This is a genomic window from Sphingobium sp. 3R8, from assembly GCF_020166615.1.
Lineage (GTDB): Bacteria > Pseudomonadota > Alphaproteobacteria > Sphingomonadales > Sphingomonadaceae > Sphingobium > Sphingobium bisphenolicum.
Map to the genome: position 1 here is coordinate 1 of NZ_JAIQXR010000025.1, position 56681 is coordinate 56681.

Here is a 56681-nt window from a genome sequence, read left to right on the forward strand (position 1 = left end):
CGCATCCTCAAGATCATCCTGTTTGGCAGCTATGCGCGCGGCGATTGGGTCGAGGACCCGGTGGGCCGCTATTTCTCCGACTTCGATATCCTCGTCGTGGTGAGCGGCGAGGATTTCACCGACGGCGCGGAGTTCTGGATGAAGACCGAGGCGAAGTTGCTCGACGCGCTTGCCGATGGGTCACGCCTGCGCACTCAGGTCAGCCCGATCTACCACAGCATCGATGACGTGAACGCCCAGCTGAAGCTCGGCCGTTACTTCTTCATGGACATCGTGCGCGATGGCATAATCCTGTTCGAGGAGCCGGATCATCCGCTGGCCGAACCGCAGCCGTTGACGGCAAATCAGGCGCTGCAGGAGACGCAGGATTACTTCGACGAGTGGTTCGAGAGCGCCCGGAGACGATTTGAAATTGCAACGGAAGACCTTGCGAAAGGCTACCTGAAAGAGGCTGCCTTCGACCTTCACCAAGCCACCGAACGCTTCTATCACTGCCTGTTTCTGGTCCGCACTTTATACAGCCCCAAGACCCACAATCTGAACCGTTTGCGCTCCCAGACCGAGCAACTTGAGCCGCGTCTTGCCGCCGTCTGGCCCGCCGAGACCAAGTTCGAGCGGCGCTGTTATGAACTGCTGCGCGCGGCCTATGTGAAGGCGCGATACTCACGCCAATATGTCATCACGCCCGAGCAACTGGCGTGGCTTAGCGAACGGGTCGCGCTGTTGCAGGACCTTATCCGCGAGCTTTGCAGCGCGCGGATCGAGGACCTCGCCAAGGCCGCCTAGCCCTCGATTAGCGCCTTCAATTTCTTCAAATCCCGCATCACCCATTTGACGTCCGCCGAGAAGCGTTCGTCATCCATGTCGGGCTGTCGAAACAGCGTCAGCAGGACCTCGGCCCCGTCGCCATTGGCGATGATCCGCATCGGGATAGCGATGGCGGCACCGCTGCCCGTATCGACCCAATGATCCATGATTCCATGGTCATTATGCGGCGTGAACCGGATGCGGATCGGCCCGTCCGCGCCATCGGCAAGCCACGCATCGCCCTCTTGTCGAAGGTCGGATTCGGCGAGACCCGACGCCCATTTGGTGAAATATTCCGGTCGCCAGATCCATTCATAGAGCGCCTGCCAACTATGGTTGATCGACACGCTCAACGTGCGTGATGGCAGCATTTTACTTTCCCTCTGGCTCTTGCATCCGACGCTTTTTCCAGCGTCCCAAGCTATCCCGTGCGCGCTACGGCCCTTGCGGTGTGACCGCAAGGATCATGCGGACGATCCGCAGGCCCACTGCGCCGGGGCTGGTCGTCGGCGGCTGCGGTGGGGAATGTCCATAGGCGTCCGAAGAGGTGGATTCGGGGGGATAGAAGGGACGGCAAGATTAAAGCGCTGCCTCCATGGGGCAAGCGATCGGGCGTCTGCACAGGCTTTGCAATGGAGGCATGGAAAGCGCCTTGCCTCCTAAGGTAGCGGGTAGCCCGGTATTGCTGGCGTCTGGTTGGAGGCCCTTGAACGGGGCTATGGGGCCTGCCCATCCTCTTGTCCTTTACGGACCAAGAGGAGGACAGGATGCCCGACGACGACTTCGAACTCTGGCTCGGTCGCATTGGCGCGAAGGATCGCAGCGTCGGCCAGACCCTTGCCCGTGCCCGCCGTGCGGGGGGTATGGCGAGCGCCAAGGGCCGCCGCTTCACCGGCGCTGCGATCGGGCGCGGCGCGGGCGTCGGCCGCGTGCTGGGTGCATCGCAGCGCATGTCTGGCCTGCGCGCACGGCGCGTCGTCGTGAAGGCGCGGATCGTGAAGCTCGGGGGCAAGGGCATGGCCGCCGCCGCGCACCTGCGATACCTGCAGCGCGACGGCACCACCCGCGAGGGCGAGCGCGGCGCGCTCTACGGCGCGGATGTCGACAGGGTCGATGAAAAAGCCTTCCTCGCGCGCGGGCAAGGGGATCGCCACCAGTTTCGCTTCATCGTCGCGCCCGAAGATGGGGCGGAGTATGAGGATTTGAAACCCCTGGTCCGTCGCCTGATGAGTCAGGCGAAAAAGATCTGGGCACAAGGCTCGACTGGGTCGCGGTCGATCACTTCAACACCGGCCATCCCCATAGCCATGTCATGCTGCGCGGCGTGGACGAGCGGGGCAAGGATCTGGTCATCGCCCGCGACTATCTGACCCAGGGCCTGCGCAGCCGCGCAGAGGAACTGGTGAGCCTCGACCTTGGGCCGCGTACAACCCATGAGATCATGGCGGCGCAGGACCGCGAGATCGGCCAGGAGCGGTTTACCGGCATCGATCGCCGCCTGCTGCGCGAAGCCAATGGCGATTGCCAGTTGATGGTGACCGCCAGCGAGCCACGCGAACATGCCCTGCGCATCGGCCGCCTGCGCACGCTCGAACGACTTGGCATCGCCAGCGAAGGCAAGGCCGGCCAATGGACGCTCGATCCTGACTTTGAACCAACCCTGCGCCGGATGGGCGAGCGTGGCGACATCATCCGCACCCTGAACCGCGCCCTGCGCGAAGCGGGCATCGCCCGGCCGCCGCAGGACCATGCGGTGTTCGACAGCCGCGACCCGTTAGCCACACCGATCATCGGCCGCCTGGTGGCGACCGGCCTGTCGGACGAACATCGTGACCGCCGCTACATGATTATCGACGGCATCGATGGCCGCAGCCATTATGTCGATATCCGCGAAGACCAGTCCGTTCATGCCAAGGGCGCGATCCTGCGCCTCGCGCCCCGTCCGGCCGAAGTCCGCACCGTGGATCGCACCGTTGCTGCCATCGCCAGTCAGCATGACGGCAAATACAGTGTCGAGATCCACCTGCGTCATGATCCCGCGATGAGCGAGAGCGGCGCCCAGGCCCATGTCCGTCGCCTTGAAGCCATGCGGCGTTCGATCGGCAGGCCCAAGCGCTTGGTTGACGGGACATGGCAGATCGGCCCCGACCATCTCGCCGACGCGCTGGTCCATGAGCAGCGACAGGGGCTTAAAGCACCGGTGATCATCGAGACGCTGTCGCACAGGCCGCTCGAGCAGTTGCCCGCCCATGATGGCGAGACATGGCTCGACCGCCAGCTCACCTCTTCCACGCCCGAGCCCTTGCAGCGCGGCTTTGGGGCAGAGGTGCGCGGGGCGATGCAGCAGCGGCGGCAATGGCTGGTTGAACAACAGCTGGCCGAGGGCGACGAAGGGGCCACGCGCTATCGTCGCAGCATGTTGCAGGTGCTCCAACGTCGCGAAATCTATCGCGTGATCGCGGGCATCGAGCAGGACACCGGCCTTGTCCATCGCCAGCCCCATGCTGACGCGCCGATCGAAGGCATCTATCGCCGCGCCGTGGAGGTCGGCGACAAACGCTATGCGCTGATCGAGCACGCCCAAGAGTTCAGCCTCGTGCCCTGGCGGCCCGTGCTCGAGCGCGCGGTCGGCAAATCTGTCTCGGGCATTATGCGGGGCGAGGGCATCAGCTGGACTATCGGCGCCCGGGCGCGGGGATTGGGCATCAGTTGAACGAGCCGGCCTTGGATGGCCCCGGGCGGCACCAGCGAGCCTCTGTCCATTGGCGACCGCAGGCGCGATCCTGGCAGGCGAAAGGATCGTCCGCCGTGAAGACGTTCAAGACCCGCCATCAATTCTACCTGCCCGACGCTCTGTCGGCAAAGCTCGAGGCGCTGACCGCTGCGCCGGGCGCATCGAAGACGACCATCCTCACCGACGCGCTCACCGCCTGGCTCGAGCGCAAGGCAGGCAACGAACTCGACCAGCGCTTCGGACCCCGGCTCGACCGGCAGAGCCGCGCCGCCGAGCGGCTCGAGCGCAAGGTCGATGCGCTCACCGAAATCCTTGGTCTGTTCGTCCAACATCAGCTGACCCTGGTTGCCCATCAGCCCGCGTTCGATCCCGAGACCGCGCAGCTTGGCCGCGTGCGCTACCAGCGGTTCATGGAACTGGTGGAACGGCGGCTTGGCAAGACCGTCGAACCCGAGCGCCTGCCGCCCGCAAACAGCAAGGGGATCAAGCCATGACTCTCGAACCCACACCTGAGCGGATCACGGTCCGCATCAAGGAAGCCTGCCGCATTACCGGTATCGGTCGCTCCAAGCTCTATGAGCTGATTGCCGAGGGCGAAATCGACATCGTCAAGGTCGGGGCCATGACGTTGATCCCGGTCGATAGTCTCAAGGCCTTGACCCAAGGCCGTCGGCAGCGACGGTGAACAGCCTCGCGTCAGGATCGGGCGCTGCCTTGCATTGAATGTGAGAAGGGACGCCCTATCTATGTCCTGTCACTCTTCCCCCCTTGAGTGACACCTCCCTGAACTTCGGCCCCGTCAGCGCATCGCGCGGCGGGGCCTCTTTTAATGCATCAATAATGGTCCTCAACTAGTCGCTAGGCTACTTTTCATTTTGATTTTGATGGCATTAGCAGTGAGGAGTTTTGATTGAGCCTGAACATGCATTGCGCTACGAACAATAAGAGAACAGTCTGGTTTTTCCGGCGCGGCTGATCAGAACGGGAGCTACCAATGCCGAGATGGTTACGTGCTATTGTTCGCTTTCTTGTTGGGCCGGCGCGGGAAATCAACGCCTCGACGCTTCCTTCGAAACCCGCAACTCCCCCAGCGATAGCGACGCGCCGGGCGCATCAGCCCCGCTACCCGCTTCGATCCCTTGCCCGCCATCGCGGGGATGGAAAGCCTCCCCGCTTGCAGTGGAAGCCAAGCCATCCTAGCACGATTGCGCGCTTCAAGGCCGAGGTAACATGCTCCCAAGGGCACGGCATCACCTTACGTGATCATACGATCGAAGCCGATGGGCGGGTCGTACCAAGTATCGTATGCAAACAACCCAAGTGCAGCTATCATGAGGTGGTCCGCCTTGAAGGGTGGGATGCCGGAAGGATTCCTGCCAAACCAGCGAAATCCAACATACGCACCTAGGCGGCGATGCAGTCTGCTTCGCCTCGGAGGTCGATGGTTTTGATCTCCGTCCCCGCCGCATCGAATGAGTACAGGGTAGCGATTCGGTCTCCATTCCACATAAAGCGAAAGTGGACGGTCTGTATCGCTCGCCCAAGCACCTGAGCGTTCACGATCGAGATGGCCGTGGCAGTCGGGCGTTCGATCGGTCGATAAAGGATGCCGTGCGCACCTTCAGCCAGCTTTGCTCCCAGTTCCCGACCACACAATTCCAATTCTTTGGGTTCGAGCGATCTAAGATCCACGAAGCGACCGTCCACAGGCGTCTTGAGCATTCGCATATCCAGGCCGGTCGCGGGTTCGCGGGTGTAGCCGAGAAAGCGTTCTCGACGCGCCACTGACACCGCGAGTGCCGTCTGACGGTCGGTCGCAACCTCGAGACAGGGCGTCAATTCGTCAAAGAAGATGCTGCCATCAGGATTGCCATAGGCGAATGGGGCATGATTCCAATTTTGAAGCCGTGCCGATGTATGGGGATCCTCACCGGCCAGGTCGGCAATGCGCTCCTGGGCCTTGAGCCTGGGGTTTGTCAGATTTTCGACTTCGACGAGATCAGCTATTTGGTCATTGGCGACCAGGCCCTCGTATACGGCCACCGGAGGGAAGCGAGACGGAATGAGCCGATAGGTCTCGCCGCTCCACGGGACGATGGGTCCAAGATCAACCGCCACGCTGCGCATCCAGAAATCTCCGAACCTTGTAGATGCTCATCATTGTGCCCTCCAAAAGTACGTCGAGCGCACTTGCGTCGTCGAAGTATCGGTTCGGTCGCCTTATCCATTCCTCCGCCTGATCGTCGACCGTGAAAAGTATCCGAAGCGATTTCCAGATGCCCAACAGATGGGAAAGCCGCTCCAGGGTGTCGGCAGGCAGGTTGCCGCCTTCCTTCTTCCATTTGAAGAACGTCGAGCGGCCGGGTGATCCTAGAAGCAGGATTTGCTCATCGGTCGAGAGATTCCACCGTTCGGCCATGCCGAAAAAGGCCTCTAATTCGACCGGAATCCTTGATCGCCCGGCGCCCATCTGGGCGTCGGGGGCGTGCGTGACCATGACAAAACACTCCTTGTCTATAAATGGACTTGACGCGCAATATAGTCCCGATGCATACTTAGTCCAGATCGAGACTCATGAGGCATTTTAGTCTGAATGATGCGATCGTCAAGAGTCGCGGCGCTTTTGTCGTGACAACGGAGTAATGCAGAATGGATACCCTCGATTCCGGGCGGGTTCGCCCCGACAATCACCTCGAAGTCAACGGCACCATGGTGCGCTTCGATGACGATCTGATCGAAACGCGTGAGGCATTGAATGCCGCTGGCTTCACGCCCGCCAGCGAACATGTCGCGATCCTCGTCGAGAAGGGGCGCACGCATCTCTTCCTCGGCGAAGACAAGATCAGGCTTTCTGACCATCCGCACGCTGCGCTGCGGGTTTTCCCCTCCGGTGAGTCCTTCTCCTTCACGGTGAATGAGATCGGACAGATCTGGGGCACCGACATCATGGAGACTGACGAGTTCCACTCGATCTGGTCGCCGCCCAGCGGCCATGAGTGGGTTCTGGAGCGCGAGGACGAGCCTGATGTTGTCCTGACGGCAAGCGGCACACTGTCGCTGTGTCCTAAAGGCGTCGAACATATCGTCTCCCGCCCGAAGCATGGGGTCGGCAAGCTGCTGGTCACGGTTCTGACGACGAGCGGCATCTTCCCCGCTGAGGGGGCGCTGAAGGTCAAGGACAGTGAGCTGATTTCCTCGGTGCTAGAAAAGGCGGCGCGAAAGCTGGGACTGACCGAAACCACCGATTGGGTTGCCAGTGTAGCCGGCACCGATGTGGCCATCTCGCAGACCTTTGCCCAGGCGGGGCTCAGCGGGACGATCGAGTTGGACTGGATGCCTCTGGAAGGCGGCGGCGGCGATGCTTGAGGCACTATCGAGGTCGGCATTCGAGGCGGACATGGTCCGCCTCGATCTGGCAGCCGTCAAACGCTGGGGCTGGACAGTGGTCAGCAGCGAATACCCCGTTTTCGATGTGATCTTCGATCATCCGATTGCCGCGCCGCTTCGGCTCCGCCTCGATTGCAGCCGGTGGGATGAATTTCCGCCCAGCATCGAATTGCTGAAGGCTGACGGCACCCCCGTAGTGGCCGCACCGCCTAATGTCGGGGGCGTCTTTCACCCCGGACACCACCCAATAACCAACCGCTTCTTCGTCTGCATGCGGGGAGCGCAGGAATACCACACGCACCCGAGCCACGTGAATGAACTGTGGTCCAGCCATCGGGGAAAGTCGGGAAACGACCTCATCGGCATCGTCTCCCAGTTGTATCGCGCATGGAAGAAGGCAGTAGGATGACGACGATCAATTGCTCCCTTCAGACGCTCGATCAGACGATCGACGTCCTTCGCGCGGGTGGCGCCGTTGGCGAAGAGCAGGTGGTGCTATGGCTTGCGCCGCTTTCGGCGGTCCGGCCGCCCTACCCGATCGTGGAGGTCTACAGGCCGAACCAGATCACTGATGTCGACTACTTCAAGCTGCCGAGGGAAAGCCTGCGGGCGTTGATGACCCACCTGCGCGCGAAGCGTCTCAAGATTGTGGCGCAGGTCCACAGTCATCCGGGGCAGGCATTCCATTCCAAGGCGGATGATGAATGGGCGATAGTACGTCACGAGGGCGCGCTCTCTCTGGTTATTCCCAGATTCGCCGTCAGCACGACCCCTGCCAACTTTTTCGAGCAGGCTGCGACATACGAACTTTCCGCTCAGAACGAATGGGTGCGCGCGCCCAGTGGTGGTCCTTCCGGCCGGATCGGAGTGACGATGTGATCAACCCTCAGCAGGAAAACGCGAGGATGCTCGCATCGCTCATCGGTGTTAACGAGGATGAAGCCGCCGAACGTCTCGACCGCACGGTCCTCATCACATCTGCATCGGATGAAAAGAGCCAGAGCTGGGCTTCTGAGATCTGCGCATTGCTCGAGCGCACGATCAACGTCACGTTCGTCCCCTCCAACGACGCTGTGGTCGAACTTGTCGTCGGTGATGTCGAGGCACGAGCAACTGTCCTCCACCTTTACGGGTCGATCGACAGGCAAAAGGCGGTGATCGATGCAGAGCCGGTCAGCGTTTCCAACTCATCGCCTCATGGTTTGTTCGCCGCCATTGCAGCCTGCCAAGTCGCTGCGGCGACGCTCAGCAAAGCGATCGATTCGCAAGGTATCCCAGCAACAGCGCTTCCGCTGACTATCAGACTCACCGATCTTGGGATCACTGAATCCGCTCTGGAAACTTCGCTGAATTTGGAAGACGCGGTCCTAATTGGTGCGGGTGCTGTCGGTCACGGCTTCGTCCGCGCGCTACGCCACGTCCATGCAAAGGGCCTTATGCCGATCGTGGACCCAAAGAAGGTTGGCGGCGGCAACTTGAACCGATGCCTGTACCTTCAGGAGGCCGATGTTGGCGTCGATAAGGCAGTCGCTTTGACACGCAACGCGCAGGCCGATCTGCAATCCGTTACACTGCAACCCTTCGTCGGCGACTTTCACGAATATGTAGCATTGAATGGGATGCAGCACACCGTGATGGTGACAGTCGACAGTCGACGCGTTCGGCGGAGCATTCAGGCGGAAGTGCCGGGCAGGGTGTTCGATGCATCGACAACAGACATCCGTTCGGTGGTGGTCCATTCCCATGAACTTCCCACCGATAGAGCCTGCCTATCCTGTATCTATAAGCATGTGGATCTCGAGAATGTCCGTGAGCGCGCTATTGCAGACGGCCTTGGCATCGATATCGCCATGGTGAAAGAAAACCTGATAACGCCTGCGGCGGCTACTCTGATCGCATTGCGGTATCCGGAGCATCCTACCTCCGCATTCGTGGGTATGGCTTACGACAGTCTCTTTAAGCAACTCTGCGCTGAACAGGCGCTCAGTACCCCGGAAGGGCGCCAGGTTCTCGCCCCCTTTGCCTTCGTCAGTAACTTGGCCGGAGCGTTGATCGTATTAGAGATGCTGCGGTCCAAGGCTGGTCTTGCCGCCACCAACTACTGGCAGGTTGATCCTTGGGGTCGGCCCATCGATCGACTTCGTACATTGCGCTATCGCATTGCAGATTGCGAATTCTGCAGTAGGCCGCATGTGCGAGACTTCGTGGATCAAATTTGGGGGGCAAGTCCGCCAAAACCAATCTGATCAAGTGCGTTATGCACTTGCCATCTCGATCAGTGCACCAGAACGAGATGTCGACTCTATGTCAAGTTAACGGCAGAGGTCGAAGCACGTATAACCGCCGCCGCCCTAATGCAGCGTGCGCCACGCGCTTGGTGGCGTATGCGAGCCCGACCGCACGCTTTGCAAGATCAAGTCGATGCGTCCCCCTTGGCGGTTGCGATATGCTCAATTTATACGATTTACTTAGGCGGATGATTGATAAAGATATCTTAAATATAAGGCAAGTGCGGGAGGTTGGGCCAGAAACCAAGTAGAGTCGCCTAACTAAATCGTGGCCGTGCAAATCTTTCGATGCTGGCGTGCGGCGTGAGGCGAAGGTCGGCTACGGTGTTTGATCACTGGCCTGGTGGTGCTTGCAGGCAAACCCGCTATAACGCGTCACGCACAACCAATTGGCCCGCTCCAGCTTTGCAGGCTATCGAGGGAAAATGACGCTGTACGGCCCGATGGAAACGACGATTGTTTACGACAGCTATTGGCGCTTCGCGGCCGAACGGCTTGCGATATACCGGCGCCGGCTGGTCGATCCCGATGGGCCATGGACGGACGATGCGGTCTTGCGCGGATTTCGGTTCACCAACACCTATCGAGCGGCGGACAAGGTCAGCCAATATTTGATCCGGGAGGTTCAGTACAGGTCCGATCGCTCACAGGCACCGGCTGAACTCTTCTTCCGCACAATGTTATTCAAGCTGTTCAATCGCATTGAAACCTGGGAGCTCCTTGAACGTGAGTTCGGCACCCTGTCGTGGCAATCAGCCGATCTCGACGCGATCGCCCGGGTACTCGACACTGCTATGCAGCAGGGCAATCGGATTTATTCAGCGGCCTATATCATGCCCGCCCCGCGGCTCGGACAAGTACGCAAGCACGCTAATCATCTCGTCCTTTTGCGTCAGATGATGGAAGAGGGGATGCCGGGACGCATAGAACGCGCAACCAGCCTCGCTGCAGTCTATGATTCGTTGAAGCCATGGCCGGGGCTCGGTGGTTTCCTAGCTTTTCAGTATACAATCGATCTCAACTATTCATCGCTGCTCCCGTTTGACGAAGGCTCGTTCGTGGTGGCAGGCCCTGGCGCGCTTGATGGCATCGCCAAATGCTTTGTCTCGACGGGCGGCCGTAACGCAGAAGCTGTAATCCACGAGATGGTAGATATTCAAGAACGCGAGTTTGCGAGGCTTGCCATTGACTTCCACGGACTATTTGGCCGGCGCCTGCAGCCGATCGATTGTCAAAACCTATTCTGCGAGATCAGCAAATATTCGCGGGTCGCACATCCCGAGGTGCCGGGCCTGAGTGGAAGGACTCGGATCAAGCAGGGCTATGCCGGTCAAGGTGTCTTGCCGCGTCCGACCTTCCCGCCGCGCTGGAACCTGAGCGTACCCGAGATTATCCCGCGCGCAAGCGCCCCGCGCCAAGGAATGTTGCTGTGAGCGAACGAGACACGTTGGACACCAAAGTTGGCGTTTCTTCACTAGCAACTCAGCCGACGGCCGATGGGCTACCCGGGAGGCCGGGGGGCGAGGCGTCTGGAGCAGCCAGACGATAGCAGTACGCGCCGAGGCCGAACTGCTCATATGTGACGCGAAGGGCAAATCGGTGTTTGCCGCCGAGAAGCTTGATCCGGCAGGCTATCTTTTGACGATGGGCGGCGAAGTCTATGTGTCTCCTGCCAAGGCCGACAAAAAGGACAGTGTCCGATTGCTCAAGGATGACGAAGCCTTTTTCATCCCGCCCGGTCAGTTCGCGTTTCTGTTGACTGAGGAAGTCGTGAAAGTGCCGGATGACGCCTTCGCATTTATTGCGCTTCGATCAAAGTCCAAGTTCAAGGGATTAGTTAACGTATCTGGATTTCACGCCGATCCGGGCTTTTACGGACGTCTCATTTTCGCAGTATTCAATGCGGGTCCAGGTGATGTCCATCTGCGGCGTGGGGATGCGCTATTCATGGTCACGTTCGCCGATCTCGACGAAAAGACGGCAAAGCCACGCCGAGATTTGAAGCCACAGCTTAACATTCCCACAGACATCATTCTGCCGATCGCAGGTGAAATTCAGTCGCTGGCCGGGCTTAAGGCAAACATCGACGATGTCGAACGAGAGTTTGATGAACGCTTGCACGCGATCGAGCGCGATGTTGCTATTTTGCGATGGGCACTAGCTCTGATGCTCGGCGCGGTAGTCACGCTGGTGGTACGCATGCTGATCAGGCCGTAGCGCGCCTCGGACAAGGAACGTTGATGATCGATGAGAAGGAACTGAAGCGATTGCGCAGCGCCGAGCGGTTGCGGCGCGGTGTGGCGACCGGCGTGGCCGCTGTGGCCGCGGTTATCTCTGTTATAATGGTCCTTTGCCCAGGCAACTCACAGGAGCCAAGTGCGATCAGATTGCCCATTCTGGCAATGATGATGTCGATCGGGATTGTCGTAGGTGCCCGTGCGTTGGAAGGTGCGCCGGAGAGCCAGGGCGGGGGTCGGCGCGATGCGACCGCGGTCTCAGCGGCCAGCCTAGTGAAACTTTGGCTCACGAGCTTTATCGCGCTGGAGGCGGCATTCATCATCGCAGATTTGTCGAGCAGAATGGAAGATCTGGGGAAAAAGCCGCTGGCTGAGGCTGGCACGGTCAAGGTCTCTGGAGAGCCTGTTGTGACCGAGATTGCAAGACGCCGTGAGGTCCAAGTGAGTAACACCGAGGAGGCGGGGCACGTGGCCGATGCTTCGGCGGACAACGCGAAAGCCGACGGCAGGGCGAATGAGGGGGAACAATGACACTGACCAGATTCGGGCCGGCGGAAATCGTCGCGCGGCTGGCGCAGTTGCGCTTCCGCGACGTGTTTAACCCCTATACTGATCGATGCGCTACCTATGACCTGCCCAATGCAGCGGAAATCCGTCGCGCAAACCTACTGTGTACTTTTGAGGCTGCATTGCGCGGCGTTGACGATCTCTGGATTGCCCTTGAACCCGGTCATCGGGGCGCGCGCCGCACCGGGCTCGCTATGACCGACGACCGGCATCTCAGCGATCATGCAGAGCTCTGGGGCCTTTCGGAAATCAAACGCGCCACCGCCGGGGGACCTGATACCGAGCAAACTGCCAGCATTGTGTGGGATGCGGTGTTGCGGACAAAACGCCGCGTGCTTTTATGGAATGTATTTCCCCTTCATACCCATCAGCCCGGCGTGCCTCTTAGCAACCGGCGGCACACGGCAGCCGAGCTGACGGCTTGCCGCACTCTCACCCGTGATGTGATAGATATGGTGGTGCCGCATCGCATTGTCGCGATCGGCACAGAGGCTCATGGAGCTATGGCCGAAATGGGAGTCAATTGCGTGAAGGTGCGCCATCCAGCGCGTGGCGGCAAAGCCGCATTCCTTGACGGGATCGTATCTTGACGCACTCGCCAGTAGGCTCAGGCGTGCAGATGCGCCAGGCGGTCAACGATAGCATATTGACGATAGCCGACTATGCCTGGTTCGTTAGCGAAACTGACCAAGCCAAGGATAAGCCTGATGAACGGTTCGATATCGCTCTGTTCGGCTTGGTTGGCGAGATTGGTTCTCTAGTTACTGCAATCAAGAAGCGGTTGCTCTCGGCTGGGCGCAGAACCTGGGGCGTTCCCAACGACGAGATCGTCGAAGAACTGGGTGACTCGCTCTGGTATTGCTTCGCGATTGGTGCCGCATCAGGGATCGGCAGCGACTTTGTCGTCGCCGATGTGCGTTTGCTCCATACAGAAATTGCCGGGACTGACCGGCGCTCGGAGAAGATTCGAGAGGTGCTTGGGACAAATGGTGAACGATTCCTGCAAGATGCGCCGGGTTTCCTCACCGCAGCGGCGGAAGGATCTGCGACACTGGAGGAATTTCGCGAACTTGCCTTCCTCACCTCAAGGACGCGCGACGACCAGTTGGTCGAAGTTTGCTTAGCAGTGCTGCAGCAGCTGACGGCGGAACTCCTACGGGCAAAACTCCCCCCGATCGAAAAGGAACTTAACCTTAGCCTCCCGGATCGTCCGGTAGAGTTGGTACTGGCTGAAATCTTCTGGCATCTGTCGGCGATCGCCAGTCTCTATGGGCTCAATCTGAACGACGTCGCCTCGACCAATATCCTCAAATTGAACCGGCGTTTTAGGCGAGGGGAGCCGACGCCACTGTATGATAATGCCCGGCCGGACCACGAGCAGATTCCTAGGACGTTTGAGGTAACGTTCGTGACCGTCGCCCGCGGTCGCTCGCGTATGTATCTCAACGGGAAGCGGCTTGGTGATGATCTGACTGACAACGCCTATCACGACGATGGCTATCGCTTCCACGACGTGATGCACCTAGCATTCGCTGCCAAACTCGGATGGTCGCCAGTTCTGCGTAAGCTAATGGAGCGGAAACGCAGGAGCGATCCGAAGATAGATGAGGTCGAGGACGGTGCGCGTGCCAACATCGTCGAAGAAGCCGTCATCAACGCCATATATATCGAGGGAATGCGGGTCGCGGGCCTAACAGCGTCACGCTCCACCGCGCAGCCGCAGCGCTTGTTTGCTGACGCCAACGATATGTCGTTCGCATTTCTGAAGCGGCTCGAAGCACTTGTTACCGGTCTCGAAGTGGCGCCAGTGCATTATTGGGAATGGGAGGACGCGATTCTTAGCGGATTCGCAATTTTTAACGAACTGCGTACCGAGGGACGTGGAACGGTCTCCATTGATCTCAAGCAACGCAGCGTTAATTTCTCACCCTCGGTTTATCTGGATTTTGGAGGTCGTCTGGCTGGGATTGGCGTAGCCGATGCTGACGGTTCAAATATTTTAGGTGTGGAGCTCGACGACCGCGAGCTTCAATTGGTAGCAGACGCTGGCCTCGCGGAAGTAATGGCGCGACGCGAGGCAGCCCGGATCGCACTTGGTCTCGATCCTGCTGCGCGTAATGAGCTGAGCTTGGGCGGCTGGCGCGGGGACATTCTCGACGTGCGGACGCGCGGCGCTGCACGCGACGCTATGTGGCGAAAAGGAATCGTCACCTTCCGCGCAACCGCGACCTCAAGGGGAACGGTGTGTTCGGCGAGCGTAGTGGCGTTATCAGACGATTAATCTACAGCTTCTTACGGCAAATCTTGCGGTCTGCGTATCAAACCCTCTTACCACACAGCATCCCGTGTTCGGAAGAATAAGGAAGAGTAATAACTTCTGGAACCAGCGGTATCGAAGCGGACGGGAGAAAATGGTGGCGCAAGAATTTGAAATCGTGAAGCGCTTCGACGGTCGCATCTTTGTCGTCCTCCATACCGCATGCACCATCGATCAAAGCAAAATCCTCGAACTATTGCGCGATGCGGGTGCGGATCTGTCCGTAGTGGTGTTTATCAAACCCGAAGATGTGCAGGATACATCTTATCTAGATGGCTCCTCGGTCATTATCCCATTAGATGAGGCAACCTGCGCTTTGCCTGAGCTGGAAGTGGCTGCGCGTCAATGCAACCAATCGGGCGGTGACATCGTGGTGGTGTTTGGCGAAGGTTTTCCCTATTCCGACCTGCATCCTATAGCCGAGAAATATGGCACCCAGTGCGGCTGGTCGGCAGACCTGCTCAGGATACGGATCGCCGGTGGCGGGGGTGATGATCCACGTGACGCATCCGGTGTTCCCGTCGACCGGCCCGAAGCAGGGCAGGTGAAGTGTTAGGAGCACGGCTTGGGCACTCGGACATATCGCCTTGATCATGATCTTGGCTTTGCACCCAACCCGTTCTTCGGCTGGTGTACATTGGCGTGCTGCATGCCTCAGATCCGCCAACATGCGCATGAAGGCGACATCATCATTGGCATGGCCGGTTCTGCCAAGAACGGCCTAGGGCGCATCCATCCACGGGTAATCTATTGGATGCGCGTCGATGAAGCGTTGTCGTTCGATCAATATTGGCATGATCCGCGCTTCGCCCGAAAAAAGCCTCAAATCCCTGGACCAAAGAGTTATATGGTTGGTGATCGCACCTATCGCCATGAAGGAAGCGATCCAGCGTGGCAATTCGAGCACTCGATGCATTATCTACCGCATGCGAAGCAGGCCGATGGCGGCCACGCCGCGCGAGATACCAAGGTCGATCGCATCCTGGTCGGCGAGGATTACACCTATTGGGGTGGCTTAGGACCGATCGTTCCCCAGCATATCATGAGCCTGTTTCCAAACCCACGTGGACAAAAATGCCCGGCAGATGGCGCTTTGCTCCAAGAGCTTCACCAGCTGATTGATATCACCAACCCCAAGGGACTGGTCGGCGACCCGGCGGACTGGGATAATCCCCGCTACTTCAAGTCGTAATTATACGGGCGTCGATTACGGCCCCTTTGGCGCACCGGCGATCACAGAGAAGCCGTGCGCAATGGTCACGCGGCCCGTTAGTGTGGCGTTTGGAAAGCGGACTGTAAGCACCTAGAATGAAAAATTTGGCGGCTGAACGACCTACAAGGGATTTAATACTGCCCAAAAGTGACGCTAAAGCTGTTCAAATGGGAACCGAACCGGTGTTCAAAACGTGAAGATTTCTCAGTCTTTGGAAGCAAGCGGCCGGAGATGGACACCCCATGTAAAATTATTGTATGATATCATGAGCTTAGTTAAGGCTTGGGGTTACTATTTATGCTGCGTGGTATAATTTGCGGTATCTCATTGCGGCTGCTGAGCAACCAAGAATTGAAATCAAATATTTATTTGATCTCTTGGGTTCCGTCCCCGGCACCATTTTTCAAAGTCTTACAGATATTTTGACGTCGAGCCCTCTTTTTGGGGCATCTATAGGGCAGCAGATCCTCGTAATCAGCGAATCCTAGATTCGAGCCCTAGTGCGTCCACCACCTTTCAATGACTTAGATATGAGGCCGGGCCAGCGCCTATGCGCGGGGTCCCATTGGGGTATCAGGCCCTATCGAGCGCATTTTCGTCGCAACCCGGCACGATCGGCTCAAAAACACTCGCCGTTCCGCGAGGTATGTCGGTAATCAGGTGACTCACGGATAGAAGACTTTGACACCCTTGCCGACGATGTGGCTATGGTCTCAGCCACCTACCGGAGGGGGCAGCAGTGAAGAATTACTATCGGATCATGCTTGGAAGAAAGAGCGTTCACGCACAGGCGTGCTTCGAGGGTGGTTTTACCGGAACGCATTTCGATATTCACGAAGACCTGTCCGACAAGCTGCCCGAGACGTGGCGGCCTTTCAACGCGGCCTATGTGCCGATCTATCTCGAAATTCACCCCGATAAGAGCAAGGTCGCTGCAGGTTTGGCGTGCGGAGCGATCTGGACAGTATCGAAGGGGTTGCGGCCGGGCGATGTCATCCTCTCCCCCGATGGGGCCGGCCGTTATCGTGTGGGCGAGATTGAAGGGGAATATTGGTACGCGGAAAGCCAAATCCTGCCTCATCGTCGCAATGTCCGCTGGTATGACATCCACGTCGACCGGTCGGCGATGAGCGATGCGCTGAAGAACTCTACTGGTTCGATCGGGACTGTCTCGAACATCTCCGGACACGCGCAGGAGATTGAGGCTTTGATCGGCGGATTGCCTGCACCCGCCGTAGCGCCGGTCATGACGAGCGAGGGGCTTGTCGAGGACCCTGTGGCTTTCGGCATGGAAAAGCATTTGGAGGATTTCCTCGTCGCCAACTGGGCTCAAACCGAACTGGGCCGCGACTTTGACATTTTCACCGATGAGGGTGAGATTGTCGGTCAGCAATATCCGACAGATACGGGCGCCCTGGACATTCTGGCGATAAGTAAAGATCGCAAGCGCCTGCTCGTCGTGGAACTGAAGAAGGGCCGCGCAAGCGATGCCGTCGTGGGTCAAAAGCCCGCCAATTTTTCCTCGCCGTTATGAAACGGTGCGCGACCTGATCGATCGCCCCAGTCATCACCTTCGAGCGTAAGCGATGCCGCGTTGCGTCCATGGATATGCCGTCCGGAAATAGCGGGCATGAACATGCAGACGGCGGTCTGCGCCGACGCGCCAAAATGCCAAGCAAGCAAAGAGTATAATCGAACGATATCGATCTAATATTGACGAAGCCTAGAGGTAAGGGTATGCAAATCTAGGAGAACGAGCGCCGCAATAACGGCGCCGCCACTGCGAGGGGATAATGGGCGATGATCAAACTGCCAGCCGCACTATGCCCTGCCCGGATAAGCAGCGCGCTGATGTGCGTCGCCACCCAGGCCAAGGTGAGCCGTCCGCCGAGAAGGGCGCAGCAGAGACTCTCGAGAAGATGATCTTCGCGGAGAAAATCGGTCTGCTCCACGCCCCCCACAGCTATTGGTGTTCCAATGGCGGCGCGGCCGAAGCGCGCGGCGAAAGCCCTGACACATAGACGCCGACCGGCAGCCTAGTTGGATAAACTGCTGCCGTGATGGAGACAATGACTCGCCATTGCGAAAACATAGTCAGGTTAGGGCGACTCCGGCAAGCTGACGCCCATGGTTCGGTTTCACAGGCCACGGATGGTGAATGCTGATGCTGGTGTCGACATCATGGCGTCGGCTGAACGCATCACATTTTATCGTAGGGCGGCTGTTCCATGCCTTCCCGCAAGAGCCGAAATGCGGTCGGGCGGCGTATCAGGATCGGCCTGTATTTTCATTTGGAGTTTTGCGATGTGGAACAGGCGCGAAATAATCAAGGCGGGGACAGCTATCTCGACTGCCGCCCTGATCGGCTCGCAAGCAAGGGCCGCAATCGCATCCGTACCGATCACAGTGGATCTTGATCGCGATACGGGTCCGCTGGATCACATCTGGTCCCGTTGTGCGGGATCGGATCGCGCAGCGATGACGCTGCGGGCGGACTGGCGGCGCGATCTCGACCGGTTCCGTAACGAAGCCGGACTGGAGCGGGTGCGCTTCCACGGCATCTTCGCCGATGAACTGGGCGTGTGGACAAGCGGGGCGACGCCCAATTTCCAGAATGTCGATGCCGTTTACGACGGCTTGCTGGCGCGCGGCGTGCAGCCCTTCGTGGAACTGAGCTTCATGCCGCGAAAACTGGCAAGCGGGACGAGGAAGTTCGGCCTGTATGGCGGGAACATCTCGCCCCCTGCATCGACGGATGACTGGTCAGCCTTCGTTCGCCTTTTCGTGCAGCATCTCATGGATCGTTATGGAAGGTCGAAGATACGGCAATGGTATTTCGAGGTTTGGAACGAACCTGACCTCCCCTTCTTCTTCTCGGGTGAGCAGGAAGACTATTTCCAACTCTACAAAGCCACATCGGCTGCAGTCAAGGCGGTTGACCCAGCACTCAAGGTGGGCGGGCCATCGACATCGGCGGTTCAGTGGATCGAGCCTTTCCTCGTTTTCTGCGCCGCCAATGATTGTCCGGTAGATTTCGTCAGTACGCACATCTACGCGGGCGACGATCAGAACCATATATTCGGTAACGCTCCATTGCTGTCCCAAAATGACGTGATCCCGGCCGCGATGGCGATGGCTCGGCGTCAAATCGACGCGACACGTTACAAAGGCGCAGAACTTTGGCTTTCGGAATGGTCGGCAGACAGCCCTGCCATGATAGCGCATATTCTCGCTAACTGCCTGCCATATTGCCATGCCATGTCGCAATGGGCGCTGAGCAGTCATTTCGAGGAGATAGTCGTACCAAATTACGTCCTGAAAGAGGGCGATAATGGCTGGGGAATGTTGGCGCGCGGCAGCATCGCCAAGCCACAATTCAACACTTATAAATTGTTGAATCGCATGGGTAATCATCGTCTGGCTTCGACCGGACCGGCGCTCGCGTCGCGCGAGGGCAAGCGCGCCGCGATCATGGTCTGGAATCTTGCGGAGGTGCAGCAGCCGTCGGGCATACCGGGGCAAAGCAGCGTACGAACTGTTTCGGGTGGTTCGAAAGTAATGAACATCACGCTGAAAGGCGTGCATGCCGGGCGTAAGGTGCAGGTTAGCTATGTGGATATGGAACGCGGCTCGCCTTTCCCGGCTTGGCGAAAATTGGGATCACCGCAATATCCCACGCGAGCACAGATGGATCACATCAGCGCCGCCGCTGAAATCGCTCCTCCCCAAAGCCTTGCTGTCAGCGAAGACGGCAGACTGACACTCAATTTGCCAGCCGAAGGGATAGCTTTAATCGAAATCAGATGAGCCAACAGGCTATATAGCCGTAGGTACGCAACCATATTCTCATCGAGGTTGATGGACCCCGTGATCCTGCGCGGTGGCGCGACGGCCGCCACGCCGATCTGCCAGAAGCTTGCGCATAGCGACCCATACCAGGAGTCCGGCACGGGATGGCCGGCGCGTTGATCTTCAGCGTCTTCGATGGCCATCCGCTGCACTAGAGCATCGCGTCGCAGGCGAATGCAGATAGTGGCATCAGATCGATCATTGTCCATTGCCGATCCCATATGGGATCACGGTATGGACAGCGAAAGAAATCGCTCCACGATTATGTCATTCAGCGTTGCCCGCTCACAACGTAAAGTTCGACACCCCCGCTCGTGTTGGCCAGCGATCTACTCCAACGTTGCCCTGGCTGCAGCTTTTGCCGCCATTGCCGCCCCGGCGCCATCCACACCCAGAGCCCGCAATACACCAGCCATAAGGGGTATCATTTTGGTGATGAGGCGCTTGACGGACTTTTGACGATCAATCGAATCCTGCAACATCACAAGTGAGGCGCCCACCACCAATAAAGTAGCCGAATCGGCAGGGATTCCTTTGAAATGCCCCGATTCCAGACCGGCGATGACAACCTCCCGCGCCTTCATGTTGAGCGGCGCAGCATCATCCAGCAATTCCGGTGACAACTTCAGCAATGCCGCAGCACTTTCCGGGTGATCCAAGGCGAAACGCAAAATTACGAAAGAACCGCGCACCAGCCGTTCAGGTGGCGGCGTTGCCTCGTCGATAGCCGTCTCGAGCAGGTTGGCGACATGGCTTCGCATCAGTCTGAAAAGTTCGTCAGCAAGCGCTTCCTTGCTTTCAAAATGATTGTAGAGGCTTCCCTTTGCGACTTCCGCTTCTTTGGCGATGTCGTCGATGCTAACACCCTCGACAGATCGCATGGCGAACAGACGCTGCGCGGCCTCCAGCAGCGCCAGTCGAGTGCGATTGACGCGACGGTCCGGCTTCTCGTCCGTATTACGCGCTGTGTCGAGCTTGCCCAGCAATGACTGGGACGGCTTCGCGTTTTCCGTTAGTCGGGGTCGAACGGCCATTCCTTATCCAATCTGCATGATCCGCATCGTCTCTGCGTCTTGGACTACCTTCGCCGAAAATGACCGGATCGTTCAACTAAATTCTCAAAAAGACCATGGTTCATCTAAAAATGCACTTTCACGCCGGCGCGCAGGGTGCGTGGCTCCACGACACGGCTGAGACGTCCTTCGACCGGCGCCTGATCGAAGCCGGGAATATAGGATTGATACCAATAGGCGATGTCCTTGTCCTTGCTGCCCAGCAGATTGAGGACTTCGGCATAGATATCAAAGGATCCGAACTTGCGCGCGCCGCGGACGTTGACGACGTTGCTGCCCTTGTCGCGTTGCGAATTATCCTCCAGCAGCGGATAGGGGCCGAGATGGCGCAGCCGAACGCTCGCTTCCCACGGTCCCTTGATGAACGAGATACCTGCCGAGGCCGCGTTTTCAAAGGCGTTGGGAATATAATCGCCCGTGTCGTAGCGCGCGTGGCTGGCGGTATAGTTCGCGTCTATCGCCAGCCAGGGGACGGGACGCCAGAAAGCGACCAGTTCATAGCCGCGACGCTTGCTGGCGGCGGATGGTTCGACCGCGTTGGAATCGCCCACGAACCGGAGTTCGCTGCCCAGATTCAGCCACCAATAGGTCGCCGTAAAGTTGAAGGTGCCGAACTGGAAGCGCGCGCCCAGTTCCTTGCCCGTGCCCGAGACGAGGACCGGCACCGGCGTCGTCGTCACTGCGCCGCGGACGTCGTTGGAATGGAAACCCTTGCCCCAACTGGCGTAGAGTTCGACACGCTGCCCCACCTGATAGGCCGCCTGCGCCTTGGGCGAGAGGATGGCGTCGGAACCCGACCCCTGCCCCAGTGCGACCGCTTCTGCGTCCAGCGCGCGGACGGAATAATGATAATAGTCGCCGCGCAGCCCGCCGATCAGACGAAGCCCGGCAAGGGGCCGCCACGTCGCCGACGCATAGAGCGCGGCCGATGCTTCATCGAGCGCATACAGGCCCAATGAATTGACGAACTGCCGCGCGATCGTGTGCTGCACCCCGACCCGGCTGACATTATCATATCGGTTTTCGGTGCCCAGCGTCAGTTCGAAGCGGTCGGACAATTTCCAATCCTTCTCACCGGTCAAACCATAGACGGATCGGCGGTCGAACTGATGGATTTGGGCGCTGATACCCGCCGCGTCGAAATATTCGGGGTTCGAAAACATGTTCCAGTCATAATATTGGGCATAGGCGTTGACCCGCCACCCTTCGCCGGAAAGTTTCGCATTGGCGATCAGACGCGTCGTTTCGCCGGTCGCGGTCGGACCGGGCGAGCAAAATCGGTCGGCGCAAACCGAGGTTCCAATGATCCGTTCGGGTATCTGCTCGGTCGGCTTCCAGGTGCCGCGATAGCCATGGACGGTCAGTTCCAGTTCGCCCAGGCCGGTTGGCCTGTCATATTTCACAAAGCCCGCATAGTGGCGCAGGCCTTCCGGCTGCTCCCACGGACCGTCATAGACGCGAAACTCGCCCACGACGGTCAGGTCACCACCGGCGACATTTTTGATCGTGCCGCCGGCGGCGATCCGGCGATGGCCATAGGAACCGGCCTCGACGGATGCCCAGGGCCGGTCATAGCGTTCGATCGTGGACATATAGGCGGCGCCGGCCATGGCGAAATCACCGCCGTCCGCGCGGTAGGGGCCCTTGCGGAAATCTTCGCGCGCGACGATCTCGGGGATCAGGCCGTTTAAATCGAGATAACCCTGACCATGGCCGTGGGACCGGAAATTCATCTGGACGCCATCGATATAGGTGCTGAAGTCCGATCCATGGTCCAGGTTGAAGCCGCGCAGGAAATATTGGTTGGCCTTGCCGCTGCCCGAATGTTGGGCGGCGACCATGCCGGGCACGGCTTCGAGCAGTTCGGCCGTCCGGAGCAGCGGCCGCACGAGCAGGTCCGAACCGCTGATGGTCCCCTCGCTCGCGGCCTGCGCGGTGCCGATCTTCAACTCGCCCCGGCCGAACACGATGATGTGGGCGTCATCCTGTCTGTCGGTCGTCGTTTCGGCGGGTTGCCCGGCAGGGGAAGCCGGGGGAGCATCCTGCGCGTGCGCCGGTGCGAGGGCCAAGGGCAGCAGGCAGATCGCAATAGCCGTGGCGCTGCAACGAAGAAACATGTTCAAGGGCCGATCCTCATATATTATCGGTTGGCGATGGCCGGCAGCCCCTGCTCTGGACGCGCCGTCGGACATCATGGGATGAGCGTTCGACTGCCCGAGTTCCGGCGCGAACGCTTGTGCGTTACGGTTCACGCGAACGTTGCGTAACGACGCGCAACGCCAGGGATGCGAGACGGAGCGATACCTCAGAGCGAGCTGCGATCGCCCATTCCCCGCCGGGGAAACGGACGCTTTCCTTCCCGGACGCATTTCGGGCGCCGGCTTTGCAGCCGACGCCCGTGCGGTTTTCAGGATGATATATGGGGAATCAGGCGAGGGGGTAGGAATAGCCGATCCATCGCCCGAGGAAGACGATGAGAATCCACAGGGTGAGCGAAGTGATGCCGGCGACCTTCGCCGCGCGCGGTGTGGGCAGCCGGTCATCCCATTCGCCGATCTTGCGATAGGCGGTCAGATGAAAGACGGCCATGTTGATGCCCGCAATAAAGATGGCGAGCAGCTTGAAGCGGAAAGGCATACTTTCATAATAGCCGGTCGCATTGGACAGGAAGAGCAGGGTGCCGGTGCCGATCGCGAGGACAAAGGCCACCCAGGTGAAAGGCAGCATATCGACGATCAACTGGCGTGCGCCGCGGCGGTGCGAGGAGAAGCCTATCAGCCGCAAATCGACAATCGCGATCGTACCAACGACGATGGCGATCATGAGCACATGAGCGCTCTCGATCCAGGGAAATAACGTCCCGCTTTCGCGTATTGCAGTGGCGATGGCCGAATCATACAGCGTCTGCATCAGGCCGCCTTCGGTCTCAAGGCTGGGTACCATGGGATATTCTCCAGACAGATATGATTATTGGTAGTAGGCGATCCAGCGCCCGCAGAAGACGACCATCACCCAAATCGCCAGCGACGCCCAAGCCATCGGCTTGATCAGCCGCGCCGCGCGGGCGTGCTCGATCCGGTAATCGGGATGCAGGATGGGATAGCGGAACAGCAGCGTGAGAGTGAAGCCGGTCAGGACCAGCGCCATCTTAGTCCAGAATACCGGATTCATCAGCACGCGATAAGGTTCCGCCCAGCCGAGCAGGGTGCCCGAAGTAAGCAAAAGGGCAAGCCCACCCCACATCCAGGGCAGGTGTCGCTTGACCACGCCGCGCGGCGTTTCATCTGTGGCCAGCACGCCGGCCAGGCGCAGGTCCATCACGATGGCCGCGCCCAGGACGGCCGCGATGGCGACGATATGGATACTTTGAACCGCAGGCACGATCCAGGCGATCTCGCGCAGGCTGGTGCTGATCTGGGTGCCGTAGAGATGCTGGGCGAACTGTTCGACTGACATGTCGGTAAATCCTCAAAGGCTTGGCGGCCGGGTCGGCTTGGAAGGTGGAACGAACCGGGGCGCCCTGCCCCTGCCGCTCTCCCTAATGGCCCATCCTTGACGGCAACGCCTGTAGAGAACGGTAAAGTTCGATGTAACAGACAGGTTACCGTGGGCTGACGGGCGGCGGAACGGCATCCGATGGAAGCCCGCCAGAAGGCACAGGCCCAGGGGGTGAGGAGGATGCCGCTCCCAAGCCGGGCGGGGGCGGACTGACGTCCCAATGCTCGACCAGCCGACCGTCCCTTACGCGAAACATGTTGAAGATATAGGCTGGCGCCGTCCCTCCCGCAGGATTGGGCATATCACGGGCCGTCAGCAGCATCACCAGGTCGTTTTCCGCCATGATCGCGACGGTTCTTGCCGGAGGCAGCTTCATCGCTGGCATGGTCTGAAACATGCGAATCAACTTATCGCGTGCGCTGCCAGCCCCAGGCAGACGCGCAAAGGCCTCCGCATGCTGGACATAATCGGCACTAAGATAAGTTTCGGCGATGCTCTGAATGCGCGCGCTTGTGGCGCCAGCCGCGTCAGCATCGTCAAGAGCCTGATAGAAACCCAGCACGACCTTCTTGTTCGCGGTTTCCGTATCATGCGCCAGGCTTGGCGATGAGAAGGCCAGCATAGCAGCGAGTGGCAGGCTGAACTTCAGTATGTGGCGCTGGCGGCTGAACGTCGGCAAATGTCGCATTGGCGTTTCCTATAGGTTGGGCCTTTGTGGCGGGTCGCACGATCAGTCCAGCGGTTCGGGAACGAGGCCGCCGTCCACAGGCACGCTGGGATCGCCAACCTGTTCTTCGCAATTATATTCTGCGAACACGGCCTGATGCGGCACCCAGCCGAAGGTTCGCACGATTGACCATGGACCTGTATAATAGGTCGGGTCGATGATGGTGGTAACGACCTCAAGGAACGGCACCTGGCCGTCCACGCCCACTTTACGGATGCGCTGGATCAATCTGCCCTTCGTCGACAAGGGGGTGCCATCGACGTCGAGCCAGATGGCCTGTTTGAAATCACTCGTTTCGACTATCAACGTGCCTCCGTCCCAATGACCGGTTGAACGACCCATATATTGTTTTTGCGACGGAAGGCTCGTGCCCTGCGGATCGAGGGATATGATCCAGCGACCATGATATTCTTCGAACAGAAACTCGATATGATCCTTGGCTTGCACGATCAGGAACGGGAAATTGAGGTCGCGCTGCCACTGCGGCCCCGGCGGGCGACAGATGGCCGATGCATTGGTGAACGGCTTGCCATCCTTGAGCGATTTGACGCGCCGGGCGATGATCTTCGCCCCCTCCATCGTGTAGGGCGCGGGTGCGCCGTACATGTCGTTCTGGGAACGAAATTGAAGTGGCAGATTGTTGACCCAGGTGCCTTGAAGGTCGCGCGGGTCTGAAGACGGCATGACCGAATCTGCGGGCAATGGAGGCCGCGGGGGCAGCGCGCCCGGCCCAGGTGGAGGCAGGTCGGCCACAAGCTTTTGCGCGGGCGTCAGCACCGGACCCAACGGCACGCCGGGCGGGGGTCCGCCGGTTGCGCCGGGAGGCAAAGGAATGCCGCCGGTGGGGAGCGGCCCAGCCGGTGCGCCAGACGGCGGCGGGCCGGCTTGCGCCTGTGACGACACAGGCTGCACGGCCAGCCCGAGCGCGGTCATGGCGACAAGCGCATCGCGCCTCCGCCCGACGAGAAACGAAAAATGGGTGGTCATGCGGACATGCTCCAGATCAAATGGCGGCCGCTTCACTTGGGGAAGGCAGGCTGCTTTGCGGCAATGCGATCAAGACACACATCTTCGGCGAAGATGGCGTCGGGCTGTCGCTTGTAAGTGACCACCGTTTCCCAGGGCCGAGTAAAATAGGCCGGGTCCGCAATCGTGATGCGGTTTTCCAATGTATTGGCATCGACAAGGCGATAGCGTTCGGTGACTTTGAGATCGTACCCATGGGGGACCAGATCATCGATCAATGTCCGATCCGATACGCCTTCCATGACCGAGACAAGCGTATCCCCCTCCCAATGCCCGGCTGACTTGCCTGTCGTGGTCGGAATGAGTCCCTGCCCCATCAGATCGGGCTGGGGCGGAACGCCAACATTGATCTGCCGGAGCACGCGGTTCCATTCATAGTCGAAGGTTACGACATTTTGCCGGTTCCAGATCTTGAACCGCATCGGCGTAAGCGCCAGACGCGGCACGCCCGGGTTCGAACAGCGGGACAGGGTGATGTCATAGTCATCGATCTTGCCTTGCGCCCGAAGCTTCCTGTTGGCGTCGTAAGCCTTGCGCCCTTCGGCCGTGAACGGCACCGCACCGGCTACCGGCCTGAAGCTGTTCATGGGCGTCGCGATCTTCCAGACACCCTCCAGATCGGGCGGCGGCCCCTGCGCTGGGCCGGCGGCTGCGGCGCAAAGCGCCATGCCAGCCAGCGCAGCGCGCAGGATGATACGGCTTTCCTTTTCATTGCTACCCATGTCGCTTCTTTCAGTTGCCGCCGTTGGCGCGTGCGGCTTCGCTGTCGGCGAAAGTTCGGCCGTTAGAGAGCTTCAAGCTCGCCATCGCTCCGCCCGGCGATCCGCCGGTGTTGGGATGATAGGTCACCTTGACCTTTTCGCCGCGCTTGAAATCACGCGGTGCGAAACCCTGCTTGGAAAACATCAGCGGGCTTCCGCTGACGATCGACATCTCCCTGGGCTTGCCCTTGTCGAGATAGATCAGCACCATCGAGGAATGCGGGGCCCCCCAGCGAAACTCCTTCAATGTCCCGTCGGCCGTGAGCGTCCTGCTCATGTCATATGCCGCAAAGGAATGATGCGCGAGCGCGAAGCCGGGGATGAGGCCGATCCCCGCCACCGCCAGTCCCAGGGGCCAGGACTTCCGAAAGGCATTCATTTTATTGCTCCTAAATGGAGCAGCTACGCTAACCTCGCCCTTATACGGCAGTTAGATGAATCATTTCCTGTACGAGGGAAGGCTAGGCGACGTCCCGGTAGCATCCTGTAGGCCGTTGCATCAGGTCGAATTTTGTCTGTGCCAATCCCCGTGCGGTCGTCGCGTCGCCCAGATCGATGGCCCGCACGATTCGCCGATTAAGCGCCGTGATCTCCCCGATATGGGGCGGGATCAATGCATCTCTTGCGATAAAGGTATTGGCGAGCCCCAAGGAGCGCACCACGATCGAAAGAAGAGGATTGCCGCTCCGTTCCAGCAACTTGTTTTCAAGGATTATGGCTTCGAAACCGTCAGGACCGGACGAGGGAGCGATAAGCCTGAGGGGCGGGCCGTCCGCTGCCTTCACGCGGGCCGCAGCGAGCATGGTCGCACTGCTGACGAGGAAGAATATCGTTTCTCGTATGTCGAGGGCCAGCGCGGCGCTGGCGACAAGGCTGGGTGCAAGTAGGCGAATGACTCCCGTCGGCGCCGTCGGCGGCGCAAACTCGGCGCCTTTGCGCCCCTGCCTGCAGCGCAGGACACCAAAATCCTGCAATATTCTTCGCGCCTGCCGCACGACCCCTTCGGTATAACCAAGACGCTCGGCAGTTTCCCATTCTGCCTCCTGCCTGCGTTCGGGACCGCTGAGTTCGCGCGCCATCCGTGCGGCAAGAGCCATGGCGGATTTGCGCCCCGAAAGGGTGAAGCCCTTTTCCGCGACATCAAGCGCGACGATCGGCGCATTGTTCTTCTCCGGCCCGGCCAGTTGATCCAGCCGGGCAAAAGCCCTGACGCAATCGCCATCGTTGATTGCCGCTTCAAGCGCAGCATCGCGGGCAGGTGTCTTTTCCTCATGCGCAATACGCATCAACAGTTCGGCCAGACGTGCGAGCAGGCCCATCGTCCTGTTGCCTGCCTGTTCCGCAAGGTCGACGGCAAACCCCCACTGACCCTCAATCGTGCCGCGCAACGGCAAGACGACCCTTTGCTGGATCGCCGTTTTTACGATCATGCGCCACATGAGTGATCGAAATTCCTCGATGCAAGCATATGTCTCTCCCGCGAGCGCGAGATACATCAGGATCGATCCTGCAACATCGTCCAGGGATGGCGCTGCGACGAACAGGCCGCCGCCAGGACCGCGGCGAACATCCAGCATGCCGCGCGCTTCCAATATGGTGATGGCTTCACGCGAAGCAGGACGGCCCAACCCCAATTGCTTCTGCACGTCGGGTAGCGCACCAAGCGACTGGCCGACCGGCCACCCCCGACGGAATAGGTCCATCTCCAGACATGCTACCGCTTCGTGCGCCACGCTGACAGAATCGGACGGGGCCGTTGCCCCCATCATGCAGGCGCCCATGCGCTGTTGCAGATCGACGGCATCGCCTATAGCCGCACGACGGGCGAAGTGCTCAACATCGTCTATCTGACGAAGCTGGCCGCACAGAAAGGCGGCTTCTTCCCCAATGGCCTCAACGGCAGCCTCAACACCAGCACCGCGCAATAGCGCTGGACCTGGACTGCCATTTCAAAGGGGATAATCGATGACGCCTCCGCCACCCGCCGACATCGCGATGCCGTCCATGGACATGCCGGACATCAGGCCCAGCCTGCCCGGTTCCTATCGGACGATCGCGGTGCCGCGGGCTGGCGGCAGCGTCTGGAAGAAAATGGGCGCCTTCGCCGGTCCCGGCTATATCGTCGCGGTCGGTTATATGGACCCCGGCAACTGGGCGACCGACCTCGCGGGCGGGTCGGCCTTTGGCTACACCTTGCTGTCGGTGATCCTGCTGTCCAGCATCATGGCGATGGTGCTGCAATCACTCTCGGCCAAACTCGGTATCGTCACCGGCATGGACCTGGCCCAGGCCTGTCGCGCCCAATATAGCGCGCCGGTCCGTGTCACCCTCTGGATCATGTGCGAACTGGCGATCATCGCCTGCGACCTTGCCGAAGTGGTCGGCACGGCCATCGCCCTGCAATTGCTGTTCGACATTCCGCTGGTGATGGGCGTGTGCCTGACCGCCGCCGATGTGATGCTCATCCTGTTCCTGCAACAGCGCGGCTTTCGCCAACTCGAAGCCTTCATCGTAGCGCTGCTGATCGTGATAGCGGGCTGCTTCGCCGTCGAACTCTTCCTGTCGAAGCCCGACCTTGCCGCAATCGGCATGGGCCTTGTTCCCAGCGCCAGCGTGGTCACCAACCCGGCGATGCTCTACATCGCGATCGGCATCATCGGCGCGACCGTGATGCCCCATAATCTCTATCTTCATTCCTCGATCGTCCAGACCCGCAGCTTCGAGCGGAGCGAAAGGGGCAAGCGCGAAGCGGTGCTGTTCGCCACGGTGGACAGCACCGTTGCGCTGATGCTTGCCATGTTCGTCAATGGCGCGATTCTGATCCTGGCGGCATCCTCCTTCCATGTCGCGGGCATGACCGGCGTGGCCGAGATCCAGGATGCGCACCGCCTGCTCGCGCCGATGCTGGGCGCCGGCATCGCCAGCACCCTGTTCGCCGTGGCCCTGCTGGCATCGGGACAGAATTCAACGATCACCGCGACGCTGGCGGGGCAGATCGTGATGGAGGGCTTCGTCAACCTGCGCGTGCCTGCCTGGCTGCGCCGGGTCGTCACCCGGATGCTCGCCATCGTCCCCGCCGTGATCGTGGCGGCTCTCTATGGATCGGAAGGGACGACCCGATTGCTGGTCCTGAGCCAGGTGATCCTGAGCCTGCAACTGCCCTTCGCCGTCGTTCCCCTCGTCAAATTCACGAGCGACCGCAGGCTGATGGGCAGCTTCGTGAACCCGCATTGGCTCAAATTCGCGGCCTGGGCGATCTCCGCGATCATCATCACCCTCAATCTCAAACTGCTGCTCGACTTTTTCCTTTGAAAAGGAGGACTGACATGAAAGCCACCCTGCGTTCCACCTTCATGCGACTGACGGCGATGGCAGCGGCCATCGGCCTGCTCCTTCGCGCCATCCTGTTTGATCGTGCGGACCTGCCCTTTGCCATAGCCATAATGGTGGCCGTTTTGGTCTATGAGGGCCTCTATCATCTCGCCAGCCGGTCGGTCCAGAACCGGGCGCCAGCGTCACGCGCAAGGCCTTCCTATTAATGCCGCGCAACTTTGGGACCGGCTGAATCCGATGGGGAAGCCAGGGATATCGACGTGATTCAGGCCGGCGGAATACGTCGGACACGCTCCGTAAACATATATCCCTCGTTTCTGACCGTCCGAATGAAGTTGTGACCGGCCATTAATCGTCGCCGCAGGCGGCAGATTTGCGTGTCAATCACACGGTCGGTGACATCACTCCCCATCGCCGTGGTGAGATCCAAAATCTGGTTACGGCTCAAGACGCGGCGTGGATATGTCACGAAGACCCGCAGAAGCGCAAAGTCTCCCGGCGACAAAATTATGGATTCCCCCTGTTCGTTGACGACGAGATGCTGATTCATGTCGATCGTCCAACCTGAAAAGCAATAGAGATGATATTCCATTGCCGTCGATGGCACGCCGTCCTCGGCAGCCGCCGGCCTCTCGATCGCTTCTCCGATTTTTCGCCTGAGCGCTTCGGCTTCCCAGTCCGGAGGGATGATCGCCCCTGAAGCATCACAGAGGATTTTCAGTCGCTTATAATCGTCCATATTTTGCGAAAAAATAAGGATGCTTTGTCCCAGACTTTTTGTGGCCGACAGGAATTGGGCATATATGTCATCATTGAAAACGCCATTGAGCAGAACGAGATCGCAGATATTCTGATTGAACCGCTGCGATTTGCAGGCGCTATCGGCATGGGTGACGGTCAAAAAACCCCAACTTTGCAGGAGCGCGGCCAAAGCACGGCTCCTATTCTCCTCGTGCTCGATAATCATGAGACGGCCGGATTTCATGTCTTGACCGCTGATAGGCAAGGCCGATGGCTGTCCACAGCGCGACGGATAGAGATCTGTCTTCGGTGCGCGGTGCAGGGTCGAGATGCGTCCAGGATAAAGGGGAAACCGGAACGGCCGATAGGGTTTAAGGCTTCTCATACGGTAGCCTCCAAAAAGCGGGCAGTCTTGACCTGCATGGGGCGGACCAGATTGGAAGTGCGTCGGCCAGGATGCTGCGTTCTCCCGTTCTCAGCCCATATGACCGTCACCTCGATATCCGTTCGCAAAAACTGGGTTTACGAGAGGTACGGCGACTTCCTTATGAGGGATGCAAGGGGTCAACTATTTGTCAGGGACCGTTGATCCCCTGATGGTTGACCCGCGTTTCTATGAGGCAAGCCCGTCTCGATCTCTCGCACGCTGTAGGCAGTCTGCCAGATGTCCCTCGCCAGCCAGATGTCCCTCGCCAGGATGTGGACAGTCACCTCGGTAGCGGGAATATTGGAAGCTTACGCGGCCCCATTGCTCCACGCGCCAACAAACGGGCGGAAGAGCCGGTGTCGCCAAATCGCAAAGCTCGGCCTGCGCTCACAAAGGCTGTCGCGCGCCATTCCTACAATTTTTGTGGAGACAATGTGCTTTTGCAGCGACCGTATATCCGGAAATCGCTTCCCAGTTGCCCCAGAAACCATTGATTTTTCGATGATTTCTGGAGCGGGCGAAGGGATTCGAACCCTCGACCCCAACCTTGGCAAATCTAGACCGTTACTTGGATGGACTACGCCCAGCTACGCTGAACTAAGACAAGTAGCTGTTTTATCATGATTCTACTTGTGCTATGCTCCGCCCGAGTTTGACCCGCTTCGCCCACCGGTGGACCCGCAGTGGTCCCGCAGGCATTACGGGTCCAAGTGGAGCCAGACAAGTGGGCAAACGATCGACGGCCAGACTGACGCGCGACCTGTGCGACAATGCGGCAGTGCGCGCCGAGCAATATGAACTGTGGGACGCCGAACTTGCCGGCTTTGCGCTTCGGATCATGCCGAGTGGCGTCAAATCTTTCATCGTGCGCTATCGGGCAGACGGCGGCGGCCGCACCGCGAAGCGTCGGACCTATACACTTGGCCGCTATGGCGCCCTTACGATCGATCAGGCCCGCAAACAGGCCAGGGCCGTCCTCGGTGCCGTCGCCAACGGCGGCGATCCCGGCGAAAAGCGGATCGCCAAACGCGGCGAGCTTCTGATTTCGCAGCTGCGCGATCTTTACGAGGAGCGCGGCTGCGTCATTCAGCGCGGGAAACGGATCGGCGAGCCGATGCAGCCGCTGACTAAGAAATATACGCTCTCTCGGATCGACCATCACATTGTCGCGCTTCTCGGGCGCAAGCGGATTGGCGATGTCAGCATCGCCGATGTCGAACAGTTCGCGCGCGATGTCGCGAGCGGCAAGACGGCGAAGGATGAGAAGACCGGACATCGCAAGCGGATCATCGTGCGCGGCGGCGAAGGTGCCGCACGCAAGGCGATCCGCGATCTGTCGGCCATGTACAGCTTCGCGATGCGCCTTGAGCTGACCGATCGCAATCCGGTCGACAAGGCCGCGGTGCGCAAAACTGACAATCAGCGCGAGCGCTTCCTGTCGCTTGAAGAGGTCAAGCTTCTTGGCGCGGCCTTCGACCAACTCGAAACAAATGGCACCAATCCCAAGGCGATCGCCATCGCCCGGCTCTGGGCGCTGACCGGCTGCCGCCGCAATGAGATCGCCGGCCTCAAATGGAGCGAAGTCGATCTCGACCGCGGCTTCCTCATGTTGGAGCAGAGCAAGACCGGGCGCTCGGTTCGCCCGCTCGGCCGCGCCGCGATCGAGATCCTGCGGGGCATCTCCCGGCAGGACGATTGCCCTTATATCTTCCCCGCCACGGAAGGAGAATCATTCTTCCAGGGCACCAAGGGCATCTGGCCCAAGGTGAAGAAGCTGTCTGGCTTGCATGATGTGACGCCGCACACGCTGCGCCACACGATGGGCTCGACCTCAACCTCCGCCGGTCAGGCGCTGGCGATGACCGGGGCAATTCTCGGGCATCGCAACCCCCGCTCGACTGCGATCTATGCGCATGTGCAGATGGCGCCCGCCAAGCGAGCTGCCGAACGCGCCTCATCGAAAATCGCCATCGCGTTGGGTCGCCAACCTGTTGGCCGCCGCAGACGCGCGCCCGAAAGCGCTGCGTCATGAGAGCGGCGTCACAACCTTTGCGCGGGGGGCATCTCCATTCCGGTCAATTCCAGGATTCCTTCCAGAAGCGTTCTCGGCTAAGAGCGAACGCGCCTCAGAATGCGACTGGCGGCACGGGCGGGGGATCGATCATCTACAGCGCTGCGCAACTTTCTGCTTTGACGCGCCTGTTTTCCGCCGCCGTTTTTCGCGAACTCGCCAAGAAAGGCCGGTCCGGCCTGTTCCGCCGACTGGTCGACCAGACCGATCTGGGCGACCGCTGCAGCGCGAACGCCACCGTCGGCGATACGTTCGACTCGGCGTTCGACATCCTGAAGGTGGCCGGGCAGCGCGACGAATATATCTACCGCGCCGCGATCAGTCACAAGATCCTGATGGGCACGCACTCTCTGCAGACCGCCTCGATGCTCAACGAGTTTCGCGCTGGCGCATGCAAGGCGGACCTGGTCATCCTGAACGGCACCGCGACGGTCTATGAGATCAAGTCCGAGCGGGATACGCTGGCCCGGCTCGCGAACCAGGTCGAGAACTACAAGCGCGTCTTCGCCAAGGTGAACGTTATCGCCAGCGAGAGCCATATCGACGGGGTGCTGGCGACGGTGCCTGACGATGTCGGTGTTATGAGCCTGTCGCGCCGCTACCGGATCAAGACCGTGCGCGAGGCGATCGACTGCCCCGCGCGGATTTGCCCGGTCACAGTGTTCGAATCGCTGCGCTCGGCCGAAGCGGTTGCAATCCTCAAGACGCTCGGCGTCGCAGTTCCTGACGTCCCCAACACGCAGCGGCATGCGACGCTGCGGACACTGTTCGCCGACCTCGATCCCGCCACGCTGCACGTCGAAATGGTCCGCACCCTGAAGCGCACCCGCAACCTCGCCCCGCTCGGCGAACTCGTCGAGCAGCTGCCGGACTCACTGCAGGCGGCAGCCCTGTCGATTTCGGTACGCCGCGCCGATCATGATCGGCTTGTCGCGGCCATCGGAACGCCGCTCCGCGCGGCGATGGCCTGGAGCTGAGCACGGCATGTACCACCCCTATTTTCGCGGGAAGCAGTTCGAGCTCATCACAATGCGCGAAAGCGCCAAGCTGATGGCCGGTGCCGGATTTGTCCCGATTATCGAACCGGTGAAGGAATCACTCGGCGGCCTTGAGAAGACGCTGAAGGCGATCTGCGATGCCGGCGGCAAGGCGATCGTCATCGTCAATCCTTATCATGGCGATCACCAGGAGGACGGAGCCAGCATCACGCAGCTTCTGCAAGACGAGTATATCGGGAACGACGCAATTTCTGCCGGTATCCTGTTGCGCAGTCATACCTCCCTCGCCGATGCGATGGCCTGCTATGAGGCGCACAAGGATCACCATCCGACATTCGTCCATGCCGGTTTCACGGCCCAGAAGGCCTTTGCCGACTTCCTGGGTGGCGACCTGGCGGCATCACACCATGTGTTCGTCGAAGAGCATGCGAACACCCTCTATCGCAAGCATTTCGACGGAAGCACGCGGGTTTTGCTGCGCGACGGCTTCAAGCGGCTGAAAAACGCCGAATATGCCAAGATTCCCTTCGAGGAATTTTCCGAACTGCACCTGACCTTCGGCGACATGAAGATGGCCGGCTTCGGCGATTTCCTCATGGTCGGCGATAGCTATTCCGAAGGGGGCGGGCCCGCCTATGCGGTCGCGATTCACCTGACCTACATCGATCCTGACAATGATGATGTCATGTACATTTATCATTTCGTCTCGACGACGAATGATACCCCAACCGACCCCGCCGGCAAATTCGCGCAGGCGCTCAAGAAGCTCATCGACAAGCTCGACAGCGGCGATTCCAAGCTTTTCGAATCAAGTGCGATCAAGGAATTTCGCGAACTGCACGCCAAAGGCCATTTTCCTGGCCTCGGATATGTGAAGAAGCTCTCGATGAAGCATCATATCGAGACGTTCGCCGATTATTTCAGCTGACACGATCATGCGCAAACGGCGTTGCTGTCCTGAGTGCTTTGACGATCGCCATCTGCGCGACAATGTGTTTCCGTTTCTGGAGACTGATGTCGGGACATGCAGCTTTTGCCGAACCGAGAACGTTCTTTTGGTGAATCCGAGCGATCTCGCCGCCACCTATTTCGAGCCGCTGGTCAATGTCTACGAGCTGGCGGACGAAGGACCGACGCTCGTCGAATGGATGCAGGAGGATTGGCAGCTGTTCACGCATCCGCGGATGGACGCTGCTCACGCGAAGGATCTGCTCGGCGAAATTCTCGACAATGGCGACATCGTCCGCAGATCGTTCGCGCCGTCCTCCAGTTACAAAAGCGAAGCCTTGCTGCGGTGGGAAACCCTGCGCGAGGAATTGATGCACCAGAATCGCTGGTTTCTTGGCACGACTCTCGATCAAGACCGGCTCAGCGAGCTTCTCGAATATCTCGAGGTGGGCGAACTGCCGACCAAATGGTATCGGGCGCGGATTCGCGCCGGCGACGACAATTACCCGATCGAACAGATGGGCGCCCCACCCAAACGCTCCGCATCCCACGGACGCGCGAACCCTGCGGGCATTCCCTATCTCTACCTCGGTTCGAAGCCTGAAACCGCCACTGCGGAAATACGGCCCCACACCGGCGAAGTGGCATGCGTGGCGGATTTCGAGATCCCGCAAATTCGAGCGGTCGATCTCCGCAATCCGCGGAAGCATATTTCGCCTTTCAGCTTTCAGCAGGCGAGTGTCATCGGCCAATTGCGAGCGGACCTGCCGCTTCTCCAACGTCTTGGCGAGGAGCTGACGCGCCCCGTTCTCCCTTCCGGCGCGGCGATCGACTATATCCCAAGTCAATATCTGTGCGAGTTTATCAAGAAATGCGGTTTCGACGGCGTTGTCTATCGCAGCTCGGTCAGCGACGGCATTAATCTGGCCCTGTTTGACCCGGCCACGGCTGAGGGCGGCGCAGTGGCGCTCTATAATGTGGCCAAAGTATCGGTCGAGGTCGAAACGATCCAGGAAGGAATGTGAGCGCCATTTTTTCTCGTGGCGCTGCGCGCATCCGGCATGCGGCGACCGGCGAAATATATGAGGTTCCCGCCAATGAACTCGAGTGGGCCGAGTTCGCTTCGGACGAGCGGCAGATGGGGCCAGAGATTGGCTATTCGGCCGCCGTCGAGCATCCTGCCCTTGGCCTGCTAACCTGGGAGCTGTGGGAGTACCCGCTCGGCGCCGAGAATATGAAGGAAACCCACGTCAACGGTCATGAACTGCTCGCCAATATCGATTTTGGATTGCAGCATTTCCCCGAGGACGATGACGAACCGGAGACCGTGCCGCCCCTTGCGGTTCGCTTGGCGGCACTTCCGCAACAACTCGATGCACTCGAGCGCGCGCTTGAGCAATTGCGCGACGCATCCCCGATGCTCGGACACAATCAGCCGCCATCGGAATTTCAAATGGGGGTGGCCGATGCCGAGATTGCGGCGGCGCAAGACAGCATCGCCGAGGTTCGCGCTGAGCTTGCAAGTCCTGCTGCGATCGATGCCGCGGACCCCGTTGTCGTTGAACGCGCCGCCGGTCGCTTCGCGAAGCTCGCGAAAACGGTTCGCAGCTGGCTGGCTTGGGCCGCAGGCAAAGCGGGTACCGGCATTGTGACGGGCATCGGCGCGGGCGCGGGAACGCAGCTCTGGCAGAACCGCGTCGAATTGCTGGAGACGGTGTCCGGTGTCGCCGACACGCTAGCCGTTTGGGCGCAGCACCTCATGAACCAGCTTTGATCGTGTCTCTGACCCAGCCATGAGTACGGTGCCGAAGGCCCTGAGCCCCGCGCTTTTAGCATTTTGCAGGACGATTTCGGCCGAGCGGCCACTTTACGTTCGCTCAAAGCCATCAGCAGACGCCCAAATGTCCGCCTGCTTCGACAATGTTGTTCGAAAGATCGAGCGAGCGGGCGGCCAGACGATCTATGGCTGGGCCATCTGGCACGTTCCCGGACTCTATTTCGAGGCCGAACATCATGGGGTCTGGCGTAATCGCCAACGGGCACTACTCGATGTCAGCCCGCAGCTGGGACAGGTCGCCAAGATCCTCTTTCTGCCGGATCCCGACGCGATCTATGATCCCAAGCAGTTTCGTTCGAACCGGCTGGCGCCAGTCGACGATAGCCCGCTTGCGACCGAATTTGTGGCCTTGGCAACGGCGCGAAATCAACTTCTCGATGCTTATCGAACGGGAGAATATGTCGTCGCGATGCTCAGCGGTGCCGATCAGGCCGAGCTGGACAGGATCGACCGGCAGCTGAAGGACATTTGGGAAACGGCGGCCAAGCGCTGATCGCGCTCATTCGCCAAGATCGATGCCGAAGGCGGCCGCATTGATCGCGCGAAACCCATCGCGCTTGTTCCAATCGATGTGCCCGCCAAGTCGGTCCACCAGCGCTGACGCATCGGTCCGCTGCAGGTTGAGCGTGTTGATCGCTTGCAGGGTCACCCGGAGGTGAAGCACCGGCAGGGCATCGATGTGGCCGCTCCCACGGTCGAGAATGTCGGTGAGCATCACGACTTCGACTTCATCGATGGGCAGCACGGCCAGGAACTCGATCGCCACGCGGACGGCCGCCGAGCAGATCGCATCGCGATGAATCTCGTGCCGCTTGCCGATCGGCAGCGCTTTGACCGATGCCTTCCCCGATTTCAGCAATGAAATGCTTTCCTCGGGCATGTCTTCGAGATCGAGGCCATCGACAACGGCGACGATGCGCCCGTCGATGAAAAGCGTGTCGAGCCCCTCGACGCTGTATGGCAAGGCGCCGAGCGCGCTATGCGCCTCCAATGCGCGAACCATGGCATCCGGGCTGCGCTCTACAACACGCTGAGCTTCCGCGATCGCACGATTCTGCTCCTCAGCCGCCTGGATTCGGCGAGCGTGGTCGGAGTCATCTTGCGCCCGAGCGGCATCAATCGATTGGGCGAGGGCTTCGCGGGCGCGTTCCTCGCGCTTGAGGAGCCGGGTGAACCAGCCGGGGGTGTAGGCGTCCAACTCTGCCGCCGCGCGCCGTTCGGCGTCATCGCGGCGATCCGGCATTGCGACCGGGGTTGCCGTCGCGGTCGTGAGCCAGTCCCGACGCGAAAGCACGATGCGGTGCGCGCCGGTCAGGGCTTCGATCACGGCTTCATATTCAGCGGCGGCGTCAGCGGAGGCATCGAGCATGGCCTGCCGATGCAGTGCTTGCTGGTGTGTGACCCGGCGACGCTCGGCTTGCTTGGCCGCGCGATCCATCGCACGCATTGAGCGCACAACCCCGCGTGCCACCTGCCTGCTTGTCACCATTTCAGGCTTCCCCCGTTTGTCTTTCCCCGGCAGCCACTTATACGTGATTTGATTGAGGAACAAAGAGGGATGACTTGGCTGTTTTTCGCGTTGATGTTGCAGTTTACGCTTTCTGGACCCGCACAGGTCGTCGACGGCGATACCCTGATCGTGAGGGAGCAACGAATCCGACTGGCAGGTGTCGATGCCCCTGAGCTTGCGCAACGTTGTGGCCAACGCCGCCAGCTAGCCTGCGGAAAGGCCGCGGCCGCATGGCTCAAGGCCTTGGTGGAAAACAAGCGGCTAAGCTGCGTCGCGACCGATCGGGACCGCTATGGCCGGGTGGTTGCGGTTTGCCGTTTGAACGGACGTGACGTGGGGGCAGCGCTGGTCGAGGCGGGTTGGGCGACCGCCTATCGCAAATACAGCTTGGATTACATCTCGGCGGAAAGTCGGGCGCGCGCTGCAAGACGGGGAGTCTGGGCCGTCGGCCTCCAACGGCCAGAAGCCTATCGTCAGTCGCAGCGCGGCCCTGATCCCGCTCCACCATCCGCCCAATGCCGGATCAAGGGGAACATCTCGGCGTCCGGCGCTCGCATCTATCAGCTTCCAGGATCACGCACTTACGCCGACGTCAGAATTGATCCGGCAAAAGGCGAACGCTGGTTCTGTTCTGCCGAACAGGCGCGCCGGGCGGGCTGGCGCCCACCACGATAACCTCAGCGAAGCGTGCGCTGTCGCAGCACCGGCGCCTCGATGCGTGCACCGCCATCCGCGCCGCCAATTTCGATACGCTTGAGCGGGACCGCGCCGATTGGCAGGGCCTTCTCGATCTTGAGGCCATCGCCGAGTGCTGCCAGTCGCTGCTCCAAGCCGGTCACATCACCACACCAAATCGTTTCGGCATCTTTGTCGCGCGCAGGGTCCGGCCCTCTCCCGTTTGCATCGAAGGCGACCGGGCGCATCTGAAATCGATCCGCCCCGCTCAGCTCCACCCCATAGTCAGGGCGTGCCGCGCTGCGAATGACAAGCCGACCTTCGGAAGCCCAGGCCGTCGACATGCCTTCCGCCACTTCATAGCCCAACCCGCTCAGACCCTCGAGCACGGCGGCACGGCGAGCCTGTACAGCCTTCGCCTCGCGATGGGTCTGGATCGACGATGCGGCTTCCGCTTCCCGTGCCTCGATCTCGCCGAGCTCGGCGAGATCGATGTCCGCTCGCCAACGCCCCACATCGAGACCGGCGGCTTCGGCTTCTGCAAGGGTCGCATGGAGGGCAGCGATTGCCGCTATCCGCCGGCGCGCGGTTGTCAGAGCACGTCCGGTTTCGACTTCAAGAGCGTCGAGAATGAGATGTCGGCGCTTGGCTGGTGCGCTGGCCGCTTCGACAAGCCGCGATTGCCAGTTCGCCTCTTCCTCCAGATCGGTGATCTGCGCAATTTCCATTATGCGGGCGGCGACACGGTCGATGGCGGGATCTTGCGGCGGCGCGGGCTGCGCACGGGCCCAGTCCGCGAACGACGCCGGAGGGGCGTCGTCGCGGAGCTTGGCGGCAAGATATGTGTCTGCCTGGACCGGACGTGTTTCGCCGAGCAGCAAAAAGCCTCGCGCCGTTGCAGCGGAGTCGCCTCGCTCGAGCCCCTTTTCAAGATCAGGGTCGAGCGGCGTACCGGTCTTTCGCAAAGCCCGCAGCAAGGCGCTCGCGGCTTCGCATTCGCGCTGCTCTCGCGTCCGCGCTGCAGTCTGTTCGGCCGCGACCTTCGCGAGCCGCTGCTGCAAATCATCACGCAGGAATTCCGTTTCGATCGGCGCCTGCTTCTGAAGGTCGGCGAACCGGTCCTGAGCGATCAGCATGGCAAGCGCATCGCGGCGGCGCTGCGCCGCGACGACAGCCTCATCGTCGATACAGTCATTCCGGCGACCGATTCGCGTCCACTCTGCCAAGGCGGCATCAACCCGCGCCAGATGGCCGTGACAGATTTCCAGAATTTCCTCGCGCGTCACGATCCGGACGACCTTGGGGCCGCTCATATTCTCGCTCCCAATGCGGCGGTTACAGCCGCCCTCAGCCGTTCACGCTCCTGGGCCGGCTCATGGAACCAGCGGTGCGAAGATACGCGGTGGATCACCGGAATCGAACGGCGGAGCACGCTCGGTCGCCAAAGCTCGCGTGCCCGTGCGGTTTCGAGCAGGCCGTGGCGCGGTGCATCACACTCGATGCCGATGCCATAGAGACCAGTTCGCGGATCTTCGATGGCAAAATCGAGACCGAAGGCGCCGTCGTCGCTGACCGCGCTGGGCTGCCACCCGAGCGATTTGATCTCTCCAGCGACGGCGTCTTCAAGGCCGTCACCGAGGCCTTCATATCGGCCCGGCCCTCGGCGTTGCTCGGGCGTGAGGCGAGTCAGAAGGAGGCTGGCGGCCTCCAGATCACCGTCCGAGATGCAGCGGGCATATTCGAAATAAGCCTGCAGGAAATCCCGTGGGCTCACGGCCTGGCGACGGGTCGAAAGCAGATCAGATATCTGCGGAATGGGCATCGAGGTGACCAGAATCACTTTCTGCCTGGCCCGCGTCACGGCGACATTGAGACGGCGCTCGCCGCCATTCTGGCCCAACACGCCGAAGAAGCGGCGGAAAGTTCCCTGTGCGTTGCGACCGAATGTCGATGAGAAGACGATGACGTCGCGTTCATCCCCTTGCACATTTTCAACATTCTTGACGAAAAATCCCATGTCCTCGCCGGCTTCGACGCGATCGCGCTCACGCGTCAGCGCCACCCGGAAGGCCGCATCAGACTCGGCTCTATCTTCGAGCACCTCCTCGATCAGGTCGGCTTGCTTGCGGTTGAATGTAACCACGCCGACGGTGGGAATCTTGCTTCCGTCGGCCCGCCACAGCGAGCGGAGGGTGTCAGCCACATGCTCAGCTTCGGTCCGGTTGGTCTGATCTTCATAGATTCCCTCCGCCCGGATCATTTCGATCGGCCGCACCCGGCGGATCTCATCTGCGGGATGCCGCGCGGGAACGCTCAGGCGATTGACATAGAAGGAGGCGTTCGAGAACTGGATCAGCTCGCGATAGGCAGACCGGTAGTGAATCTGCAGCGTCGTCGAGGGCAGCACCGTCTTGGCGAGCTGCAGCAAGTCAGGGCAATCCTTGATTTCACGGCGATTCCAGGTCTCGGCGGCAGCGTCCCGCTCCTCCTCGCCCAATTCGTCATCGGCATCCTGACCGTCGTAGATTTCGGCTTCATCGCTCTCGACGCGGCTCGCGAAAAATGCCGTCGGAGGCATCTGCTTTTCATCGCCGCTGACAATCATGTTTCGGCTGCGGTAAAGAGTGGGCAGCGCATATTCGATCGGCATCTGCGAGGCTTCGTCGAATATGACGGTATCAAACAGCGCCTTGCGCAAGGGCAAGAGGCGGCTTGCGACGTCGGGATTGACCAACCACACGGGCCGGAGCTGCATGAGGCCTAGATCGGCTCCTAGATCGACAAATTCCCGCAGCCGTTTGGCCCGCACGCCCCGCAATCTGGTGATATCCTCCCACTCTCGCAGCGGTCTCAGACGGCTGGCATCGAGACCTTCTACGAGGAACCGCCGATTGAGCATGCGCATATCCCGGTCGGCATCGGCCAGCGATCTGGCCTTTGCCTCGAGCTCGGATGCTTCGAGAAGAAGCGTCGGATCTTCCGCTTCGAGACGACCTTTCCAAGCCAGTCGGGCTTCGGTGGCAATGATCCGGCGAACAGTGGGTTCGAGCTGGTCCGCTGCAAGGGCTTCGAGCCGGTCTCGGATTCGGGCAAGCTCGGCGAAGACGGCCATTGCCTCTTCCCCCAGCTGCGGCACGCGCGCCCGAAAGCGTTGATAGGCCGTCACGTGGGGGAGGTCGCGCTCGAGCAATTCCAACCGCGAAAGGTTCGTCGCGTCGTCGGCAATCGCCTTCGAGCAATTCTCGATCCACACCTCGGTCATCCAAGGTGACAGCCGCGCGAGCGCTGCTGCACAGGCCGTGCGCACGGCATGCCGAGCAAGCCCTTGATCAATGCCCTCGATCAGGTCGATGACCGCTTGCTTGCTCGTGGCGCGGGCCATGGCATAGGCGGTTTCTGGCTCTGGATAGGCCTCCAGGCGCGTGACAACGGCTTCGGCCGCAGCAAGCTGCGCCAGTGCGCTGCGCGTCACATCGAGCAATTGCGAGATACGGAGCGGCGGCAGATGCCCTGACGGTTCTCCAATCTCGCTGGCCGCCTCGATCAACCGCAACCGTACGGGACGCAGCGCGTCCTCACGGTGGAGCGCTTGTCCAAAGGCTGCCGCATCCGTCAGCCCCTCCAGCTTGAACAATTGTCGGCGCCGCCAGCTGGCAAGCCATCGCGATGGCGACAGTCGTTCCAGAAAGGTGGGGCGCTTCAGCAACCGGTCTGATCGGGCGGTCCATTCCTCGAGTTCGGCATCGGCCATTCCGCGGACCACCGCGACTTCATCGTCGGGGGCGTCGTCCGCCGGCAGCCGCAGCAAATCACCTTCGATGTCCGCCAGCGCCGTCTGCATCGCTGTCTTTCCAGCCATGCGTTCCGATGCGCCCTTCAAGCGGTCGAGCCACCGCGTGAGGCGGTCGCGTGCCTCCTGGTCCAGGCCAAGCAAAGTGGCCCCATGCGCATTGGACCATGTCCGATAGGGTTCGGGATCATTGATCGTAAGCGCGTTGGGTGTCCGCTCGATGACTGAGAGCCGTTCGCGCTCGAGCCGGATGAAGTCGAGCGCATCGGAGTTGAAGGTTTCGATCGTGCCGACCTCAACGCCGAACGGACGCGTGTCAACGAGCGCGCTTTGCTCATAATGGGCAGGCAGCCACAGCCGCGCGACCGGCGCGCAGGTTTCCTGAAGCACCGCCAGACGTCCAGGATCGAAAGATGCCAGCAAGGTACGCAGCGACGGTAAGGACGGCGCCTCGCCTTCGCGGGCAAGGCCGATCAGGTCACCCAAAAGCAACCGGTATGAAAGACCTGTTTGCTCGTCGGTAGCGTGCAACGCGCGATGCTGGCCATCGAGTTCGCGCTCAAGCGCCTCGATCCGCGCAGCGGTTTGCTGGCGTTGCTGCCGCCAACCGGTGGCGCCAGGGGGACGCTGAAAAAGAGTTTCAAGCTGCTCCCGGATTGTTCGAATAACGGGCTCTCGGTCCTTGTTGACGTCATTGACCATGACGACCCGCTCACCCAGACCGGCCGCGTCGAGCCGCTTGTGCACGACTTCAAGGGCTGCTTGCTTCTGGCAGACAACCAGCAGACTTCGTCCGGTTCCAATTGCATCGGCGACCATGTTGACGATCGTCTGGCTCTTACCTGTGCCAGGCGGCCCTTCGATCAGAAGACCGCGACCATGCCGTGCTTCAAGAACGGCGGCTTCCTGCGACGGATCGCTATCGGCGGTGAAATAGCGCTCCAGCTCGCCAACACGCCCCGGCGCGGCGCGCTCGATATCATCGCCCACCCGAAATGCGGTCTCGAGGCTGGATCCGGCTGGCGGCATGGCCTTGAGCTGCCGCAAATCCTCCATCACGGCTTGGCCGAGAAATCCGAGATGGAACATCGCAGCCGCGCATACGATCCGGTCATCGCCCGGCTTAAGCTTGAGATCCTTCGAGGGAAGCGGCGCAAGCTCGCGACCTTCGACCGCAAAAAAATCCCGGAAGGCATCGACCACTTCGGCTGCGTTGACCGAGGAGCGGGACAGAACCTCATTGGCGGCATCGCGCCAGCGGGCCGCGGCATCGATCCCGAGCAAGGTTTCAAAGGCCGGATTGAGCCGCACCTCTTCGCGATCGCGATCGAAGGCCAGGGTGACCCGCCCACGGGATCCGACTTCGGGGCTCAGTCGCACTGGCCACAATAGGATGGGCGCGATCCTCGGCCGCGTGCTCGACTTCGCTTCCTGCATCACCAGAAACGGGAAGCCCAGGTAAAGGCCGTTGATCCCTGTGTCGCGTCGATACAGGGTGGCGTGCGCATAGAGGGTCCGCAGCCGCCGCTCGAGCCGAGGATCGTCCGTGAGTGGAGCCGGGTCGATGTCGATCGTTTGATCATTGCGGAGCAGCAAGTGATCGAGCAGCGCGCCCGCGCGGCGTCGCGGGCTGTCTAGCTCGTTCAGGTCGATCCGGGCCGTCGTCTTGCCAATGATCATGCGCGTGAGTGGTCCGCGCATGATGGAGCCAGTGATCCGGCGCGCGAAAAAGTCGAGAAGCGTGGCGACATAGGACTGCCGCGGGGGTTGCCGCCATTGATCGCTCGGGACGGCAAGGACAGCCAGCGCCCGCGCGATCGGCAGTCGGCGTTCCAGCCGGAATTGGTCGGCCCATTCGTCGATGCGATCGAGGCCGCTGCGCGCAAACCCTTCGAGCCGCGTTTCGAGATCGGCATGCAGCTCCCGGCGCGGCAGAGCGAGCCGGGCAAGCGCCTCTGTGCGATCAAAGGATTCAAGCCCCGCGCGCTGGGCAGCTTGTTCGGCCTCGTCCACGATGGCATCGGCACTGCGAAACTGCGATACTGCCGCACTGAGCAACAGGATCAGATCTTCCTCTTCGGTGATCCGCCGCTCAATGATCGCCAGCAAACCGGGGTGATCGGTGTCGGGAAGAATGCGCCGTTGTTCTTCCCACACGTTTCCGAGGCGGCTCTTGGAGGTGGAAAGCGCCAATGTCTGGAGCTTGGTCTCATCAAGCTCGACATCGAGCTGTCTTGCTCGATCCCGCACCCTGATTTCTCGGCGCTTGAGACGGGCGAGCCAGAGTTCGGCGTCGTCGCGCTCGAGCCGGTCGGGCACGGGCCCAGTGATCAGGGCATAGCCTTCGGTCGCGTGATCAATCAGCCAACCCGGCGTGACAATCTCACCGCGGACGACCAACGGCATAGCCGGATTGAGCGCCTTTAGGCCGAGCGCGAGCCGGAAATCCTCGGAAACCGAGTCCAGCGAAGCAATCTGACGAATTTCTGCGCGCAGATCGGGCTGGAACCCGGCTTCCTCCATCCAGGTTGCAAGATCCCCCCGCAGCAGGAGCTCACGAGCCTCGTCCCATTGCTCGGCCTCGGCGGCGGCAAGGGCGAACTGAGCACCGCCCAAAAATCGCCGACCCCCCAATGTGATGGACCGGGTCGCCTGATCATCGGCGATGGCACCCTGCCTGGCCGGGGCCTCGGGCATATCGCCGTCGAGCCAGCGGCGCACTTCCGGCCAACACCATCGCGCGCGACGATCGGGACACAGCAAGCCGCGAAGCAGCGTGTCCAGCTCGGGCGCCAATCCTTCGGGGATCGGAGCGCCATTGGTCAGCACGCTGATCAGAAACGATTGGTCATCGGCGTCTGCGAAACATGCACCATGCGTGACCTGCTCAAGAATGAGCATGCCCAGACTCCACCAGTCGCTCGCAGCGGCAACGCCGCCGGCCACGGCTTCCGGCGCGGTGTAGCGCGTGATCTCGAGCGGCGAGACGATGTCGAGGTCGTAGTCGGAGAGCCGCGCCGACCCAAATCCGGTAATCACGAGATCAAGCGGGTCTCGGGCGCGCACCATGATGGCGCCCGGCCTGAGATCACGGTGGCGGAGCCCGCACTCGGCTAAGGCAGCCAACGCGCCCCCGACCTCCTCGAGGATCCGCGACAGCGATGCAACGTCATCGGCCACCAAGCCAAGATCCGCGAATGTCCCGCCGCGCAAATCTTCCGTCACCTCATAGGCGCGTTCGCCATAATGGCCCGTTTCGAGCACTTCCGGGACATGGTCGCGATTGAGCGTGCGCAGTATCTCGTACACTTCCGGGTCCGGCTCGCTCCCCGCCGCGTAGAGCGTGAGGATCGCCTGTCGCTCGTCGGCTTCCCGCACGGCCTCATAGCGTTCCCGAACGTGGCTCGTCGTGGGCAATCGCTTGAGCAAGGCCCACCCGGCGATGCGGGTCTCCGTACTCGCCGCACCGGCGTCAGCGGGCTGAGAGGCAGAGCTGGACGGGGATGGGTGTGGTTCGGCATTGGTGTCGGCCGCGACACCCGGCTCCGCCACGTCTGCGCCGCAAATGGAGCATATGAGATCGCCAGGCTCCGCCGGATGGCCGTTAATGCACTGCAGAGTCAGCGGTGTGGAAGCGGTTGATGCCGAGACTTCAGGCGGACGCCATCCCGGTTGCCGCAACGGAACGCCTGACATCGGCCAGTCGCAGAGCTTGCCGGCTAGTTCGCCTTCGCAGAACATCTCGTCAATCGGCCGCTCGGTTTGGCAATTGGGGCAAAAGCGGATCATGCGGCAAATGTCCCGTGCGCATCCGAGGTCTGTGCGCGATGTCCCGCCGCAGCAAGCGCGCGCCGAAGCCGTCCAATATCGCCCCGCGCAGGGATGCCGGCGAACCACGCGTCGCCGTCCGCGTCAAACATGACGTCGAGCTTACGATCGCCAGCCTCCGATGGGCGCTCGAAAGGTCGCATTTCCTCACCCAGCGGCGTCAGAATGCGGAGCGTCTGATTGTCGCTGCCGCGCAGGGCGATGCTTTGCGGGAGATCGGAGCGAAACGGGCCTGCAACAACCGCGTCGACAAGGCCGGGATTGGCCGCCAGCCAAGGCTGAATTTCCTCGATTTCCTTCCCGGTGAACAGGAGCACAGAGCGGCTCGAAAGGCCTCGCCATGCAGAGAGGATACACGTCAGTGCGTCCGGCTGGTCGAACGGCTCCCCTCCTGAGACAGTCAATCCGTCGGCCTCAGGTGCGAGGGCAGCGACCCGCTCGATTACGTCGGACACTGGAACGCGGCCGATGTCGTCGGCCCAGGTATCGACCGAAATGCAGCCCGGGCACCGGATGCTGCACCCCTGAAACCAAAGGCCGATCCGTTTCCCGGGGCCAAGGGCCGTAACGGGAAAATGGAGGCGCGACACGGCGATCTGCATCACGCGCTTTCGAGCTCAAGCGAGGTGATCGGTCCGGCTGTAATACTCTTGATCACGGTCGGGCCATCGGCTTCCCGCTCGAACAATGCCCGGGCGAGAGGGTTGATCAGATACGCCTCGATCTTGTTACGAATGCCTCGGCCGCCATTGGCGAGGTCCGCAGTGCAAAGGTCCTTCAAGACCGCATGGGCATCGGCTGACATCGTGATCGGGCGGCCCGAGCTGGCCGCATCTGCGAACACGGAGGCGACCATGGAGTCGAAAATCTTGCCTGCCACTTCGCTGCGAATGAAATCGAAAACGATGATGTTCTCACCGAAGCGATTGAGGATTTCGGGACGATTGAGCACGAGCTTGAAATGGTTTTCGATTTCCCCGCGTACCCTCGATTGAACCTCTGCGAAGGGTTGGTCCGACGTGACATTGGCGCGCCGCTCGCCGTCGGGACCGGTCGAGTAGATGCCGAGGTTTGACGTAAAGATGATGAGCGCTTCGGAAAAATAGACCCGATCGCCGCGCCCCGAGGTCAGCACGCCATCATCGAGAATCTGTAAGAACTTATCGAGGATGCGCGGATGCGCCTTCTCGATTTCGTCGAACAGTACGACGCTGAACGGCTTTTCCCGCACCGCGTTGGTCAGTTCGCCACCGACGTCATAGCCAACATAGCCTGGGGGAGCGCCAATGAGCCGCTGATCCGCATGCTCGGCACTGAATTCCGACATGTCGAAGCGGATATATGCGCTCTCGTCCCCGAACAGCAGTTCGGTTACAGTCTTGGCGAGTTCGGTCTTGCCGACGCCAGTGGGGCCGGCAAGAAAGGCTATCCCGCGGGGCCGACCGCCTCGGCCACCGCCACCAATGCCTGTTGCCGCCCTTTTCACAATGTCCAGCATGTGGACGATGGCATGGTCCTGCCCGACGACGCGGCGCTGAATGGTTTCGGCGCCATCGAGGATCCGGCGGCGTTCGATCTTCCGCCACGCGTCTTCGGTGACGCCGACTTTGTAGCGCCTAACCGCTTCGGAAATCTCGCCGATCGCCACCCCCTCGGTGCGGGCGAGCTGGGCAACCGCATTCAGATCGACCAGCAACATGCCTTCCGTGGCATCGACAAGCTCGTCCTGCGCCGCCTCGAGGGTGTCGGCAGAGGCCTCGCGACCGCCGGGCATGCCACGGACCAGTGAAAGTGCCACGGCCTGCCGCGCCGCACGATCCGGCGTCGCAATCGGGATGTGGCGAAGCCGGGGGTTGTCTATCGTCAGCCAATCGGGAAGGTCGCCTTCCTTTTCAACGATCCAGATGATCGTGTTGAACCGCGGCGCACGATCAGGCCCCACCGGGCGAGCCTCGGCCGACTGGCTTGTCACCAGCGCACGAGTGAAAAGCTGTTGCTCCGCTGGAGAAAGGGCATCGTTGCGGACGATGAGGCGCGACGCGAAGTCGACGATCAAGGCGAGCGGTGCGTCTTCGAGTTCGCACAGGCGTTGAAGCGTGGTTGCGAGAAGATCACCTCCCCCAGCCGCGCGTCCGTTTGAGGGGGTAAGCCCTAATCGCAGAAGGGGGCCGTCGATTTCGCCGGTTCGATCGGGATTGGGAGCGACCGAGAAACCCTGCACCGGATCGAAGCGAACGATGTCGGCATAACCGGCCCCATTCAGCGTCGCGGCCAAAACTTCGTTCAACGAAGCGGCGGCGGCGCGTCCACCCAGTGCGCCGATTTGCAGGTCGCGCACATTTCCGGTGAGGACGAACTGACTTTTCAGCGGCAGGAAACGTGTCAGGTCACGCACCCAGCGCGGCATTAAACTCTCGTCAGTCACTTTGCGAATCCCCCAGCACGCCACCTCCTACTGTAGCGGTCTGGAGCAAAGTATCTGGTTAAAAGATTGATTCAATCTCGGCGCAGATCAGGCTTTCACATAATCCCCATACGCCGGGCTGCGCTTGCCGCAGCTTTAGATGCCACACGTTCAAATGAAGCGGTGGACTTTTGTACCGCCTCGGTTCGGAACGACACTCCGTTATGCAATTTTCGAATGCTGCTCTGCCTACCCCTTGCAACCTCTTGGCGCGCCCGGCCGTTTCAAGTCCGAAGTGGAATTGCAGAGCCTCGCTCTCACCCAGAGTTCGAGGTCATCCTTCGCATAAATGACCCGGCGTCCTAATTTGGAAAAGGCTGGCCCGCCCCCGACTACCCGCAGTTTCTCCAATGTACGCGGAGAGAGATTGAGAAAGGCTGCCGCTTGGTCATTCGACAGAAACGGCTGCACCTCTGACTGAGTTTTATGGCCAAATTCGCTCATCGTGAGCCTCGGATGTATGCTTGACGACTCTTGGCAAATCCACGATCGCTTTCGAGGAACGCCGCCAGCATTGCGGGCACCAGGTCGGCCACCGGCTCCTCGACGCCGTAGGTGGCGGCATAGACCGCCGCGTAATCCTGCAACCCTGCCTGAAGGTCCGGCGTGATTGTGATCGAGAGCTTGACCGGCGTACGGTCGGGCAGCTTGCCGAGCTTCAAGTCAGCCATGGGGGCCTCCTTGTCCGCGCCAGGGCGCGAGGATGAGATCGCGCGTCACCAGCACGCGGACGGGTGCGCCTGGACGGATCGTGATCGTCGGCTGGATGTCGAGATTGCGCTGCGTGATCTGGTCGCCAGCGCGAGCGGTGTTCGACTGGGCGGATTCCCGGATTGCCTGGACGAGATCGCTCTCGCCGGAGATCGACAATTCCGATCCGACACCGAGCATTGTCGCGATGGCGACGCCCTTGAGCAACGTCCAGGTATGGAACTCGACCTTGTCCGCCAGCCCGGCATACCCAGCGGCGTCCGTCGCTGGCATGTTGTCGAGACGGACCGAGCTGCCATCCGGCAGGATCAGTCGCTGCCAGATGACCAGCGCCCGCCGCTGGCCGAACGCGATTACACTATTGTATTTGCCGATGAGGCGGGCCCCCTGCGGCACGAGCAGGATGTGGCCCGTCACCGTGTCAAACACGTTCTGCGTCACCTGCGCGATGACTATGCCCGGCAGGTCGGAATTGAGCCCAGTGATGAGGCTCGCCGCGATGACGCTGCCGGCGAGGAGGCTGTTGGACGATATTGGTGCCACCAGTCGGCCGGAATTGAGATCGCCACCGGTGTCGCGCGCCAATGCGAACTGTTCTTTTCGCGTGCCGGTCGCGGCCGGAGCCGCTGAAGCGGCCCCGACCATCGCCGCGGTTGCGCCTGTCGCCGACGGTGTCGCGCCGTTGCCGGTGGCCACCTGCGCCATCAGGCCGGATTCGCGCGCTGCCTTGAGTTCGGCGAGGCGCTGCTGCCGAGCCGCCTCAGCCGTATCGACCTGCGACGGTGAGACCTCGGCTCCCGCCCGCTCCTGGGCACGCAGGATCGGTCGCCCGAGATCACCCGGCAACGGCGGCCCGAGCTTTGGTGCATCGCCGTAGCTGGTCGGGAGCTCGGACAGCGCATCCGAGACGGGCTTCGCCATCGGCTGGGAGAGCTCGCTTTCCTGGGCGACCCGCCTGAAAACCTGCGGTTTAAGGGCCATCCAGGCGATCCCCATCAGGCTGGCGGAGCCGAGCGCCGCCGCGCCGATAATCGCGCCGCGCCGGAAACGGATGGCACGCGCCGGCCGGGAGCGAATGATCAGCGTCTCTGGATCGACCTTGGCAGGCGCAGTGACCGGGGCTTCATTCGTGGGCGTATCGGTCATGCGCCCCTCCGCTTGGCCCGCGGCGACACCCGATCGATCCGGACGACCTGCTGCTTCTTGAGGCCGAGGCGCAATTCGGCGGCATCGAAGATCCGGTCGACGACATAGAAGCGATCGCGCAGGCGGTAGTTGACCAGCTCGGCCTTGCCGTCGGCGCCCACCAGGAACAGCGGCGGCGCCTCGCCGTTCGAAAGTGACGCGGGAAACTCGACATAGGTTTTCGACCCGTCGTCGAACACGCGCAGCGGCCGCCATGCCGGCCGGTCACCGCTGATCGAATAGTTGAAATGCAGCTGCTCGATCGCAAGTCCGGTAGCGATCGGAGCCGCAGCCTGAGCGGCTTCGGCCTGGCGGCGCAGCGCCAGCAGTTCGTCCTGCGGATAGGTCCAGCGCATCGACGACAAGGCGGTGCCCGAGGTGCTGACCAGCCGAACATGGTAGGCACGGCGGTCGGTCGTGATGACGAGGTTCGTGAGCAGGCCGTCCGAAAACGGCTTTACCAAGACGTGCGTCTGCTTGCCTTCGCCCAAGCCGCTCGTCGTATCGCCAATTACCCAGCGGGCGGTATCCCCACTTGCGACCGCGACGAGGTTCTCACCGGGTTGGAGCGTGATGTCGGTGACCAGACCCGGTGCCGCATAGACCTGGAAGATCGCTCCTTCGCTGAAGGGATAAACCTGCGCGCCACTAACGAACCCCGCGGCCGTCGGCTCGACCGTCGCGCTTCGTGTCGCCGACTGGACGGTTCTCAACGATGATGGCGCGGAGCGATTCTGCGCGAGCGCCGGGCTCGCGATGATCATGCCGACGATCGCCGGCAGGAGGACATGTTTCATCAGTTGGTCTCCTGAGTGTTGGACGATGCCGGGGTGATCGGCTGGGCGCCGAGAGAAGGATCGAGTGGCGATCCGAGCGGAAGGTTCGCCGCAGGCTCTGGCGCGGAACGCGCCGCAGGCGATGAGATCGGAGCGGCGTCGAGTTCGCGGCTCCAGCCGATCGCGTCGACATAGATGCCGAGCGGATTCTTCCGGAGCACATCGGCTGAGGCCGGTGGGCGCGTGACCGTGGTGAGGATCGCGGTCCAGCGACTGGTGCCGGACTGCGAGCCGCGCTCGTAAGCGGTCTCGGTCCATTTCACCTGGAACGACTTGTCTGACGCCCGCACGACGCTGGTGACCTGCACCGACACGGTCCGCTCGCCAACATTGGCGAAAGGCGCTGCCGAACGCGCATATTCGCCGAGGAACTGCGCGGCGCGCTTGGTGGCGAAGTCATAAGCCTCGAGCCAGTCGCGGCGCATCAGCACCGGGTCGAGCGACACCGACCGGACATTGGTGATGAAGTGCGACAGGTGCCATGCGACCTGCGGATCGGTCGGCCGGTATTCGACATCAGCGGCCTGCACGGCCCGCGCCTCGCCCAGCCGGTCGACTTCGACAACAAAAGGCGTGACCCGGCTTTGCAGCGACTGCCAGGCCAGCCCCGCAGAGGTGCCCGCGGTCAGCACGAGGCAGCCGAACGCCATCAGCCGCCAGTTGCGCGCCTGCACCCGCGCCGAGCCGATCCGGTCGTCCCAGAGCTGGCCCGCGCGATGGTACGGCGTTTCCGGGGGTGGTGTGCGCCCGTAGCGCTGCGCACTTCGCTTGAAGAACATGGCTCAGTCGTTCCTTTCCTTGATGTCGGGGGTTGCGGAGGCGCCGCCGCGATCGCCTTGGCTGATGCTGTGGATGGCGAGCTGACGCCGATGACGGCTGGTCTGCTGGTCGCGCATCGCGCGTGCCCAGGCGGGCGTGCCGGTCTCCCCGCCGCCGCCCGGTCCACCCTGAGACGACGACGGAGAGTTCTGAGTCGAGTTCTGGTTGAGTGCGTTCCATGCCGCCTGGCGCCCGCCGGCAGCGGCCTCGCCCAGCCCGAGCGCACTGCTGGCGCGGGACTTGGCGGCATTGCTGGCGGCACGCGCCACGCCGCCAAGGCCAGCGCCGACCGATGGCGTGGCGGCCGTCTCGCGACCGAGCTGGTAGGCGGTCGACGCGGCCGAGCCCATCGCCGTGCCCGAACGCACTGCGCCGAGCGCAGCGCCTCCCAGCGCCCGTGCGCCACCGGCGGCAGCGCCACCGGCAAGCATCGTCACGCCGGCCGCGCCGACCGCGGTTCCGAGCCCAGCGCCAGCACCAAGCTGGGGTGCCCCGGCGACCAGACCGGAGGCGATCGACGGACCGAAGATGCCGAGGCCGAACAGCGACAGGCTGGCGAGCACGAGGCTCATGGCTTGCCCGATGTCGGGCTCCTGGCCCTGCAGCGCTTCGGTGAACTCGGTGAAGAAGTTCGAGCCGATGCCGACGATGACGGCGAGCACCATCACCTTGATGCCCGAGCTCACGACATTGCCGAGCACGCGCTCGGCGAGGAAGCTGGTCCGGTTCCACAGCGCGAACGGCACGAGGATGAAGCCGGCGAGGCTGGTCAGCTTGAACTCGAGGATGCAGACGAACATCTGCACCGCAAGGATGAAGAAGGCGACGATCACCAGCGCCCACGCGAACAGCAGCACCATGATCGTCAGGAAGTTGTCGAAGAAGGTCGTGAACCCGACCATATCGCTGGCCTGTTCGAGGAGCGGCCACGCGGCCGAGAAGCCGGTCCCGGCCAGGCGCCCGGGTTTGAGCAGGTCGTCGGCCGAGAGTGTCCCACCGCCAGCGGTAAGGCCGGCTTGCGCGAAGGAGCGGAAGATGATGTCGGCGAGCGTCGAGAAGCTGTTCAGGATGAAGGCGAACGCGCCGATGTAGAGGATCTTGCGCAGGAACCGGCCGATGACGTTGTCCTCGCCGCCCATTGCCCAGAAAAGGCCGGCAAGCGTGATGTCGATGCCGATCAGTGTCGCAGTCAGGAACCCGACGTCGGGTCCAAGCAGTCCGAACCCGCTATCGATGTAGGTGATGAACGCAGCCAAGAAGCGGTCGATGACATTGAGGTCGTTCAAGGCACGAGACTTCCTGCTGGAGCGAAAGGGTGTCGCGGGGCGCGGCGGGGGGCGGGCCACGCCCCGCGACGGCAATCGACGGCTTGAGAGGGGGACCGCCGATCGCGGGCCGGATCGGGCGCGCTGGCCCGACGGGGCTATTCGGGCGTGTAGGCCGATCCGGAGCCGAGGAACTTCTTCGTCGCCGCGCGGGCTTCCGCCGACTGCGTCGCGCGGCGGGCTTGCTCGACGGCCTCGCTACGGAACTGCGCGGCCATCATGTGCTGGAGCTGGAACTGCTGCTTGGCGGTGAGTGCGAGAAGCTGGTTGGTCGCCTGCTGGGCTTGGAGCGATCCTTCGGCACCCTGGCTGCGCGCAACGATGCCGGCGAGAGCCTCGGTGTCCGACTGGACGTTCTCGACCACCTGGGCCTGCACGGCCATCGTCTGGCGGAATGCGCCCATGCTGGCGTCGAGGCGCGCCCGAGCATCACGAACGCGGGCATCTGTCCGCATGGCCGAGCTGAAGTCCTGCGGATACAGCGACTGGAACCTGTCGTCGAGCTGGTCGGCCCGGAAGTCTATAGCCTGCGCGCGGCCCATCAGCCGGTCGATCTCGGCGAGCTTCTGCTTGAGGGCATCGAGTTGCGGAAAGTCGATGCGGGTCAGGTTCTTGCCCATGTTGACCAGCATCTGTGCCTCGTTCTGAAGCTGTTGGATCTGCTGGTTGACGGTCTGCAAAGTCCGTGCGGCAGTCAGGATGTTCTGCGCATAGTTGCTAGGGTCGAACACCACGCCGCCGAACTGCGCGTGGGCGGGGGTTGCCGGTACGGCCAGGGCAAGGCCGAGCGAGCCGACGGCGAACAGGGCAGCGGCAGAGAGCCTCGCATACGTGCGGATGTAAGATGGCATGGATGATCTCCAGGAACGGACGTGTTCTCCCGGCAACGCGGAGCGTGCCTCAGGATTGTCCGCCAGTCTGTCGCATCCGGGTGCATTCGATCAGTGACCGCGTGGGGCCTGCGCATACTCTTCTGGTGACCGACAGCACGGACTGGTCAGATGAAAGTGGGTTCGACGCAATGCCTGCTAGAAATGGTATACCCGCTTCGGAGGGCGACTGATGCTTCGCCGCATGCGAAAGCCGGCGTCCGCCAACAAAGTCCACCTCCGGATGCACGGCTACGCTCCCCGATTGCTGTCGTTCATTCATTTCGCCGCTAGAAATAACCATGGCGCGAAAGGGCCAGATTTGCGGTCGAAGCAAAGTGGCCGACGGCTACAACCGACGGGGTCGCCAGCTCTCCAAAAGAGGCCGGTATATCGGAAAAGATCGGTCCTGCCTCAGGCCCTTCGAAAGCGCGCTACGTCACGGGACGGGGGCAGCCCAAACTGCCGCGCATACTCGCGGCTGAACTGCGTCGGGCTTTCATAACCCACGCCGAACGCGACTGAGGTCGCGTTACCTTCTCCCGCCATTAGCAAGGACCGCGCGTGAAGCAGCCGCACGTGTTTTTGATATTGCAGCGGGGTAAGCGCCGTTGCGGCCTTGAAATGACGATGGAAGGCCGAGACACTAAGTGCCGCCATCTCTGCCAGCGCCGCGACGCGGATCGGGCGCGCGAAGTTTTCCCTGATCCACTGTATTGCAACGCCAATGCGCGACAGTGCGGTGTCAGGCATGGCTATATCGCGCAGCATCCAGCCCATCGGACCTTGCAGGACACGGAACAGGATTTCGCGCTCATAGGACGGCGCGAGCGCGGCGACTTCCCCTGGCCGCTCCATCAGGCGTAACATCCGCACCCAGGCATCGAGCAGATCCGGCGTCACCGGCGCGACCGAGAAGGCGGGACTGTAAAGTCCGCCTCCGGCAGATTTGGGCATATCCGCCAATAGTGTGGCAACCACCGCAGGCTGGATCGTCAGATTCACGGCAAGATAGGGTTCCCCGGTGTCGGACGGATGGATCGCTCCAACCGCAGGCAGATCGACCGACATTACAAAATAGGTCGCGGGGTCGTAACGCAGCGTCTGCTCGCCTACGGTCATTGTCTTCCAGCCTGACAGGATGACGTTGATCATTGGCTCATACACGGCAGCAAGCTGGTGCTCGGGGATCGCACCCTGAACCATCGCCACGCGCGGGATACCCGTCTCAGTGCGGCGGTTCTCGGCACGCGCCGTGAGGGAGCGGAGTTCTGCAAGCTGCATTTCCATGCGGCCAGCTTCCACGATTGCGGCGCAGGGACAACCAAAAAGCACGATTAGGCAAGCATTGAGCAGGAACGGGTGAGCCGCCGATGATCGCTCCGCCTATCCCTCGATCAGCGAAGATCGAAGGATAACAGGATGAGCATCGTCATTATCACCGGTGGTAGTCGCGGCCTCGGTGCGAGCGCGGCGATTCAGTGCGCCAGGCGCGGCATGGGGGTGATCCTCACCTACAACACCAACCCCCCAGCCGCCGCGAAGGTCGTCGGTGCCATCGCAGACGAGGGCGGCAAAGCCGTGGCACTGCAGCTGGATGTGCGTGACAGCGCGGCCTTCCCCGCGTTTCGCGATGCGGTCCGCCATGCGCTGTCGGCGACTTGGGGCGCCGACCGTTTCGACGCACTGGTCAACAATGCTGGCTACGGCCTTTTCCGCCCGATGGCGGAAGTGAGCGAGGACGAGTTCGACGGCCTGTTCCGTGTCCACCTGAAGGGCCCGTTCTTTCTGACACAGGCCCTACTGCCGCTGATCGCGGACGGCGGGCAC

Annotated in this window: 54 protein-coding genes and 1 pseudogene (1 of these 55 running past the window's edge); 29 read left to right on the plus strand and 26 right to left on the minus strand. The window is 61.1% G+C overall.

Annotated elements, in window-relative coordinates; all coding sequences use genetic code 11:
* Nucleotides 1–786: HEPN domain-containing protein (locus tag K9B33_RS19510; protein WP_224550758.1), on the plus strand; the 786-nt coding region annotated here is incomplete at its 5' end.
* Here K9B33_RS19510 and K9B33_RS19515 read toward each other — a convergent pair.
* A complete protein-coding gene (locus K9B33_RS19515) occupies nucleotides 783–1178 on the minus strand; it encodes a polyketide cyclase (RefSeq protein ID WP_224550759.1) in 396 nt (131 codons plus the stop codon). The two genes, K9B33_RS19510 and K9B33_RS19515, sit on opposite strands and share 4 nt — an antisense overlap.
* 396 nt (nucleotides 1179–1574) lie before the next feature.
* On the opposite strand from K9B33_RS19515, the gene K9B33_RS19520 reads away from it, so the two are divergent.
* The 4 genes from K9B33_RS19520 (at nucleotide 1575) to K9B33_RS19535 (ending at nucleotide 4226) form a co-directional block, all read left to right on the plus strand.
* A complete protein-coding gene (locus K9B33_RS19520; RefSeq protein ID WP_224550760.1) occupies nucleotides 1575–2177 on the plus strand; it encodes a hypothetical protein in 603 nt (200 codons plus the stop codon).
* On the plus strand, nucleotides 2120–3520 hold the full coding sequence (locus tag K9B33_RS19525) for a DUF3363 domain-containing protein (protein ID WP_224550762.1): 1401 nt from the start codon (nucleotides 2120–2122) through the stop codon (nucleotides 3518–3520). Before K9B33_RS19520 ends, K9B33_RS19525 begins: the two co-directional genes overlap by 58 nt.
* 95 nt (nucleotides 3521–3615) lie before the next feature.
* Nucleotides 3616–4035, plus strand: coding sequence for a CopG family transcriptional regulator (locus K9B33_RS19530; protein WP_224550764.1), 420 nt, complete (start codon nucleotides 3616–3618; stop codon nucleotides 4033–4035).
* Entirely contained in the window at nucleotides 4032–4226 is a 195-nt protein-coding gene (locus tag K9B33_RS19535) for a helix-turn-helix domain-containing protein (protein ID WP_224550765.1), read from the plus strand. Before K9B33_RS19530 ends, K9B33_RS19535 begins: the two co-directional genes overlap by 4 nt.
* A gap of 719 nt (nucleotides 4227–4945) precedes the next feature.
* Here K9B33_RS19535 and K9B33_RS19540 read toward each other — a convergent pair.
* Entirely contained in the window at nucleotides 4946–5668 is a 723-nt protein-coding gene (locus K9B33_RS19540; protein WP_224550767.1) for an RES family NAD+ phosphorylase, read from the minus strand.
* Complete coding sequence (locus tag K9B33_RS19545) at nucleotides 5649–6038, minus strand: antitoxin Xre/MbcA/ParS toxin-binding domain-containing protein (RefSeq protein ID WP_224550768.1); 390 nt, start codon at nucleotides 6036–6038, stop codon at nucleotides 5649–5651. The genes K9B33_RS19540 and K9B33_RS19545 overlap by 20 nt, the downstream gene beginning before the upstream one ends.
* 152 nt (nucleotides 6039–6190) lie before the next feature.
* Here K9B33_RS19545 and K9B33_RS19550 point away from each other — a divergent pair, with 152 nt between their 5' ends.
* The 13 genes from K9B33_RS19550 (at nucleotide 6191) to K9B33_RS19610 (ending at nucleotide 19357) form a co-directional block, all read left to right on the plus strand.
* Nucleotides 6191–6907, plus strand: coding sequence for a hypothetical protein (locus tag K9B33_RS19550; protein WP_224550769.1), 717 nt, complete (start codon nucleotides 6191–6193; stop codon nucleotides 6905–6907).
* A 31-nt stretch (nucleotides 6908–6938) separates the two neighbouring features.
* On the plus strand, nucleotides 6939–7337 hold the full coding sequence (locus K9B33_RS19555; protein WP_224550770.1) for a putative metal-binding protein: 399 nt from the start codon (nucleotides 6939–6941) through the stop codon (nucleotides 7335–7337).
* Nucleotides 7334–7807 (plus strand): Mov34/MPN/PAD-1 family protein, encoded by a 474-nt coding sequence (locus tag K9B33_RS19560; protein WP_224550772.1) that lies wholly within the window; start codon nucleotides 7334–7336, stop codon nucleotides 7805–7807. The genes K9B33_RS19555 and K9B33_RS19560 overlap by 4 nt, the downstream gene beginning before the upstream one ends.
* Nucleotides 7804–9174 carry a ThiF family adenylyltransferase gene (locus K9B33_RS19565; protein WP_224550773.1) on the plus strand — a complete coding sequence of 457 codons (1371 nt, stop codon included), beginning with the start codon at nucleotides 7804–7806 and terminating at the stop codon, nucleotides 9172–9174. The genes K9B33_RS19560 and K9B33_RS19565 overlap by 4 nt, the downstream gene beginning before the upstream one ends.
* Nucleotides 9175–9641: 467 nt before the next feature.
* The gene (locus tag K9B33_RS19570; RefSeq protein WP_224550775.1) at nucleotides 9642–10649 is read left to right on the plus strand and encodes a nucleotide kinase domain-containing protein; all 1008 of its coding nucleotides are present in this window, start codon (nucleotides 9642–9644) and stop codon (nucleotides 10647–10649) included.
* A 112-nt stretch (nucleotides 10650–10761) separates the two neighbouring features.
* Nucleotides 10762–11433, plus strand: a complete 672-nt coding sequence (locus tag K9B33_RS19575) for a dCTP deaminase domain-containing protein (protein WP_411974042.1) — start codon at nucleotides 10762–10764, stop codon at nucleotides 11431–11433.
* 23 nt (nucleotides 11434–11456) lie between these two features.
* Entirely contained in the window at nucleotides 11457–11984 is a 528-nt protein-coding gene (locus K9B33_RS19580; protein WP_224550778.1) for a hypothetical protein, read from the plus strand.
* The gene (locus K9B33_RS19585) at nucleotides 11981–12610 is read left to right on the plus strand and encodes a uracil-DNA glycosylase (protein ID WP_224550779.1); all 630 of its coding nucleotides are present in this window, start codon (nucleotides 11981–11983) and stop codon (nucleotides 12608–12610) included. The genes K9B33_RS19580 and K9B33_RS19585 overlap by 4 nt, the downstream gene beginning before the upstream one ends.
* Before the next feature lie 29 nt (nucleotides 12611–12639).
* Nucleotides 12640–14301: a hypothetical protein gene (locus K9B33_RS19590; protein ID WP_224550855.1), complete on the plus strand. Its 1662-nt coding sequence runs from the start codon at nucleotides 12640–12642 to the stop codon at nucleotides 14299–14301.
* A gap of 130 nt (nucleotides 14302–14431) precedes the next feature.
* Entirely contained in the window at nucleotides 14432–14893 is a 462-nt protein-coding gene (locus K9B33_RS19595) for a hypothetical protein (RefSeq protein ID WP_224550781.1), read from the plus strand.
* Nucleotides 14894–14902: 9 nt separating this feature from the next.
* Nucleotides 14903–15529: a hypothetical protein gene (locus K9B33_RS19600; protein WP_224550782.1), complete on the plus strand. Its 627-nt coding sequence runs from the start codon at nucleotides 14903–14905 to the stop codon at nucleotides 15527–15529.
* 760 nt (nucleotides 15530–16289) lie between these two features.
* Nucleotides 16290–17084: a hypothetical protein gene (locus K9B33_RS19605; RefSeq protein WP_224550784.1), complete on the plus strand. Its 795-nt coding sequence runs from the start codon at nucleotides 16290–16292 to the stop codon at nucleotides 17082–17084.
* A gap of 617 nt (nucleotides 17085–17701) precedes the next feature.
* A complete protein-coding gene (locus tag K9B33_RS19610; RefSeq protein ID WP_224550786.1) occupies nucleotides 17702–19357 on the plus strand; it encodes a GH39 family glycosyl hydrolase in 1656 nt (551 codons plus the stop codon).
* A gap of 371 nt (nucleotides 19358–19728) precedes the next feature.
* Here the strand turns inward: K9B33_RS19610 and K9B33_RS19615 are convergent, their stop codons facing one another.
* The 9 genes from K9B33_RS19615 to K9B33_RS19655 form a co-directional block, all read right to left on the minus strand.
* Nucleotides 19729–20385, minus strand: coding sequence for a TetR/AcrR family transcriptional regulator (locus K9B33_RS19615; protein WP_224550788.1), 657 nt, complete (start codon nucleotides 20383–20385; stop codon nucleotides 19729–19731).
* A 152-nt stretch (nucleotides 20386–20537) separates the two neighbouring features.
* Complete coding sequence (locus K9B33_RS19620; protein ID WP_224550856.1) at nucleotides 20538–22589, minus strand: TonB-dependent receptor; 2052 nt, start codon at nucleotides 22587–22589, stop codon at nucleotides 20538–20540.
* Nucleotides 22590–22899: 310 nt separating this feature from the next.
* A complete protein-coding gene (locus tag K9B33_RS19625; RefSeq protein WP_224550790.1) occupies nucleotides 22900–23415 on the minus strand; it encodes a DUF6644 family protein in 516 nt (171 codons plus the stop codon).
* 24 nt (nucleotides 23416–23439) lie between these two features.
* Nucleotides 23440–23928 carry a DUF6644 family protein gene (locus K9B33_RS19630; RefSeq protein WP_224550791.1) on the minus strand — a complete coding sequence of 163 codons (489 nt, stop codon included), beginning with the start codon at nucleotides 23926–23928 and terminating at the stop codon, nucleotides 23440–23442.
* A gap of 145 nt (nucleotides 23929–24073) precedes the next feature.
* Nucleotides 24074–24658 carry a nuclear transport factor 2 family protein gene (locus tag K9B33_RS19635; RefSeq protein WP_224550793.1) on the minus strand — a complete coding sequence of 195 codons (585 nt, stop codon included), beginning with the start codon at nucleotides 24656–24658 and terminating at the stop codon, nucleotides 24074–24076.
* A 42-nt stretch (nucleotides 24659–24700) separates the two neighbouring features.
* Nucleotides 24701–25684 (minus strand): hypothetical protein, encoded by a 984-nt coding sequence (locus tag K9B33_RS19640; RefSeq protein WP_224550857.1) that lies wholly within the window; start codon nucleotides 25682–25684, stop codon nucleotides 24701–24703.
* Nucleotides 25685–25716: 32 nt separating this feature from the next.
* Complete coding sequence (locus K9B33_RS19645; RefSeq protein WP_224550795.1) at nucleotides 25717–26445, minus strand: hypothetical protein; 729 nt, start codon at nucleotides 26443–26445, stop codon at nucleotides 25717–25719.
* A 10-nt stretch (nucleotides 26446–26455) separates the two neighbouring features.
* The gene (locus tag K9B33_RS19650; protein WP_224550796.1) at nucleotides 26456–26863 is read right to left on the minus strand and encodes a DUF6152 family protein; all 408 of its coding nucleotides are present in this window, start codon (nucleotides 26861–26863) and stop codon (nucleotides 26456–26458) included.
* A gap of 82 nt (nucleotides 26864–26945) precedes the next feature.
* Nucleotides 26946–28187 carry a hypothetical protein gene (locus K9B33_RS19655; protein ID WP_224550797.1) on the minus strand — a complete coding sequence of 414 codons (1242 nt, stop codon included), beginning with the start codon at nucleotides 28185–28187 and terminating at the stop codon, nucleotides 26946–26948.
* A 93-nt stretch (nucleotides 28188–28280) separates the two neighbouring features.
* Here K9B33_RS19655 and K9B33_RS19660 point away from each other — a divergent pair.
* The 3 genes and pseudogenes from K9B33_RS19660 to K9B33_RS19670 form a co-directional block, all read left to right on the plus strand.
* A pseudogene (locus K9B33_RS19660) lies at nucleotides 28281–28412 on the plus strand (ferritin-like domain-containing protein); the annotation flags it as partial.
* A 37-nt stretch (nucleotides 28413–28449) separates the two neighbouring features.
* Nucleotides 28450–29796, plus strand: a complete 1347-nt coding sequence (locus K9B33_RS19665) for an Nramp family divalent metal transporter (protein ID WP_224550799.1) — start codon at nucleotides 28450–28452, stop codon at nucleotides 29794–29796.
* Between the two features lie 14 nt (nucleotides 29797–29810).
* Nucleotides 29811–30023, plus strand: a complete 213-nt coding sequence (locus tag K9B33_RS19670) for a hypothetical protein (RefSeq protein ID WP_224550800.1) — start codon at nucleotides 29811–29813, stop codon at nucleotides 30021–30023.
* Nucleotides 30024–30082: 59 nt separating this feature from the next.
* Here the strand turns inward: K9B33_RS19670 and K9B33_RS19675 are convergent, their stop codons facing one another.
* A complete protein-coding gene (locus K9B33_RS19675) occupies nucleotides 30083–30943 on the minus strand; it encodes a winged helix-turn-helix transcriptional regulator (RefSeq protein ID WP_224550802.1) in 861 nt (286 codons plus the stop codon).
* A gap of 766 nt (nucleotides 30944–31709) precedes the next feature.
* Here K9B33_RS19675 and K9B33_RS19680 point away from each other — a divergent pair.
* The 6 genes from K9B33_RS19680 to K9B33_RS19705 all read left to right on the plus strand — a co-directional run bounded on the left by K9B33_RS19680 (nucleotide 31710) and on the right by K9B33_RS19705 (nucleotide 37332).
* Nucleotides 31710–33017: a tyrosine-type recombinase/integrase gene (locus K9B33_RS19680; protein WP_224550804.1), complete on the plus strand. Its 1308-nt coding sequence runs from the start codon at nucleotides 31710–31712 to the stop codon at nucleotides 33015–33017.
* 158 nt (nucleotides 33018–33175) lie between these two features.
* Nucleotides 33176–34033: a sce7726 family protein gene (locus tag K9B33_RS19685; RefSeq protein ID WP_224550805.1), complete on the plus strand. Its 858-nt coding sequence runs from the start codon at nucleotides 33176–33178 to the stop codon at nucleotides 34031–34033.
* A 7-nt stretch (nucleotides 34034–34040) separates the two neighbouring features.
* On the plus strand, nucleotides 34041–34982 hold the full coding sequence (locus K9B33_RS19690) for a sce7725 family protein (protein ID WP_224550807.1): 942 nt from the start codon (nucleotides 34041–34043) through the stop codon (nucleotides 34980–34982).
* A gap of 7 nt (nucleotides 34983–34989) precedes the next feature.
* The gene (locus K9B33_RS19695; protein ID WP_224550809.1) at nucleotides 34990–36027 is read left to right on the plus strand and encodes an RES family NAD+ phosphorylase; all 1038 of its coding nucleotides are present in this window, start codon (nucleotides 34990–34992) and stop codon (nucleotides 36025–36027) included.
* Nucleotides 36024–36776, plus strand: coding sequence for a hypothetical protein (locus tag K9B33_RS19700; protein ID WP_224550811.1), 753 nt, complete (start codon nucleotides 36024–36026; stop codon nucleotides 36774–36776). The genes K9B33_RS19695 and K9B33_RS19700 overlap by 4 nt, the downstream gene beginning before the upstream one ends.
* Before the next feature lie 127 nt (nucleotides 36777–36903).
* Complete coding sequence (locus K9B33_RS19705) at nucleotides 36904–37332, plus strand: hypothetical protein (protein ID WP_224550813.1); 429 nt, start codon at nucleotides 36904–36906, stop codon at nucleotides 37330–37332.
* A 6-nt stretch (nucleotides 37333–37338) separates the two neighbouring features.
* On the opposite strand, the gene K9B33_RS19710 is transcribed toward K9B33_RS19705, so the two are convergent.
* Entirely contained in the window at nucleotides 37339–38277 is a 939-nt protein-coding gene (locus tag K9B33_RS19710) for a hypothetical protein (protein ID WP_224550815.1), read from the minus strand.
* A gap of 120 nt (nucleotides 38278–38397) precedes the next feature.
* Here K9B33_RS19710 and K9B33_RS19715 point away from each other — a divergent pair, with 120 nt between their 5' ends.
* Complete coding sequence (locus K9B33_RS19715; RefSeq protein ID WP_224550816.1) at nucleotides 38398–39024, plus strand: thermonuclease family protein; 627 nt, start codon at nucleotides 38398–38400, stop codon at nucleotides 39022–39024.
* 2 nt (nucleotides 39025–39026) lie between these two features.
* On the opposite strand, the gene K9B33_RS19720 is transcribed toward K9B33_RS19715, so the two are convergent.
* The 12 genes from K9B33_RS19720 to K9B33_RS19775 all read right to left on the minus strand — a co-directional run bounded on the left by K9B33_RS19720 (nucleotide 39027) and on the right by K9B33_RS19775 (nucleotide 56141).
* Complete coding sequence (locus tag K9B33_RS19720; RefSeq protein WP_224550818.1) at nucleotides 39027–40337, minus strand: hypothetical protein; 1311 nt, start codon at nucleotides 40335–40337, stop codon at nucleotides 39027–39029.
* Nucleotides 40334–46603, minus strand: a complete 6270-nt coding sequence (locus K9B33_RS19725) for an AAA domain-containing protein (protein WP_224550820.1) — start codon at nucleotides 46601–46603, stop codon at nucleotides 40334–40336. The genes K9B33_RS19720 and K9B33_RS19725 overlap by 4 nt, the downstream gene beginning before the upstream one ends.
* On the minus strand, nucleotides 46600–47244 hold the full coding sequence (locus K9B33_RS19730) for a 4Fe-4S cluster-binding domain-containing protein (RefSeq protein WP_224550821.1): 645 nt from the start codon (nucleotides 47242–47244) through the stop codon (nucleotides 46600–46602). The genes K9B33_RS19725 and K9B33_RS19730 overlap by 4 nt, the downstream gene beginning before the upstream one ends.
* Entirely contained in the window at nucleotides 47244–49067 is a 1824-nt protein-coding gene (locus K9B33_RS23195) for an AAA family ATPase (protein ID WP_224550823.1), read from the minus strand. Before K9B33_RS23195 ends, K9B33_RS19730 begins: the two co-directional genes overlap by 1 nt.
* 228 nt (nucleotides 49068–49295) lie before the next feature.
* Entirely contained in the window at nucleotides 49296–49550 is a 255-nt protein-coding gene (locus K9B33_RS19740) for a helix-turn-helix domain-containing protein (RefSeq protein WP_224550824.1), read from the minus strand.
* Complete coding sequence (locus tag K9B33_RS19745; RefSeq protein WP_224550826.1) at nucleotides 49547–49777, minus strand: DUF2274 domain-containing protein; 231 nt, start codon at nucleotides 49775–49777, stop codon at nucleotides 49547–49549. Before K9B33_RS19745 ends, K9B33_RS19740 begins: the two co-directional genes overlap by 4 nt.
* Nucleotides 49770–50963 carry a TrbI/VirB10 family protein gene (locus tag K9B33_RS19750; RefSeq protein ID WP_224550828.1) on the minus strand — a complete coding sequence of 398 codons (1194 nt, stop codon included), beginning with the start codon at nucleotides 50961–50963 and terminating at the stop codon, nucleotides 49770–49772. The genes K9B33_RS19745 and K9B33_RS19750 overlap by 8 nt, the downstream gene beginning before the upstream one ends.
* Nucleotides 50960–51799, minus strand: coding sequence for a P-type conjugative transfer protein TrbG (gene trbG, locus K9B33_RS19755; RefSeq protein ID WP_224550830.1), 840 nt, complete (start codon nucleotides 51797–51799; stop codon nucleotides 50960–50962). The genes K9B33_RS19750 and trbG overlap by 4 nt, the downstream gene beginning before the upstream one ends.
* The gene (gene trbF, locus K9B33_RS19760; RefSeq protein WP_224550832.1) at nucleotides 51799–52617 is read right to left on the minus strand and encodes a conjugal transfer protein TrbF; all 819 of its coding nucleotides are present in this window, start codon (nucleotides 52615–52617) and stop codon (nucleotides 51799–51801) included. Before trbF ends, trbG begins: the two co-directional genes overlap by 1 nt.
* A gap of 3 nt (nucleotides 52618–52620) precedes the next feature.
* Complete coding sequence (trbL, locus tag K9B33_RS19765) at nucleotides 52621–53943, minus strand: P-type conjugative transfer protein TrbL (RefSeq protein WP_224550834.1); 1323 nt, start codon at nucleotides 53941–53943, stop codon at nucleotides 52621–52623.
* 137 nt (nucleotides 53944–54080) lie between these two features.
* Complete coding sequence (gene trbJ / locus K9B33_RS19770; protein WP_224550836.1) at nucleotides 54081–54833, minus strand: P-type conjugative transfer protein TrbJ; 753 nt, start codon at nucleotides 54831–54833, stop codon at nucleotides 54081–54083.
* A 432-nt stretch (nucleotides 54834–55265) separates the two neighbouring features.
* Complete coding sequence (locus K9B33_RS19775) at nucleotides 55266–56141, minus strand: AraC family transcriptional regulator (RefSeq protein ID WP_224550837.1); 876 nt, start codon at nucleotides 56139–56141, stop codon at nucleotides 55266–55268.
* A 132-nt stretch (nucleotides 56142–56273) separates the two neighbouring features.
* Between K9B33_RS19775 and K9B33_RS19780 the strand changes: the two genes are divergently transcribed.
* Nucleotides 56274–56681 carry the 5' portion of an SDR family NAD(P)-dependent oxidoreductase gene (locus tag K9B33_RS19780; protein ID WP_224550838.1) on the plus strand. Its footprint extends 336 nt past the window's final position, so only the first 408 of its 744 coding nucleotides appear in the window; its start codon is at nucleotides 56274–56276; the stop codon falls past the right edge of the window.

Bases quoted from the DNA above. Each gene is read 5' to 3' on its own strand.
- K9B33_RS19515 (WP_224550759.1), bottom strand. From the start codon at position 1,178: ATGCTGCCATCACGCACGTTGAGCGTGTCGATCAACCATAGTTGGCAG.
- K9B33_RS19520 (WP_224550760.1), top strand. From the start codon at position 1,575: ATGCCCGACGACGACTTCGAACTCTGGCTCGGTCGCATTGGCGCGAAG.
- K9B33_RS19525 (WP_224550762.1), top strand. From the start codon at position 2,120: ATGCTGCGCGGCGTGGACGAGCGGGGCAAGGATCTGGTCATCGCCCGC.
- K9B33_RS19535 (WP_224550765.1), top strand. From the start codon at position 4,032: ATGACTCTCGAACCCACACCTGAGCGGATCACGGTCCGCATCAAGGAA.
- K9B33_RS19540 (WP_224550767.1), bottom strand. From the start codon at position 5,668: ATGCGCAGCGTGGCGGTTGATCTTGGACCCATCGTCCCGTGGAGCGGC.
- K9B33_RS19545 (WP_224550768.1), bottom strand. From the start codon at position 6,038: ATGGTCACGCACGCCCCCGACGCCCAGATGGGCGCCGGGCGATCAAGG.
- K9B33_RS19550 (WP_224550769.1), top strand. From the start codon at position 6,191: ATGGATACCCTCGATTCCGGGCGGGTTCGCCCCGACAATCACCTCGAA.
- K9B33_RS19555 (WP_224550770.1), top strand. From the start codon at position 6,939: ATGGTCCGCCTCGATCTGGCAGCCGTCAAACGCTGGGGCTGGACAGTG.
- K9B33_RS19560 (WP_224550772.1), top strand. From the start codon at position 7,334: ATGACGACGATCAATTGCTCCCTTCAGACGCTCGATCAGACGATCGAC.
- K9B33_RS19570 (WP_224550775.1), top strand. From the start codon at position 9,642: ATGACGCTGTACGGCCCGATGGAAACGACGATTGTTTACGACAGCTAT.
- K9B33_RS19580 (WP_224550778.1), top strand. From the start codon at position 11,457: ATGATCGATGAGAAGGAACTGAAGCGATTGCGCAGCGCCGAGCGGTTG.
- K9B33_RS19585 (WP_224550779.1), top strand. From the start codon at position 11,981: ATGACACTGACCAGATTCGGGCCGGCGGAAATCGTCGCGCGGCTGGCG.
- K9B33_RS19590 (WP_224550855.1), top strand. From the start codon at position 12,640: ATGCGCCAGGCGGTCAACGATAGCATATTGACGATAGCCGACTATGCC.
- K9B33_RS19595 (WP_224550781.1), top strand. From the start codon at position 14,432: ATGGTGGCGCAAGAATTTGAAATCGTGAAGCGCTTCGACGGTCGCATC.
- K9B33_RS19610 (WP_224550786.1), top strand. From the start codon at position 17,702: ATGGTGAATGCTGATGCTGGTGTCGACATCATGGCGTCGGCTGAACGC.
- K9B33_RS19620 (WP_224550856.1), bottom strand. From the start codon at position 22,589: ATGTTTCTTCGTTGCAGCGCCACGGCTATTGCGATCTGCCTGCTGCCC.
- K9B33_RS19625 (WP_224550790.1), bottom strand. From the start codon at position 23,415: ATGGTACCCAGCCTTGAGACCGAAGGCGGCCTGATGCAGACGCTGTAT.
- K9B33_RS19630 (WP_224550791.1), bottom strand. From the start codon at position 23,928: ATGTCAGTCGAACAGTTCGCCCAGCATCTCTACGGCACCCAGATCAGC.
- K9B33_RS19635 (WP_224550793.1), bottom strand. From the start codon at position 24,658: ATGCGACATTTGCCGACGTTCAGCCGCCAGCGCCACATACTGAAGTTC.
- K9B33_RS19640 (WP_224550857.1), bottom strand. From the start codon at position 25,684: ATGACCACCCATTTTTCGTTTCTCGTCGGGCGGAGGCGCGATGCGCTT.
- K9B33_RS19645 (WP_224550795.1), bottom strand. From the start codon at position 26,445: ATGGGTAGCAATGAAAAGGAAAGCCGTATCATCCTGCGCGCTGCGCTG.
- K9B33_RS19650 (WP_224550796.1), bottom strand. From the start codon at position 26,863: ATGAATGCCTTTCGGAAGTCCTGGCCCCTGGGACTGGCGGTGGCGGGG.
- K9B33_RS19655 (WP_224550797.1), bottom strand. From the start codon at position 28,187: ATGGACCTATTCCGTCGGGGGTGGCCGGTCGGCCAGTCGCTTGGTGCG.
- K9B33_RS19665 (WP_224550799.1), top strand. From the start codon at position 28,450: ATGACGCCTCCGCCACCCGCCGACATCGCGATGCCGTCCATGGACATG.
- K9B33_RS19670 (WP_224550800.1), top strand. From the start codon at position 29,811: ATGAAAGCCACCCTGCGTTCCACCTTCATGCGACTGACGGCGATGGCA.
- K9B33_RS19675 (WP_224550802.1), bottom strand. From the start codon at position 30,943: ATGAGAAGCCTTAAACCCTATCGGCCGTTCCGGTTTCCCCTTTATCCT.
- K9B33_RS19690 (WP_224550807.1), top strand. From the start codon at position 34,041: ATGTACCACCCCTATTTTCGCGGGAAGCAGTTCGAGCTCATCACAATG.
- K9B33_RS19695 (WP_224550809.1), top strand. From the start codon at position 34,990: ATGCGCAAACGGCGTTGCTGTCCTGAGTGCTTTGACGATCGCCATCTG.
- K9B33_RS19705 (WP_224550813.1), top strand. From the start codon at position 36,904: ATGTCCGCCTGCTTCGACAATGTTGTTCGAAAGATCGAGCGAGCGGGC.
- K9B33_RS19710 (WP_224550815.1), bottom strand. From the start codon at position 38,277: ATGGATCGCGCGGCCAAGCAAGCCGAGCGTCGCCGGGTCACACACCAG.
- K9B33_RS19715 (WP_224550816.1), top strand. From the start codon at position 38,398: ATGACTTGGCTGTTTTTCGCGTTGATGTTGCAGTTTACGCTTTCTGGA.
- K9B33_RS19720 (WP_224550818.1), bottom strand. From the start codon at position 40,337: ATGAGCGGCCCCAAGGTCGTCCGGATCGTGACGCGCGAGGAAATTCTG.
- K9B33_RS19725 (WP_224550820.1), bottom strand. From the start codon at position 46,603: ATGATCCGCTTTTGCCCCAATTGCCAAACCGAGCGGCCGATTGACGAG.
- K9B33_RS19730 (WP_224550821.1), bottom strand. From the start codon at position 47,244: ATGCAGATCGCCGTGTCGCGCCTCCATTTTCCCGTTACGGCCCTTGGC.
- K9B33_RS19740 (WP_224550824.1), bottom strand. From the start codon at position 49,550: ATGAGCGAATTTGGCCATAAAACTCAGTCAGAGGTGCAGCCGTTTCTG.
- K9B33_RS19745 (WP_224550826.1), bottom strand. From the start codon at position 49,777: ATGGCTGACTTGAAGCTCGGCAAGCTGCCCGACCGTACGCCGGTCAAG.
- K9B33_RS19750 (WP_224550828.1), bottom strand. From the start codon at position 50,963: ATGACCGATACGCCCACGAATGAAGCCCCGGTCACTGCGCCTGCCAAG.
- trbG (WP_224550830.1), bottom strand. From the start codon at position 51,799: ATGAAACATGTCCTCCTGCCGGCGATCGTCGGCATGATCATCGCGAGC.
- trbF (WP_224550832.1), bottom strand. From the start codon at position 52,617: ATGTTCTTCAAGCGAAGTGCGCAGCGCTACGGGCGCACACCACCCCCG.
- trbJ (WP_224550836.1), bottom strand. From the start codon at position 54,833: ATGCCATCTTACATCCGCACGTATGCGAGGCTCTCTGCCGCTGCCCTG.
- K9B33_RS19775 (WP_224550837.1), bottom strand. From the start codon at position 56,141: ATGGAAATGCAGCTTGCAGAACTCCGCTCCCTCACGGCGCGTGCCGAG.